The sequence below is a fragment of the Pedococcus sp. 2YAF34 genome (assembly GCF_052114585.1).
In the GTDB taxonomy this organism is placed as follows: Bacteria; Actinomycetota; Actinomycetes; order Actinomycetales; family Dermatophilaceae; genus Pedococcus.
Genome location: NZ_JBFRFA010000006.1, coordinates 56,000 through 111,393, shown reverse-complemented (window position 1 = coordinate 111,393; position 55,394 = coordinate 56,000). Strand labels below are relative to the sequence as shown.

Genomic DNA, 55,394 nt, shown 5'->3' with positions numbered 1-55,394 from the left:
CAGCGCACGACGTCGACGAGGTCGTGTCCGCGCTCGCGCGCCTCGGACCAGATCGCCGGCAGCCCGAGCTGGAGGCCGGCGATGCCACCCCACGCCTGGGCGAAGTCGCCCACGTCGAGCAGCTTGAGGTCGGCCGTGCTCGGCGAGTGGTCGGACACGATGGTCGCGATGGTCCCGTCGGCCAGTCCCTGCCACAGCCGGTCGCGGTTCTCGTGCTCGCGGATCGGCGGGCAGCACTTGAACTGGGTGGCGCCGTCGGGGATGCCCTCGGCCTCCAGCGTGAGGTAGTGCGGGCAGGTCTCGACGGAAAGCGACAGGCCCTCTGCGCGGGCGTCGGCCAGCATCGGCAGGGCGTCGGCGTCCGACAGGTGCAGGATGTGCGCCCGCCCACCGGTGTCGCGCACGGCGTCGACGACGGTGCGGATGGCCCGCTCCTCGGCCTCGCGCGGCCGGGAGCCGAGGAAGTCGGCATACGCCCGGCCGCCCTGCGACACCGAGGCGTCGATGGTCTCGGCGTCCTCGGCGTGGACGATGAGCAGCCCGTCGAAGGACGCGATCTCGGCGAGGGCCGCACGCATCTCGGGGGTCGTGAGGTGGGGGAACTCGTCGACCCCGGAATGGAGCAGGAAGCACTTGAAGCCGAAGACGCCCGCCTCGTGCAGCGGTCGCAGGTCCTCGACGTTGCCCGGTATGGCGCCGCCCCAGAACCCCACGTCGACCCAGGCCTGGTCGCGCGCCACCTCCTGCTTGGTGCGCAGCGCCTCGACCGTCGTGGTGGGCGGGATGCTGTTGAGCGGCATGTCGACGATGGTCGTGACGCCGCCGGCCGCTGCGGCCCGGGTGGCGCTGGCGAAGCCCTCCCAGTCGGTGCGTCCCGGCTCGTTGACGTGCACGTGGGTGTCGACCAGGCCGGGCAGCAGCACCTCGTCCGGGGCGAGCTCCACGACGCGGGTGCCGTTGGCGACCTCGGCGTCGAACGCCTCCACCGCCACGACCCTGCCGTGCGACGCCACGACCGTCGCCGCCACCTCGCGGTCGCCCACGACCGCCCGCCGGGCCCGGAACGCCACCTGCTCGGTCACGCGGCTCCTCTCGCTCGACCGCTCCGGGGTCCCCGGTGCGCGGCTGCCTGCCATGTGACTGCCTGTCACGTCGCTGCCTGTCATGTAACCAGTACCGGTCATCCTGCCGCTGCCTCCTCGTCGAGGGCCACGGGGGCATCCGGGTCGACGACCCGGGTCCGCTGCCGTCCGAGCACACCGCCGTCGGCCTCGACCACCTGGCCATGGCGCAGGTAGGGCCGGGGCTCGGGCCTGCCCATCGCCACACCGGCGGGCGTGCCGGTGAGGACGACGTCGCCGGCCTCGAGCGTCATCAGGCCGCTGCTGTAGCAGAGCAGCTCGCCCACCCCGAAGACCATGTCCGACGTGCGGCCGTCCTGCCGCAGGTCGCCGTCGACGGTGAGCCGCAGGCGCACCGCGCCGGGTCCACCCTGGCCGAGCTCGTCGGGTGTGACCACCCACGGCCCCAGCGGGCAGAACGTGTCGGCCGACTTCCCCTTGGTCCAGGTGCCGCCGCGCTCGAGCTGCAGGGCCCGGTCGGAGACGTCCTGCGCGAGCACGTAGCCGGCCACGGCGCTCAGCGCGGCGCGGGGGTCCGTGACCCCACGCAGAGTCCGCCCGAGCACCACGCCGAGCTCGACCTCGTAGTCGGTGGTGGTCGAGCCGGGCAGCATGACCACGTCGTCGGTCGGCCCGCTCACCGAGGTCGGCGCCTTGAGGAAGACCACCGGCTCGGTCGGCAGCGACATCCCCGCCTCGGCCGCGTGGTCGCGGTAGTTGAGCCCGATGCCGACGACCTTGCCCGGACGGGTGATCGGCGCCCCGAACCGGCACTTCTCCGCCGCGCCGACGGGTCCGGCCAGGACCGGGAGCGTGGACGGGTCCACGCTGCCCAGCGACCCCAGGAAGGCTGCATCGATCTCGTCGGTCAGGGGTCTGAGGTCGAACAACGTCCCGTCTGCGGCGACCACGGCGGGCCGCTCCGCGCCGGCGGCGCCGACGCGCGCGATCCTCACGACGCACCACCGAGGTGCTCGCGGGCGATGCGCGCGCCGATCCGTTCGAGGAGGGGTCCCGGCCGCTCGAACGCCTCGCGCTCGTCGGCGGCCTCGGTCAGGAGCGGGTATGCGGCCGCGATGCCTGCCGCGCGCAGCCTCGCCTCGTCGAGGGTCACCCGCCCCGCGACCGCGACCACCGGCACACCCTTGTCGCGAGCCATGGCGGCCACCGCCGTGGGGGCCTTCCCGTGCAGGCTCTGCTCGTCGAGCGAGCCCTCGCCGGTGACCACGAGGTCGGTCGCACCCACGGCGTCGGCGAGGCCCGTCAGCTCGGCCACCAGCTCGGCGCCGGCCTGCATCCGGGCGCCCAGCACGGCCAGCAGGGCGAAGCCCACCCCACCCGCCGCCCCCGCGCCGGGCTGGTCGCGCAGGTCACGGCCGGTCCGCTCGGCCACCACGTCGGCCCAGGCCGACAGGGCCAGGTCGAGGGCGCGGACGTCCTCAGGGCCGGCGCCCTTCTGTGGGCCGTAGACGGCCGCAGCGCCGTGCGGGCCCGTCAGCGGGTTGTCGACGTCGCAGGCGACGACCAGCTCTGCGTCAGCGAGCCCGGGGTGGAGCTCGGAGAGGTCGAGGGAGACCGCCTCGACCAGCGCGGCACCACCCGGGTGCAGGGCACGGCCACGCGGCCCGCTGATGCGCGCCCCGAGGCCCTCGAGCAGCCCCGCGCCCCCGTCGGTGCTGGCACTCCCACCGATCCCGACGACGATGCGGCGGCAGCCTGCGTCCAGGGCCGCGGCCACGAGCTCGCCGGTGCCACGGCTCGTCGCAGCGAGCGGGGCCAGCTGCCCCTCGCCGAGCCGGGCCAGCCCCGACACCTCGGCGAGCTCGACGACGGCCTCGTCCCCGCGGCGCCCGTAGGCGGCCCAGCACGGCATACCGGTCGGGCCGGTCGCGCGCACGGGCACCCGCTCGAACCCTGCCGCCTCGGCCGCGGCCAGCGTCCCGTCGCCCCCGTCGGCGACGGGGACGACGGACACCTCGAGCCCCGGGACGACCGAGCGGAGCCCGACCTCGAGGTGGGTCGCCACCTCGGCCGCGGTGAGCGTGCCCTTGAACTTGTCGGGGGCGAGCAGGACGCGGGGCACGGACGACCTCAGTCCAGGTTGGCGAACAGCGCGGTCGGGGCGTGGTCACCGTGCTCGGCCAACTCCTCGAACTCGGTGACGTTCGCGATCGAGGTGCCCATGGAGACGTTGGTGACCCGCTCGAGGATGACCTCGACGACGACGGGCACGCGGTACTCGTGCGCCATCACCTGCGCCTTCTCGAGCGCGGGCAGGATCTCGTCGGGGTCGGTGACGCGGATCGCCTTGCAGCCCAGTCCCTCGACGACCTTGACGTGGTCGACGCCATAGCCACCGACCTCGGGGCTGTTGAGGTTGTCGAAGGACAGCTGCACGCAGTAGTCCATGTCGAAGCCGCGCTGGCTCTGCCGGATGAGGCCGAGGTAGGCGTTGTTCACCAGGACGTGGACGTAGGGGACGTTGAACTGCGCCCCGACCGCCAGCTCCTCCATCATGAACTGGAAGTCGTAGTCGCCCGACAGGGCGACGACGGTCTCGTCCGGGCGGGCGGTGGCGACGCCGATCGCCGCCGGCACCGTCCAGCCGAGCGGGCCGGCCTGGCCGGCGTTGATCCAGTGCCGGTCCTTGTAGACGTGGAGCAGCTGTGCGGCCTGGATCTGGGACAGGCCGATGGTCGAGACGTAGCGGACGTCGCGGCTGAACGCGCGGTTCATCTCCTGGTAGACGCGCTGCGGCTTGATCGGCGTGACGTCGAAGCTGGTGCGCCGCAACAGGGTCCGCTTGCGGTCCTGGCAGGCCTGCGCCCAGGTCGACCGGTCCTTCAGCCGCCCGGCGTCCTTGCGCTCACGGGCCGCGGCCACGAACAGCTCCAGGGCAGCCTTGGCGTCGGAGACGATGCCGTAGTCCGGGGCGAAGACGCGGCCGATCTGGGTCGGCTCGATGTCGACGTGGACGAAGGTGCGCCCGGCCGTGTAGGTCTCGAGGTCGCCGGTGTGGCGGTTGGCCCAGCGGTTGCCGATGCCGAGGACGACATCTGCCTCGAGCATGGTCGCGTTGCCGTAGCGGTGGCTCGTCTGCAGGCCGACCATGCCGGCATTGAGCCGGTGGTCGTCCGGGATGGCGCCCCAGCCCATGAGGGTCGGGACCACCGGGACGCCGGTCAGCTCGGCGAGCTCGACCAGCAGGTCGGCCGCGTCCGCGTTGATGACCCCGCCGCCGGCGACGATGAGCGGCTTGTCCCCCGCCTCGAGCAGGTCGAGCGCCTTCTCGACCTGCGCCCGGGTCGCGGCCGGCTTGTAGACCGGTAGCGGCTCGTAGGTCTCGACGTCGAACTCGATCTCGGCCATCTGCACGTCGATCGGCAGGTCGATGAGCACCGGGCCCGGGCGACCTGACCGCATGAGGTGGAACGCCTGCTGGAACGTCCCCGGCACCTGGGCCGGCTCGAGCACCGTGACCGCCATCTTGGTGAGCGGCTTCGCGATCGAGGCGATGTCGACCGCCTGGAAGTCCTCCTTGTGCAGCTTGGCCACCGGCGCCTGCCCGGTGATGCACAGGATCGGGATCGAGTCGGCGCTGGCCGAGTAGAGCCCGGTGATCATGTCGGTGCCGGCCGGGCCGGAGGTGCCGACGCAGACGCCGATGTTGCCCGCCTTGGCGCGGGTGTAGCCCTCCGCCATGTGCGAGGCGCCCTCGACGTGCCGGGCCAGCGTGTGGTGCAGGCCGCCGCCCGTCTTCATCGCCTTGTAGAAGGGGTTGATCGCGGCCCCGGGCAGGCCGAAGAGGTGGGTCACCCCTTCCTTCTTGAGGATCTCGACGGCCGCCTGGGCCGCGGTCATACGTGCCATGGGACTGCTCCTGGTTCGTGACGCTCCCCCGGGTCGAGGTATTCAGCTACTGGATTCCGGTAGGGGAATACCTCGAACGAGGAGAAGCTGGGAAGGACGGATGAGTCAGGCGAGACGCCCGGAGAGCCGCTCGACGCCGCGCAGCAGCGCGGAGTGGTCGAGGCCGCCGTCGCCGTTGGCGCGGGCGGAGGCCATCAGCTGCGCCACGAGGGCGCCGAGGGGTACGACGACACCGGCCTCGCGCGCCGCCGACGTCACGATGCCCATGTCCTTGTGGTGCAGGTCGATCCGGAAGCCCGGCGTGAAGTCGTGCTTGGCCATGTTGCCCCGCTTCTGGTCGAGCACCTTCGAGCCGGCGAGGCCGCCACCGAGGACGTCGAGCGCCGCCTCGAGGTCGACGTCGTAGGCGTCGAGGAACGTCACTGCCTCGGCGAGGGCCTGGATGTTGGCGGCGACGATGAGCTGGTTGGCGGCCTTGACCGTCTGACCGGCGCCGTTGCCGCCCACGTGGACGACCGTCTTGCCGACGACGTCGAACAGCGGCTTGGCCTCCTCGAAGTCGGCGCCGTCGCCCCCGACCATGATCGACAGGGCGGCGTTCTTCGCCCCGGCCTCGCCACCGGAGACCGGCGCGTCGAGGAGGCGGAAACCCTTGTCCCTGGCCGTCTTGGCGAGCTCGGCCGTGACGTCGGGGCGGATGCTGGAGAAGTCGATGACGAGCGTCCCGGGCCTGGCGTGGTCGAAGACGCCGCCCTCCCCGGTGAGGACGTCCTGGACGTCGGGGCTGTCGGGCACCATGACGGCGACGACGTCGACGTCCTTGACCGCCTCGGCGATGTCGGCAGCCGCGCGGCCACCGGCCTCGACCAGGGGCTTGGTCTTGTCGGGGTGCAGGTTGTAGCCGACGACGTCGTGGCCGGCCTGCTGCAGGTGGACGGCCATGGGGCTGCCCATGATGCCGAGTCCGATGAAGGCGATGCTGGTCATGTCGTTCTCCTCGAAGGGTTCTCGTCGTCAGTTCTGGTCGTCAGCTCGCGCGGCGGCGCTCGCGCGGGAGCCACGCCAGGCTCTCGGGGGTGGTCGCGGTGGTGGGCTTGTACTCCAGGCCCACCCACCCGGCATACCCGCGCTGCGCGAGGTCGCCGAGGTGGTGCTGGAGGTCGAGCTCCCCGGTGCCCGGCTCGCCGCGGCCGGGGAAGTCGGCGACCTGGACGTGCAGCGTGCGGTCGGCGTACGCCGCGATGGCGCCGTCCACGTCGTCCCCGTTGGCCGCGAGGTGGAACAGGTCGAGCAGGAAGCCCACGTTGGCCGCACCCGTGCCGCGCACGTCGTCGACGACGGCGACCGCGTCGGCGGCGGTGCGCAGCGGGTAGGGCTTGGGGCCGCTCACGGCCTCGACCAGGACGCTGGCACCGATCCGGTCGGCCGCCTTGGCGGCGGCGGCGATCGACTCACGGCCGAGCTCGTCCTGCTGCTCCGGGCTCGCGCCGTCGACCCGGTTGCCGACGAGGGCGTTGAACGCCTCGACGCCCAGCTGATCCCCGATGCCGACCGTGACGTCGACGTTGTCGCGGAACTGCTGCACGCGGTCCGGCACGGACAGCACCCCGCAGTCGGGCCCGGCCAGGTCGCCGGCGAAGAAGTTGAGCCCGACCAGGTGGACGCCGGCGTCGCGGACGGCCGTCACGAACGCGTCGACCTCGGTGTCCGACGGGACGGGCTGGTCCGGCCAGGGCCACCAGAACTCGACGGCGTCGAACCCCGCCGCCTTCGCCGCCGCCGGGCGCTGCAGCAGCGGCACCTCGGTGAACAGCAGCGAGCAGTTGGCCTCGTAGCGCAGTCCGTGGTCGGGAGTCGTCATGGTGATCAGTCCGTTCGTTTTCCGTATTGCGGAATCCTTTTTCCAACTAGTGAGAGAGTAGGAGTCGGCCGCCGACGCCGTCAACGGTCGCCGGCCCCCGTCTCACGCTGCGGCCGGATATATCCGCAGGCCGCCTCGGCGCGGCCCGGGTGTGCCCCGCGGCCGCGCCGAGGTGACGGTCAGCTCCCCCGGTAGGTGCTGTAGCCGTACGGGTTGAGCAGCACCGGCACGTGGTAGTGAGCCTCGGCGTCGGCCACGGTGAACACCACGACGACCTCGGGGTAGAAGCCGGTCGTCCCCTGCGCGGCGAAGTAGTCGCCGGAGGCGAACCGCAGCCGGTAGTCGCCCGCGTCGAGCCGCTCGGGCCCGATCGAGCCGACCCTGCCGTCGCTGTCCGTGGCCGCGGCGCCGAGGGGCTCACCTGCGGCCGTCTCGAGCCGGACCCCCACCCCCTGCGCGGGACGGCCGAGGCTGGTGTCGAGGACGTGCGTGCTGAGGGTCCCCATCAGGAGGCCACCTCCCGGAGTCGGAGCAGCGCGATCTCGCGCAGCTGGCTGACGGTCTCGTCGCGCTCGGTGGCGTCGTCGTTGCCGAGCCGCCGGTCGAGCTCGGCCAGCACCTCGGGAGCCGACCGGCCGGCGGCCCGGATGATGAACACCCGCCCGAAGCGCCGTTCGTACTGCGCATTGCCCTCGGCCAGGGCACGCGCCACCCCCGCGTCGGACCGGTCGACCCCGGACTGCTCGCGTGCGCTCGCCTCGGCGTGGTGGGCGGGCGAGGACGCCCGCTCACCGATGCGCGGGTGTCCCGCGAGCGCCTCGTCGAGCTCGCCGTCACCGAGCGAGCCCGCCGCCGCGGTGGCGGCCGACTCGAGGTCGGGCCACGCGGCATACGGGCGGCCGTCACGGACGGCGGCCACCCACCGCGGCACCGGGAGGCACCGGGTGAGCACCGCGTCCGCGTCCTGCGGCGGCAGCTCGTTGAACTCGGCCAGGGTCATGCCGATCTCCTCACTCGTGGGCGAACCGGGCGCGGGACGCGTGGATCGGGTTGGCGTCGGCGACGAGGTCGTCGAAGCGGTACCCGGCGATCTTGGCGATCTCCACGAGGGCCGCGGCGTGCTCCTGCGACTCGGAGTTCTCGAGCCGGTCCCATCCTGCCCGGACGACCTGCTCGAAGGAGTCGCGGTCGCGCACACAGGTCACCAACGGGAAGCCGAACCGGTCGCGGTAGCGGCTGGTCAGGTCGGACAGCTCGTCCTGGGCCTTCTCGTCCAGGCGCGTCAGGCCCAGGGAGGCCTGGTCGACGAGCGAGCCCTGACCCTCCATGCCCTCGGCCACGCTGTCGGCGCCGAGGTCGGGGTAGGAGTCGATGAGCTGGCGCTGCTCCTCCTCCGTGGCTGAGAACAGGGCCTCCTGGAAGGAGCGGCGCAGGTCGGTCGTGTCGCTGAACGGCCTGCTGTCGTAAGCCCGCTCGGCGGCCCAGCGCGGTCCCTGGAACAGGCCGCCGAAGGTGTCGACGAACTGCTCCCGCGACATCTGGTTGACCTCGGCGAGCCGCACCAGGCCGCTCCCCGGGGCGCCGGCGACGGCCGGACCGCGGCTGGAGCCGACGTGGTGGAACAGCAGGTTGAGCACGATGGCCGTGATCGAGCCGAGCGTGATGCCCGAGCCGAGGATGATCTGCGCCCACTCCGGCACCGCCTTGGCGACGTCGGGCTGGGCGGTGACGTACATCGCCAGGCCGACGCTGGTGGCGACGATGACGACGTTGCGGTGGTCGTGGAAGTCCACGCGCGACAGTGTCTGGAAGCCGACCACGGCGACGGTGGCGAACATGGCCAGCGCCGCGCCACCGAGCACCGGGTGCGGGATCCCGGCGACGAGCGCCCCGGCCTTCGGCACCAGGCCGATGATGATCATGATCGCGCCGGCCGCGGCGACGACCCAGCGGCTCTTGACCCGGGTCAGCCGGACGAGGCCGACGTTCTCGGCGAAGCAGGTGTAGGGGAAGGAGTTGAAGACCCCGCCGATGGTGGTCGACAGGCCGTCGGCCCGCAGCGCCCGGGCGATGTCGTCCCGGCCGATCCGCTTCTCGACGATCTCACCGGTGGCGAAGACGTCGCCGGTGGTCTCGACGGCCGTGATGAGCATGACCACGATCATCGAGATGATCGCGGCGACCGAGAACCGCGGCCAGCCGAAGTGGAACGGGGTGGTGACCCCGACCCAGCCCGAGCCGGACACCGCGCCGAAGTCCGCGTCACCGAGGGTCCAGGCGACGAGGGTGCCGACGACCAGGCCGACGAGCACCGCGACGGTCGCCATGAAGCCCTTGAAGATGCGCTGGATCGCGACGATGAGTGCCAGGGTGCCGATGGCGTACGCGAGGTTGCGCCCGCTCTCGGGGTGCAGCGTCGGACCGGCCCCACCGGCCGCGTCGGCGGCCGCCACCGGCAGCAGGGCCAGGCCGATGATGGTGATGACCGACCCCGTGACCACCGGTGGGAAGAACCGGATGAGCCGGCTGAAGTACGGCGCGATGAGGAGGGTGAACAACCCCGCCACGATGACCGCGCCGTAGATGACGAGCAGCCCGTCGGTGCCACCACCGGCCGCGAGGCCGATCGCGATCATCGGCGAGACCGCGGTGAAGGTCACGCCCTGCAGGAGGGGCAGCTTGACCCCCACCTTCCAGAAGCCGACCGACTGGATGATCGAGGCGATGCCACAGGTGAACAGGTCGGCGTTGATGAGGTGGATGAGCTCCTGGGTGCTGAGCCCGATGGAGTTCGCGAGCAGGATCGGCACGATGACCGCACCGGCGTAGAACGCCAGGACGTGCTGGAAGCCGTAGACGGCGAGCCGCGGGACGGGCAGCACCTCGTCGACGGGGTGGCGGGACGGGCGAGAGGTGGTGCGGGGTGTGTCGGTGGCTGCGCTCATGACAGGCACCTTCCTTCCGGCAGAAGGGTCGGGATGGGTTGGGGTGGAACGGGTCCTGCTCAGTGGGGCTGCCCAATAGGGCTGCTCAGTGGGGCTGCTCAGTGGGGCTGCTCAGTGGGGCTGCTCAGTGGGAGGTGCGGGCCAGGTCGTCCTTCTCGCGCTCGGCGGCGGCGAACACCGAGGCGCCGGGCCGGTTGCCGGCCTTGACCTCGTTGAAGAGCACGTTGAGGACGACGGCGACGACGGCGGTGGCGCTGATGCCCGAGTGCATGATCGTGGCGAACCAGTCCGGGAAGCCGTCCCAGAACGTCGGCGCCGCGATGGGGATGATGCCGACGGCGACCGCCACGGAGACGATCACCATGTTGAGGTTGTCGTGGTACTCCACGCGGGACAGGGTGCGGATGCCGCTCGCGGCCACGGAGCCGAAGAGCACGATGCCGGCTCCACCGAGGACGGGGTACGGGATCGCGGCGACGACCGCCCCCACGACCGGGAGCAGCCCGAGCAGGAGCAGGACCCCACCGCCGGCCGCCACGGCGTACCGGCTCTTGATGCCGGTGAGCGCGACCAGGCCGACGTTCTGGGCGAACGCGCTCGCGGGGAAGGTGCCGAACACCGGTGCCACGGTCGTCGCCGCCATGTCGGCGCGCAGGCCGTCGGCGACGCGACGGGCGTCGACCTTCGTCCCGACGATCTCGCCGATCGCGAGGATGTCGGCCGTGGTCTCGGTCATGATGACGAAGACCACGATGGTCATCGAGACGATCGCGCCCGCCTGGAACGTGGGCGAGCCGAAGTGGAACAGCTGCGGCAGCGCGACGACCTGGGCGTCACCCACCGAGGAGAAGTCCGCGCGCCCCGTGAGGGCTGCGAGGGCCGTGCCCACGACGAGGCCGATGAGGATCGACAACCGGGAGACGGCGCCCTGGAAGACCCGGCTGATCACGAGGATGACCAGGAGCGTGAGCCCGGCGAAGCCGATGTTGCCCATGGAGCCGTAGCCGGGCGCCTCGGCGTTGTTGCCCATCGCCCACTGGAAGGCCACCGGCAGCAGCGACAGCCCGATGACGGTGATGATCGTTCCCGTGACGACGGCCGGGAAGAGCCGCACCAGCTGGGCGAAGAACGAGGACGCCACGAGGCCGATGAGACCGGCCACGATGATCGAGCCGAAGACCGGGCGCAGACCGCCCTCGCTCGCGATCGCCACCATGGTCGAGACGCTGGCGAACGAGATGCCCTGGACGATGGGCAGCCGGCTCCCGAACGGACCGAGGCCCAGGGTCTGCAGCAGGGTCGCGAGACCGCTGACGAACAGGCCGGCCGTGACGAGCAGGGCCATGTCGGTGGGCTTGAGGCCGGCGGCGCCGCCGACGATGAGCGGTGGGGCGATGACCCCGCCGTACATCGTCAGGATGTGCTGGGTGCCATAGGCGAGGAGGGGGCCGGCGCCGTACCTCTGGTCCTCCGGACGCCCCTGGTGCTGGCGGCGGGCGCTGGGTGCGGACGTCGTTGTCCGCTGTCGCAGTCGCACGCCCGCCTCAGCAGAAGCCCTGGACGGTGAGCCAGGCGTCGCCGGCGTCCGACCCGCCCTCGCGCTGCACGGTGGCCTCGATGAGCCCGTAGGGGCGGTCGGCGGCGATGAACACCTCGCCGTCGTTCTCCACCCCGAACGGGCTGAGGTCGACGAGGAAGTGGTGCTTGTTGGGCGCGGAGAACTTGACCTCCGCCACCTCGGGGTGGGCCTCGAGGACCGCCGACCCCATGGCGTAGAGCGACTGCTGGAGCGCGTGGCTGTAGGTCGTCGCGAAGGTCTCGAGCAGCACGGTGCGGATGTCGTCGAACGACTTGTTCCAGTCGACGCCCTCGGTGGTCTCGTAGCGCCAGCGGGCCACGAGCGAGGTCGCCAGGATCCGGTCGTCGGCCTCCTGCAGCGTCGTGTACTCGTCCCGCAGGAAGCCCTTGAACTCCGAGCCGGTGGACTTCAGTACCACGAGGTCCCTGAGCCCGGAGACCACCCACTGGCGCGGGGTGTCGCCGCTGCGGTCCTGGGTGACGACCGTGGTGCGCACCTCGCCGCCGCGGCGGGCGAAGGCGTGGTCGTGGCCCTGGCCACCGACCTCGATGCGGTCCCACGCATACTCCTCGACCTCGACCCGGCTGGCCGTGGCGGCCGGCGTCACGTCGAGGAAGCGGGAACCCAGGGCGAGGGCGTAGTCCTCCGGGGAGGTGACGCCGTGCTGCTTGGCGAACGCGAACGCCGTGTTCTTCTGGGTGTCGGTCGGCAGCACGTTGGCCTGGTCGCCGGTCACGTGCGCCTCGCGGAAGTCGCCGCGCAGGGCGCTGGAGACGTTGAGGTCGCGGATCTCGTGGCGGGCGGTGTCGCGGTAGATGCGGACGACGCGGTTCTCCGCCTTGCCGTACTGGTTGGGTCCGAGGACGTAGGTCATGACAGGTGCTCCTCGCGGGTGCTCCGTCGGGCCACGCGGCGCGTGCCGTGGCGGTGGGTTCGGGTCCGGGCGCCCCGCGCTGCGGGGGCCGTGTGCCACGACACGAGGACCGGGTGGGTCGGGGTGTCGCGTGGCGCTCCTGGGCGCCGGGCGGTTCCTGAGTTCCGTGATACGGAAAACTATTTACGAATGATGGAACGATAGGGCGGCGGCAGGGCAGGGTCAACAGTTTGTTGAAAACGAGTTGTCGCTGTCCACCCCGTGACCACCCGTGCCAGGTGGGCTCGCGCGCCCCGAAGTCCCAGACCTCGGCTCTCCCGCGCCTGCGTTGGCCCGAAGTCCCAGACCTCGGCTCTCCCGCGCCTGCGTTGGCCCGAAGTCCCGGACTTCGGCGCTCAGCCGGCGGGTGGCTCGGCCGGTTCGCGGACGCGGTTGAGGTAGTTGTAGACGGTGAAGCGGGTCAGGCCCATCGCCTCGGCCACCGTCTCGGCGCTGCGGCGCATCTCGAAGGCACCGCGCTCCTCCAGCAGCCGCACGGCCTGCTGCTTGCCGGCGCGGGGCAGGTCGGCCAGCGGGCTGCCCAGCTCCACCTCGACCGCCGCGATGAGGCGCGCCAGGCCGTCCGAGAGGTCCGTCGGCTGGCCCACCGGCTGGGTACGCCGCCCGCCCGCCGTCGCCGGCGCCACCCCGTGCTCCGTGGGCGCGGCCAGGTCGCTCAGCGTGAGCGTCATCCGCGTGGCGCCGCCGGCCAGCGCCGCCCGCATCGCGTCGGCGACGGCGGGCACCACGGCCTCGGCCTCGCCATCGACGCTGGTACCGAGCGGGCCCAGGTCGGGCGCGAGGCCCGCCTCCCGGAGCGCGTCCGCCGCGGCGGTGACGTGGGCGGGCACGTCGTCGTCCTCGCCGTGGAACGGCTCGGTCGTGAACTCCACGCGCACCCGCATGCCGCTCACGCTACTTCTCCGCGCACCATCCTGAGGTTTGGGGGCAGGAGAGTGCGCAAAACCGCACCCTCGCGCCCCCAAAGCGCGGAGAGGGTGGGCGCACCGGGAACATTGGGGGCCAGAACGTGCGCAATACCGCACCCTCGCGCCCCCAAACCGAAGAGGGGGGAGAGGGGTCAGGCAGAGCGGCGGGCCAGGACGTCCATCCTCGCGCGGTCGATGCCGGTCAGCGCCTCGACCTCGTCGGCGTCGACCGCGCCGCAGTCCAACCCGCGCACGACGAAGTCAGCCAGCGCCCTCGCCGTCGCGGGCTCGTCCATGACGCCGGAGTCGACGCTCCCGACGTAGTTGCGCAGGCGTTCGGCGGCCGCCGGCAGGCCCTCGCGGTAGAAGGCGTAGGTCGCGGCGTAGCGGCTGGGCAGCTGGGCAGCGTGAAGGTCCCAGCCCTGGTAGTAGCCGCGTTCGAGCGACCGTCGCACCAGCCGGGCGTGGAGCGCCCAGGCCGCGTGGACCTGGTCGCGGTCGCCGACCGGCAGGACGTTGGTCGACCCGTCGGAGAGCCTGACGCCGGTGCCTGCGGCGGCGACCTGCATCACGGCCTTGGCGTGGTCGGCGGCCGGGTGCTCCATCGACTGGTAGACCGCCGCGATGCCGCACGAGGCGGAGTAGTCGTAGGTGCCGTAGTGCAAGCCGGTGCACCGTCCGGCCGAGGAGTGCACCATCCGGGCGACGAGGGCGGTGCCGTCCGGGCCGAGGATCGACTGCGGAGTCTCCACCTGGATCTCGAAACCCATTACGCCCGAATGCAGCCCGAACGCCGTCTCGAGCCGGGAGCAGGCGGTGACCATCGCCTCGACCTGGTCCACCGACGTCACCTTGGGCAACGTCACCACGAACCCGTCCGGCAGCCGTCCGTCCACCGTCACCGCCTCGACGAACCGCGCAAGGCTGCGGACGCCCCGGGCCCGGGTCGGCGCCTCGAAGCTCTTGAACCGGATGCCGTTGAAGGGGGCCGCATCCCCCGCGTCGAGGGCCGCACGCAGCGCGGCTGCAGCGGCATCGACCGCGGCGTCCTCCTCGTCGTCGGACCGCACGCCATAGCCGTCCTCGAGGTCGATGCGCAGGTCCTCGACAGGCTCGCTCGCGAGCTTGGCCCGGACGCGGGTGACCACCTCGTCGGCCAGGTCGGCAGGCAGTCCCAGCACCGCTGCGTACTCGGTCGCACTGCCCCCGTGCTCGTCGAGCGCCGCGAGCGCCTCCTTGCCCCAGCGCGGCACGAGGCCCGCGTCGTAGCGGTCGGCCGGGACGTAGACGGTGTGGACGGGTTGCCGAGCGGCCCGTTCACCCGGGAATGCCTGTGCGAGAAAGGCATCCGCGTCCGCAAGGTGGGTGTCGAGCTCGGCGGTGAGGTCGGTGGCGTCGAAGGTCATGCGTGGGCGTCCTCGGGGTCGTCAGTGTGGTGTCCGTGCACGCCGGCCACGCGCCGCACGGCTGCTGCGACCGCCGGCGCGACGTCGGGGTCGAAGACGCTGGGCACGATGTAGCTGGCGTTGAGCTCGTCGCGGTGCACGCAGTCGGCGATGGCGGTCGCCGCGGCGATCATCATCTCGTCGGTGATGTCGCTGACGCCGGCGTCGAGCAGGCCTCGGAAGAACCCCGGGAAGGCGAGCACGTTGTTGATCTGGTTGGCGTAGTCGGACCGCCCGGTGGCGACGACCGCGGCGTGGCGGCTGGCCGCGACCGGGTCGACCTCGGGGTCGGGGTTGGCGAGCGCGAAGACGATGGCGTCGGGAGCCATGGTGGCGATGTCGTCGCCGTCCAGCAGGTTGGGGGCCGAGACCCCCACGAACACGTCGGCCCCGGCGAGGACCTCCTTGAGAGTGCCGCGGACCCGGCGGGGGTTGGTGTTGGCGGCGATCCAGCCGCGGAACTCGTCGCGGTGCTCGGCGTCCGGGTCGAGCGCTCCGTGCCGGTCGCACCCGATGATGTCGGTGGCGCCCTGCGCGTCGAGCAGCCTGATGATCGCGTGGCCCGCGGCACCGACGCCGGACACCACGATGCGCACGTCCCCGAAGTTCTTGCCCACCACCCGCAGCGCGTTGGTGAGGGCCGCCATGACGACGATGGCGGTGCCGTGCTGGTCGTCGTGGAACACCGGGATGTCGAGCTCGTCGCGCAGTCGCCGCTCGATCTCGAAGCACCGGGGTGCCGAGATGTCCTCGAGGTTGACGCCGCCGTACACCGGGGCCAGGGCCTTGACGATGGAGATGATCTCCTCGGGGTCCTGGGTGTCGAGGCAGACCGGCCAGGCGTCCACCCCGGCGAACCGCTTGAACAACGCCGCCTTGCCCTCCATGACGGGCAGCGCCGCCGCGGGGCCGATGTTGCCGAGCCCGAGCACGGCGGACCCGTCGGTCACCACCGCCACGGTGTTGCGCTTGATGGTCAGCCGGCGTGCGTCCTCGGGGTTGGCCGCGATGGCGAGGCAGACCCGGGCGACCCCCGGCGTGTAGGCGCGGGAGAGGTCGTCCCGGTGCTTGAGCGGCACCTTGGGGTTGACCTCCAGCTTGCCGCCGAGGTGCAGGAGGAACGTGCGGTCGCTGACCTTGCGCACCTTCACCCCCGGGACGGCGGCGATCGCTGCGGTGATCCGCTCGGCGTGGTCGGCGTCGGAGGCGTTGCAGGTCACATCGACCACAAGGACCTGCGAGCGCGACTCGACGACGTCGAGGGCCGTGAGGGCGCCACCGGCGTCCGCCACCGCTGCCGCCAGCGTGCCGGTGGTGTCGATCGCAGCAGGCGCCTCGGCCCGCACGGTGATGGAGTAGCCGGGGCTCGGTGCTGCCATCTGACGACCTCGCAATTCCACGATATGGAGTTCCGCTTCTGTCCTACGGAAGACTAGGGCCCGGTGGCCGCCCCGGACAAGCACGGCCCGACAGGTGGCTGCACCCCACCGTCCGGCAAGGGGCCGCACCCGCGGTCGTCACGGGACCACGCCGCGCCGCCGGATACATTGCCTCCCGTGACGACGACGGAGCTCGAGGGCGGCAGCGAACGGGGACCCCTGCCGCCGCGCGCACTCATCGTCACCATGCTCGGCCTCTACGTCCGCGAGTTCGGCGGCTGGATCAGCGTGAGCGCCCTGATCCGCCTCATGGCGGCGGCCGGTGTCGACGAGCAGGCCGTGCGGTCGTCGCTGTCGCGGCTCAAGCGCCGCGGCATCGTCGAGGCGGAGCGCCGCGGTGGCGTCGCCGGCTACGCCCTGTCGGAGTACGCCCGCGCGGTGCTCGAGGTCGGCGACCGCCGGATCTTCGCCCGCCGCGAGCAGCAGGCGCACGACTGGGTGGTGGTCGTCTTCTCCGTGCCCGAGTCGGAGCGGCAGAAGCGCCATGCGCTGCGGTCGCGCCTGTCCTGGCTCGGTTTCGGCACCGTGTCTTCGGGGGTGTGGATCGCCCCCGGGCACCTCGCCGACGACGCGCGCGAGGTGCTGCTTGGCGACGGGCTCGACCCGTACGTCGACCTCTTCCGCGCGGAGTACCTCGCCTTCGGCGACCCGGCGGCCAAGGTCGCCCAGTGGTGGGACCTCGTGACGCTGGAGCAGCTCTACACCGACTTCCTCGAGGCCCACGAGCCCGCCCGGCAGGCGTGGGCCGCCCGACGAGAGGTGCCGTCGGGGCCGGACGCGTTCGCCGACTACGTGCGCGCCCTCACGGCGTGGCGCCGGCTTCCCTACCTCGACCCGGGCCTGCCCACAGACCTGCTGCCCGCCTCGTGGTCGGGCACGAGGGCGGCCGAGACGTTCTTCGCCCTGCACCGCGTGCTCGCGGGCCCGGCCCACGACTTCGTCACCGCGGAGGCAGGAGCCGCTCGTCAGGGATGACGGCGACGCCGACGATCTCGATGAGGGCCTCGGGCTGCCACAGCGCCGTCGTGCCGATGCCGGCCATCGCGGGGTAGACCGGCCCGGCCAGCTCGCGCCAGGCGCGGCCGATCTCGCGCCCGTGCGCCTGGTAGTCCGGGATGTCGGTGAGGTAGATCGTGATGCTCACGAGGTCCTCGGGCACACCGCCGGCCTCGGCCAGGGTCGCCAGGACGTTGGAGAACGCCTGCTGGAACTGCTCGACGATCCCGCCCGGCACGATCTGCATCTGCGCGTCGAGCGCCGTCTGCCCTCCGAGGTACAACGTGTTGCCCGACAGCGTCCCGTGCGAGTAGCCGCTCGGCGTCGGCAGCGAGGCGGGGTTGACGGGGACCGGGGTGAGCGGGTGGGCGGACATCGGACCTCCAGGTCGGTGGGCGTGCTCCGGTGGTCCTCGAGCCTAGCGGACCTATTGACGTTTGACGACGGTCGTGAAAATCTCGCTATATGCAGCTCGGCACCGTCGCCCATGCCGGCACCACCCGTGCCGCCGTCCTCACCGACGACGGCTGGCGCGCGCTCCTGCTGCCCGGGACGGACCGGTATGCCCCGGACCTGTCCGCCTTCCTCGCCGCCGGCGGCACCCTCGACCCGGCCACGGTGACCGGCGACGTCCTCGCCGGCGCCGAGCCGCTGACCCCCCTTCCCCACCCCGGCAAGGTCATCTGCTGCGGACTCAACTACGGGGAGCACATCCGCGAGACCGGCCGCGACCTGCCCAGCCACCCCACGCTCTTCGCGAAGTACGCCGACAGCCTGGTCGGCCCCACCGACGACGTCCGGCTCCTCGCCGGCACCGACGTCGACTGGGAGGCCGAGCTCGCCGTGGTCGTCGGCACGACCCTCCGGGGCGCGGACCGGGCGACCGCCACGGCCGCCATCGCCGGCTACACGGTGGCCAACGACGTCTCGGTGCGCGACTGGCAGTACCGCACGCTGCAGTGGTTCCAGGGCAAGGCGTGGGACGGCTCCACGCCCACCGGCCCCGTCGTCGTGACGCCCGACGAGGTCGACCCCACTGCGGGCCTCACGGTCACCTGCCGGGTCAACGGCGAGGAGGTGCAGCGCGACAGCACCGCGACCCTGGTCTTCGACGCCGCCGACCTGCTCGCCTACATCTCGACCTTCACGGTGCTGCGCCCCGGCGACCTGGTCCTCACCGGCACCCCCGGCGGGGTCGGCGTCGCTCGCGACCCGAAGCGCTTCCTCAGCGACGGCGACGTCCTCGAGACCGAGATCGAGGGAATCGGCCTGCTGCGCAACACCATCCGCCTGACCTGACCGACGACCGCGGCGACCACCCGAACCAGCACCCAGACCACCGCCCAGACCACTGCCCAGACCACTGCCCGGACCGACGAAGGAGCCCCCGTGGAACCCGACTTCAGCAAGTACCAGCTCGAGGGCGACCCCTCGGCCTGGGCGAACGAGAACGGCCTGGTCGTCCCCGTCGTCACCCGCGGCGGCTCCGAGGGTGGTGACACCGGGCAGTCCGGTGGCGCCAGCCGGATCTCCGGCGTCAGCATCCAGCACACCCCGGCGAAGCGGCTGTGGTTCGGCAAGGTGAGCAACGAGGCCGGCTACCGCTCGGTCCCCCACCACCACGGCGAGGCCGAGACCGGCGGCTACGTGCTGTCCGGCCGCGCCCGGATCTACTTCGGCGAGCGCTTCGAGGACTACATCGACATGGCCGAGGGCGACTGGGTCTTCGTGCCGCCGTTCATGCCGCACGTCGAGTGCAACCTCGACCGCAACAACCCCCTGACCTGGATGACCACCCGCACGCCGGAGAACATCGTCGTCAACCTCCCGCAGGTCGACGACGCCGACCTGCGGCACTGGGCGGACCGCCCGTGACGCACCCGACGTCCGAGGTCGTCACGAACGCCCTGGCCCTCGAACCCGTTGCGGCGCAGCACTTCGACGTCGCCTTCACCGCGACCACCCAGCCGTGCCCGTGGCCCAAGGCGTACGGCGGCGACATGGTCGCCCAGGCCGCGGCCGCAGCCATGCTGACGGTGACCGACGGCAAGACCATGCACTCGATGCACAGCTACTTCATGCGCCCGGTCGACATCGGTGCCCCCGTCACCTACGAGGTCGAGGTCCTGCGCGACGGCCGCGGCTACGCCACCCGGCAGGTGCGGGCGTTCCAGAACGGCAAGCCCGCCTACACGTGCCTCGTCGGCTTCGCCGCCGGGGAGGACGGCGGGCGGTATGCCGCGTCGGCACCGGCCGACGTCCCCGCACCGGACACGCTGCCCAGCTCCGCGGCATACCTCGCCGACCGCGAGCCGGGGGACGGCTCGACGATGACCGGAGAGTCCAAGGCGTACTGGTCGGGCGGGCGCAGCTTCGACATGCGCCACGTGCCCGGACCGGTCTACCTGGAGGTCGACGGCGGCAGCGCGCCGCACCAGGCGTTGTGGGTCAAGCCGTTCGGCGCCCTGCGCCCGGTCGACGGGCTCACCGACAGCCAGCGCGACCTCGCCGCCCTCGCCTACGTCTGCGACTACACGATCCTCGAGCCGGTGCTGCGCGTCCTCGACCTGCCCTGGGCGCAGCCCGGTCTGGTGACCGCCAGCCTCGACCACGCCATGTGGTTCCACCGCCCGCCGGCACCGGGTGCCCTCGACGGCTGGCTGCTCTACGCGCAGGAGGCGGTGGCCGCCGACTCCGGTCGCGGTGTCGGCCTCGGCCGCTTCTTCACCCCCGACGGTGAGCACCTCGCCACCGTCGTCCAGGAAGGCATGATCCGCGCCACCTCCGGAGGTCACTGATGTCGACCACGCCACACGCCGCCGACGCGACGGCCACGCTCTCGCCGAGCGGGCACACCGACACCTTCGCGCGAGACCACCTCCCGCCGATGGCGCAGTGGCCCACGCTCGAGTTCACGACGCCGGACCTGCAGTACCCCGAACGGCTGAACGCCGCCGTCGAGCTCCTCGACGCGACGGTGGCCACCCACGGGCCGGACCGGCCGGCCCTGCGCACCCCTGACGGCACGGTGTGGACCTACGGCGAGCTGCTGCGGACCGTCGACCAGGTCGCCGCCGTCCTCACCGAGGACCTCGGGCTCGTGCCCGGCAACCGCGTCCTGCTGCGCTCCCCCAACAACCCCTGGACCGTCGCCGCCTGGCTCGGCACGCTGAAGGCCGGCGGCGTGGTCGTCACCACGATGGCCGCGCTGCGCGCCCGGGAGCTCGGCCCGGTCGTGGAGAAGACGCGCCCCGCCGTGGCCCTGGTCGACCACCGCTTCACCGAGGACGTCGAGACCGTCCGCGACACCGTGGCCCCGGGCCTCGTGGTCGTGCCCTACGGCGGCGACACCGACGACGACCTCACCCGACGGGTCACCGCAAAGTCCGGCAGCTACACGGGCGTCGACACCGCTGCCGACGACGTCGCCCTCTTCGGGCCCACCTCCGGCAGCACCGGCGTCCCGAAGGTCACCACGCACTTCCACCGCGACGTGCTCTCGATCGACAACACCTTCGGCCGCCACGTCCTGCGCCTGCAGCCCGACGACGTCGTCGCCTGCACCGCGCCGTTCGCCTTCACGTTCGGGCTGGGCATGCTCGTGGTGTTCACCCTGCGGGCCGGGGCGTGCGCGCTGCTCACCGAGGCAGCCACCCCCGCCCAGCTCGCCGAGCTCGTCGAGGAGCACGGGGTCACCGTCCTCGCGACCGCGCCGACGGCCTACAAGCAGATCATCAAGGCTGGCCACCTGCCCAGGCTCAAGGGCCTGCGGGCCGCGGTCAGCGCCGGCGAGCACATCGCCCAAGAGGTCTGGGAGGCGATCCGTGCCGAGCTCGGGCTGGCCATCATCGACGGGATCGGCGCGACCGAGATGCTGCACATCTTCATCTCCGCGGCCGGCGACGACATCCGCCCCGGCAGCACCGGAAGACCCGTGCCCGGCTACCGCGCCACGATCCTCGGCGCCGACGACGAGCCGGTCCCGCCCGGCACCGAGGGCAGGCTCGCGGTCATCGGGCCGGTCGGCTGCCGCTACCTCGACGACGACCGGCAGCTCGGCTACGTCGTCAACGGCTGGAACGTCACCGGCGACACGTTCGTGCAGGACGAGGACGGCTACTTCTTCTACCGGGCCCGCACCGACAGCATGATCGTCAGCTCCGGCTACAACATCGGCGCCCCCGAGGTCGAGGCCGCCATCGACGGGCACCCCGACGTCGTCGAGGCCGGTGTCGTGGGCGAGCCCGACCCCGAGCGCGGCTCGATCGTCAGCGCGTTCGTCGTCCTGCGCGAGGGCGTGGTCGGCGACGACGCGAAGGCCCGCGAGATCCAGGACCACGTCAAGGCGACGCTGGCGCCGTACAAGTACCCACGCCGCGTCCGCTTCGTCGACCAGCTGCCGCGCAACACCAGCGGCAAGCTCCAGCACTTCAAGCTGCGCGAGCAGGCCGTCCGCACCGGGCAGGAGTCGTCATGAGGATCGCGATCGTGGGCGGGGGGCCCGGCGGCCTCTACCTCGCCGCCCTGATGAAGCAGCTCGACACCGGCCACGAGGTGACGGTCTGGGAGCGCAACGCCCCCGACGACACCTTCGGGTTCGGAGTGGTGTTCTCCGACGAGACCCTCGGCGGCATCGAGAGCGCCGACACCGCGATCTACGGCGCCATGGAGCGGCAGTTCGCGCGCTGGACCGACATCGACGTGGCCGTCGACGGGCGCTCCTCCACCATCGGCGGGCAGGGCTTCGCGGCGATGAGCCGCAAGGAGCTGCTCCGCATCCTGCAGGCCCGGGTGGCGGAGCTGGGTGTGGAGGTCCACTACCGCACCGAGGCGCCGGACACCGACCGGCTCCGCGCCGAGTACGACCTGGTCGTCGCCTCCGACGGGCTGAACTCGCAGGTGCGGACCCGCTACGCCGACGCGTTCGGGCCCAGCCTCGACCGCCGCCACAACAAGTACATCTGGTTCGGCACGGACCTGGTCTTCGAGGCCTTCCAGTTCATCGTCCGCAACACCGGGTTCGGGACGATGCAGATCCACGGATACCCCTACTCCGACAAGGGATCCACGTTCATCGTGGAGATGCACGAGGACGTGTGGCGCCGGGCCGGCTTCGACCGTACCGAGCACGAGGTGTTCCCTCCGGGGGTGTCCGACGAGTACGCCGTGCAGCGGGTCGCCGAGATCTTCGCCGACGACCTCGGCGGCCACCACATCCTCACCAACAACTCCAAGTGGCTGAGCTTCACCACGGTCCGCAACGAGAAGTGGCACGACGACAACGTCGTCCTGCTCGGCGACGCCGCCCACACGGCGCACTTCTCCATCGGCTCCGGCACCAAGCTCGCCATGGAGGACGCCCTGGCCCTCGCCGCCTGCCTGCACGAGCACGACACCGTGCCCAAAGCCCTTGCGGCATACCAGGAGGAGCGCAAGCCGGTCGTCGAGTCGACCCAGCGCGCGGCCCAGGCCAGCCTCGAGTGGTTCGAGAACATCGGCATGTACGCGGGGCAGGACCACGACGAGTTCGTCTTCAACCTGCTCACCCGCTCGCGCCGGATCACCTTCGAGAACCTCAAGGACCGCGACGCCGAGTTCGCCGCCCGCATCCAGGCCGCGTTCGCACGAGGAGCTGCGGTCGGCGATGGCGAGGTCGACGAGAGCGGGGTCGACGAGGCCGCGCCGGCGATGTTCCAGCCAACGCGGATCGGCGCGCTGGAGCTCAAGAACCGCGTCATCCTCTCACCCATGGACATGTACTCCGCGGTCGACGGTGTGCCCGGCGAGTTCCACCTCGTGCACCTCGGGTCCAAGGCGCTCGGCGGCGCGGGCCTGGTGATGTCGGAGATGACCTGTGTGTCGCCCGAGGGCCGGATCACCCTGGGCTGCCCCGGCCTGTGGAACGACGAGCAGCGCGACGCCTGGGCCCGGATCACGGCGTTCGTCCATGAGCGCAGCACCGGCAGGATCGGCCTGCAGCTCGGCCACTCGGGGCGCAAGGGCTCGACCAAGCTCATGTGGGACGGCATGGACGAGCCCCTCGCCCAGGACAACTGGGAGGTCGTCGGCCCGTCCGCGCTCCCCTACGGCGACGGCTGCCACGTTCCACGCGAGATGACGCGCGCCGACATGGACCAGGTGGTCGCCGACTTCCGTGACGCAGCGCGTCGGGGTGTGGAGGCCGGGTTCGACCTCGTCGAGGTGCACGCCGCCCACGGCTACCTGCTCTCGTCGTTCCTGTCGCCGCTCTCCAACGTCCGCACCGACGAGTACGGCGGCTCGCTCGAGAACCGCCTTCGCTTCCCCCTCGAGGTGTTCGACGCCGTACGCGGCGTGGTCCCCGACCACGTGCCCGTGACCGTGCGCATCTCGGCCACCGACTGGGCGCCGGACGGCAACACCGAGCACGACGCGGTCGAGATCGCGCGGGCCTTCATCGAGCACGGCGCAGCTGCCATCGACGTCTCGTCGGGGCAGGTGACCAAGGACGAGAAGCCGGCGTTCGGGCGGTCCTACCAGACGCCGTTCGCCGACCGGATCCGTCACGAGGTCGCCCGCCCGGCCGGGGTCGCGGTCATCGCGGTCGGGGCGATCTCGTCGCACGACGACGTCAACTCGATCCTGCTCGCCGGACGCGCCGACCTGTGCGCGCTCGGCCGGACCCACCTCTACGACCCCCAGTGGACCCTGCACGCAGCAGCGGAGCAGGACTACGCGGGACCCGCTGCCGAGTGGCCGGTGCAGTGGCAGGCCGGCCGGCGGCGGCCGCCGACGTCACGCACCGACAAGGTGCCGCCGCGCCTGGCGCTCCTGCGTGAGGGCGACTCGGGCGACGTGCACCTGCGGTGGCGGCCGGGGTCGGTGGGGGCGGCCGAGGCGGCTCCTGAGACCGTGTCGGCGTGACCGCACTGGACCGTCCCGTCATCGCGAGCGCCACCCTGCGTTCGCGCATCGAGTGGGTCGACACCGATGCAGCCGGGATCTACCACAACAGCACCGTGCTGCGGCTGGTCGAGTCCGTCGAGGCGTCACTGACGCGCGAGCGGGGCCTCGACGGCTACTTCCCCGTGGCCCCGAGGGTGCGCTACGAGGCCGACTTCGAGGCGCCCCTGTTCTTCGGCCAGGAGGTGACGACGACGGTGTCGGTGACCGAGCTCGGGACCTCCTCGATGACCTTCGTGTTCGAGGTCTGGGGCGAGGAGTTCGAGGGCGCGCCCCGCGAGCGCGCCGTACGCGGCCGCTACGTCACCGTGCACCTCGACCGCACCGGGCCGGGGCGCCCGTCGAGCGCGCCCTGGCCGGCCGAGTGGGTCGAGCGGCTCACCGCCCGCTGAGCCACGGGGCGCCAGTGGTCCCGCGAGCTGGTCGCGGGAGCACCGCGCCGGCCGCGCCGGATACCCTTGGTGCTGGTGAGCCGGGAAGTCTGGTCGGCGTCGCTGCCCCAGCGAGTGGCAGCGTCTTGTTCCTCGCCGACCAAGGAAGGCCTCCGTGAGCCTGAACCCCCTGCGCCCGCGCCTCTTCGCCCGCTCGACCTGGCAGGAGGCGCAGTACGTCGCCAGAGCCCTGCGGACCGAGACCGTCGGCGGCGCCATCCTGCTCGTGGCGGCCGTCGCCGCGCTCGTCTGGGCCAACACCCCGTGGCACGAGACGTACGAGGGACTCCGGGACTTCACCATCGGTCCGCACGCCCTGCACCTCGATCTCACGCTCGGGACCTGGGCAGCCGACGGGCTGCTGGCGATCTTCTTCTTCGTGGCAGGCCTCGAGCTCAAGCGGGAGTTCCTCGTGGGTGACCTGCGCAGCCCCGCCAAGGCGGCCGTGCCCGTCGCCGCGGCCCTGTGCGGGGTGGCGGTCCCTGCCATCGTGTACGCCGTCACCGTCACCGGCCTGGGAGCGGACGCAGACGCCCTGGGTGGGTGGGCGATCCCGACGGCCACCGACATCGCCTTCGCCCTGGCGGTCCTCGCGGTCGTGGGGACGCACCTTCCATCGGCCCTGCGCAGCTTCCTGCTGACCCTGGCCGTGGTGGACGACCTGGTCGCCATCAGCATCATCGCCATCTTCTACACCAGCGACCTCGACCTCCCGATGCTCGCGCTGGCGGCCATCCCCCTGGCCGCGTTCGCCTTTCTCGTCCAGCGGCGCATCACCCACTGGTGGCTGCTGGTACCGCTGGGCGTCGCCGTCTGGGCGCTGGTCCACGCGTCCGGCATCCACGCCACGGTTGCCGGCGTCCTCCTGGGGCTGACCGTGCCGGTCCGGCCGCGGCGTAGTGTCCCCCGGGCGAGCACGCTCGACGCCTCCGCCGATGTCGCCCACCACTTCGAGCACCGCCTGCGCCCCCTGTCCTCAGGCGTGGCGGTCCCCGTCTTCGCGTTCTTCGCTGCCGGCGTCACGGTCGTCGGCAGCAACCTGGGCGCGGCGGTCACCGACGCCGTGGTCCTGGGTGCCGTCGCCGGCCTGGTCCTGGGCAAGCTCGTCGGGGTGTTCGTCGGGACCTGGGCCGTGGCCCGCTTCACCCGGGCCCGGCTCGATGACGACCTGTCCTGGTGGGACGTGCTCGGCCTCTCCCTGCTGGCGGGCGTGGGGTTCACGGTCTCCCTGCTCATCAGCGAGCTGGCCTTCGCCGACCAGACCGACCGGCTCGAGCACGCGAAGCTGGCCGTCCTGATCGGGTCGGTGGTCTCGGCGTCCTTGGCAGCGCTCGTGCTGCGCCGCAGGAACACGGTGTACCGGCGTCTGGAGGAGGAGGAGGCGCTGGACTCCGACGGGGACGGGGTGCCCGACTGCTTCGAGCCTCAGGCCAGCACGAAGTAGCGGAGCCAGAGGTAGGCCCACGAGAGCGTGACCGTGGCCGACGTGACCACCAGTCCGTACTTGGTGAACTGCCAGAAGCTGATGCGGTGGCCGTTGCGCGCCGCGATCCCGAGGATCACGACGTTGGCGCTGGCACCCACGGCCGTGGAGTTGCCCCCGAGGTCGGCGCCCAGGCCGAGGGCCCACCAGAGAGCCTGGTGCTGCGCGTCAGTGCTCTTCCCGACGAGGTCCTGGATGATCGGCGCCAAGGTCGCGACGTAGGGGATGTTGTCCACCATCCCGGACAGCACGGCGGACCCGCCCAGGACCACGCTCGTCGCCAGCAGCAGCCGGTCACCGACCGCCTCCGTGAGCGCATGGCCCACCGACCCGACCACACCGACCTCGACGAGCGCTCCGACCATGACGAAGAGGCCACCGAAGAAGACGAGCGTCGACCACTCCACCTCACCGAGGTACTCACCCGGTTCCAGCCTGGACACGGCCACCGCCGCCCCGGCGCCCAGGAGGGCCACGATCGAGGGTTCGAGGTGGAGCGCGGAGTGGGAGACGAAGCCGACGAGCACCAGACCCAGGATCACCAGGGCCTTCAGCAGCAGCCCCCGGTCCTCGATCGCCTCGCGCTCGTCGAGCTCCATCACCGCCTCGGCCTTCTCGGCGTCATAGGTGAAGCTCCGGCGGAACATGACCCGGCACAGGCCGATGAACACCAGGAACAGCACCACCACGATGGGCGTCATGTTCAGGACGAAGTCGTTGAACGAGAGCCCCGACCGGCTCGCGATGATGATGTTCGGCGGGTCACCGACGAGGGTGGCGGTCCCGCCGATGTTCGATGCCATGGCCTCGGCGATGAGGAACGGAACCGGGTTGAGCCCCAAGCGGTCGCAGACGAGCAGGGTCACGGGCGCCACGAGCAGGACCGTGGTCACGTTGTCGAGCAGGGCCGATGCCACCGCCGTGATCACCACGAGCATCACCATGACCGCGAAGGGCCGTCCACCCGCACGCTTGGCGGCCCAGATGGCCAGGTACTCGAAGACCCCGGTCTGGCGCAGGACCCCGACGATCACCATCATGCCCAGGAGCAGGAAGACGACGTTCCAGTCGATGCCCGTCTCCTCGCTGAAGAAGGCGGTCTTCGCGTCGACGACCCCGAGCACGACCATGGCTGCCGCGCCCCAGAGGGCCGCCGCGACGCGGTGGATGCGTTCGGTGGCGATGAGGATGTAGGCAGCCGCGAATGCCGCGACGACGAGGTACGTGGTCAACGGAGCTCTGGCTCCCCGTCCGAGGTCGATCCGCGCGGCTCGTCATGACCGGTGGGGTCCGGGGCAGCAGGCAGCAGGGCCCTCAGGAGGCGGCTGACCGTGATCACCCCGAGGACGCGGTCGCCCTCGCTGACGACGGCCAGTGGGCTGCGCATCCTGGCCAGCACCGCTGCCACCTCGATCGACGTCGCATCCGGGTCGACCACGGGCAGCTCGGCGTGGTCATGGGCGTCAGGCAGCAGGTCGCGAACCGTCTTGCCGGACAGCTTGCCGAAGAGCTCGTCGGCTGCCTTCTCGTCGTACACCCTGGCGAGGTGGGGGTCGCTCTGGACGTACACCGGCACCGCGAGGCGCAGCACCTGCGAACCCGGGAGCACGGTGCACGCCCTCCCCCTGTCATCGAGGACGACCAGCCCGGGCCGGCCGCTCTCGGCCATGGTGCGCGCCGCCACCAGTGCGTCGTCGCCGAGGTCGACGGTGGGGAACTCCTGCGCTAGGTCGCGCGCCCTCATCCGCGGTCCCGGGCCTGGTCGTCGGCGTCCATGCGTCGACTGTAACCACCCTCGCCAGGGGGCGGTCTCCCCACCGCACTGGGTAGGGTCGTGACGGCAGGTCCAGCCACACGGAGGAATGACGACATGACCACACCGAACGGTCCCACGCCCGAGCGCACGCTCGGCCAGCTGGTGGCTGACGCCACCCACGACATGTCGACCATCGTCCGCAGCGAGATCGCGCTCGCCAAGGCGGAGATCACGACCGAGGCCAAGACCGCCGGCAAGAGCGCCGCGATGTTCGGGGCGGCAGCGTTCGTCGGGCTGCTCGGCCTCATCTTCTTCTTCCACACCATCGTCGCCGTGCTCGACATCTGGCTGCCCGAGTGGGCCGGCTACCTCATCACCACGGCCCTGCTGTTCGCCGTCGCAGGCATCCTCGCCCTGGTCGGCAAGAACAACATCGCCAAGGTCAATGGCAAACCGGAGCGCACCATCAAGAACGCCCAGGAGACCGTCCAGGCGCTCAAGTCCGGCGACTGAGCCCCTTTCACCCGCGTTTGGGGGCCAGAAGGTGACTTGGGGTTCACCTTCTGGCCCCCAAACGCGTGAACAGTCGCTCTCGCTGCACGGCATACTCCCCCGCATGAGTCTCGACGCCTCGATGGCGCTCATCGACGGCCCGTGGGAGCACCGCTTCGTCGCGGCCAACGGTGCCCGCTTCCACGTCGCCGAGCAGGGCGAGGGCCCCGTCGTGCTGCTGCTGCACGGCTTCCCGCAGTTCTGGTGGGCCTGGCGCCACCAGATGCAGGCCCTCGCCGACGCGGGCTACCGCGCCTGCGCCATGGACCTGCGCGGGTACGGCGCGTCGGACAAGCCCCCGCGCGGGTACGACACGCGCACCTCCGCCACGGACGTCGCAAGTGTCCTGCGCTCGCTCGGCGCCTCCCGTGCGCCGGTGGTCGGGCACGGCTGGGGCGGCTGGATCGCGTGGAGCATGCCGACGCTGCAGCCGACCGTCACCCGCGCCATCGCGTCGCTGTCGATGCCGCACCCGCTGGTGTTCCGCAGGGCGTCGTTCACCAGTGCCCGGCAGGCCCGGGCCAACGCCTACCTCGCCGGGCTGCAACGACCCTTCGTCCCCGAGCACCAGATGACCGTGCACGGCGGCTACGTGCAGCGCCTGCTGCGCGAGTGGGCCTCCCCCGAGGGGATCTGGCCGTCGCCCGAGGAGGCCCAGGTCTACGCCGACGCGATGGCGCTGCCGTTCGTGGCGCACTCGGCGGCCGAGTACTACCGGTGGCTGGTGCGCAGCCAGGCGCGCCCCGACGGCTGGCGCTTCGCAGCCCGGATGCGGACCCCGATCACCGTCCCGGTGCTGCAGCTGCACGGTGAGCGCGACGGCGCGGTGCTGCCGTCGACGGCCGGCGGGGCGCAGGAGTGGTGCACCGGCCGCCACGAGCGCAGCCTCGTGCCGCGCGCCGGGCACTTCCTGCCCGAGGAGGCGCCCGACGAGGTCAGCGACCGGCTCGTCGGGTGGCTCGACTCGCTCCACGCCTGAGCGCCGCGGTTCCTGCCACCGAGCGGCGCGGGCGCGGGAACTCTCAGCCCGCGACGCAGGGACCGGTGTCGACCGGCGAGGACGCGCTGGCCGCGGCGTCAAGCACGGGTCGCGCCTCGTCCATCGTCAGGGCGTAGCCGGTGCTGGCGTCGTCGAGCGACTTGGCGAAGATGACGCCGACGACGCGGCCGTCGGTCGACAGCAACGGGCCACCGGAGTTGCCCGGGCGCACCTGGGCGTAGAGCGAGTAGACCTCGCGGCTGGTGCCGGGACGGCCGTAGATGTCGGAGCCGTGGGCCTGGATGACCTCGCGGACCCGTGCGGCGTCGAGGCGGTAGGGCCCGTCGAGCGGAAAGCCGGCGACCACGCCGCTGTCGCTGCGCTGGAGGTCCTCGCCCTGCCTCAGCGGCTGAGCCGGCAGGTCCGGCACCGACAGCACCGCGAGGTCACGCCTGGCGTCGAAGAGGACGACCCGGCCGGTGTAGGAGCGGCCGGTGCCGTGCACGCGCAGGGTGGCCGACTGCATACCGGCCACGACGTGGGCGTTGGTCACGACCCGTCCGGGTGACACCACCCAGCCACTGCCCTCCTGGCCGCGGTTGCAGGAGGTGGCGACGCCGGTGATCTTGATGACCGAGGCGGCCGCGTCGCGGACCCCCGGCGTCTGCGCGACCCGCTGGTCCGGTGGGGCGACGGGGGCGATGCGCTCGGCCTCGAGCCCGTTGAACACGCGCGGGAAGCCCTCGCGGTCGAGCACCTCCCGGAATCCGGCGAAGAGCCTGGACGTCCCCGGCGGGACCACCCCGTCGATGACGCGCAGGACCCGCGACTCACCGATCGCCCTGGCGATCGGTGCGGGCGCCCCACCGCGCAGGGCCCCGGCGATGAACCACACGAGGACGGCCGCCGACAGCACCACCGCGATCGCACCGAGGCCGGCGTCGAAGACCTGGGCCGGCTTGATCCGCAGTCGCGAGCGCAGCCGTCCGCCGAGGGCCACGGCCAGGGCCTGCCCGGCGGAGGCGACGATGAAGACGCCGGCGATGAGCACCACCGTCCGCAGCAGCGGCGCAGTCTCGAGGTCGCTCCACTGGCTGACCGCCAGCGGCAGCAGCCACATGGCCAGGGCGCCGCCGGCCAGGAACCCGGCCAGCGACATCACGCTGACGACCAGGCCCTGGCGGTAGCCGGTGACGGCGTAGCTGACGAACAGCACCAGCAGCAGGAAGTCGAGAAGGGTGAGTCCGAGGAACATTCAGGCTCGGCCTTCCGTCGCGGTCTGGGTCAGGGCGTCCCGCGGGCCACCGGGCCGGTAGCAGTCAGGGAGCGGTCGCTCCACCCCACGGTCCCACGGGATGGTCAGGCCACCGAAATCGAGCACGGCCGACAGCAGGCCGGCAGTGAACCCCCAGACGAACAACCCGTCGAACTCGAACCCCGGGCCGACGTAGCCGCTGGGGTGGGTCACGGTGAACCGGGCCGCCGGGTCGAGCAGGTCGGCCAGCGGGGCGCGCACGGCGCGGTGGACCTCGCCGGGGTCGATGTCGTCGACGTGCCCCGGCTCGCGCCACCACGCGAGGACCGGCGTCACCACGAACCGCCGCGGGCTGAGGTAGATGTCGGGCAGCTCGGCGACCACGTCGATGGTGGCCGGGTCGATCCCGACCTCCTCCTGGGTCTCGCGCAGTGCCGCAGCGGCGTTCGACGCGTCGTGCGGCTCGCGCTTGCCGCCGGGGAAGGAGATGTCGCCCGGCTGGGTGCGCAGGGTGTGGGCGCGCTCGGTGAGCACGACGTCCTCGCCCCCACCGTCGGCCGGTCCGAAGAGCAGCAGCACGCTCGAGCGGCGACCACCGCTGGGCGGGGGGGCGAACCGGTCGAAGAACCCGCGCTCACCGTCCGCGATCCCCCGGTGCGCACGGTCGATCCACCCAGGACGCTGGCGACGCTCCGTCACGACGCGTCGGCAGCTTCCGCGCCGCCCGCTGCGGCCACGACGTCGGCCGTGCGCGCGGCATACGGGTTGTCGGCGCCCTCGGCCATCTCGAACTTGAGCAGTTTCGCCGCCTTGACGGGGTCGGTCTCGCCGACGCCGTAGGAGGGGCACAGCCGGGCGATCGGGCAGGCACCGCAGGCGGGCTTCCTGGCGTGGCAGGTGCGTCTGCCGTGGAAGATCAGGACGTGGGACAGCATCGTCCACTCCTTGCGGGGGATGAGCCTGCCGACGACCTCCTCGACCTTGACCGGGTCCTCCTCGGCGGTCCAGCCGAACCGGCGCACGAGCCGGCCGAAGTGGGTGTCGACGGTGATGCCGGGGATGCCGAAGGCGTTGCCGAGCACGACGTTGGCGGTCTTGCGCCCGACCCCGGGGAGGGTGACCAGGTCCTTCATCCGTGGGGGCACCTCGCCGTCGAACCGCTCGACGAGGTCGGCGCCGAGCTTCATCACCGAGTTGGTCTTGGCCCGGAAGAACCCGGTGGGCTTGAGCAGCGCCTCCATCTCCTCGCGGTCGGCCCCGGCGAGGGCGGCGGCGTCGGGGTACCGGGCGAACAGCTGCGGCGTCACCTTGTTGACCATGACGTCGGTCGTCTGCGCGGACAGCACCGTGGCCACGAGCAGCTGCAGCGGGGACTCGAAGTCGAGCTCGCAGTGCGCATAGGGGTAGTGCTCGTGGAGCACGCGGTACATCTTCCGGGCACGCCTGGTCAGGGCGACCGGGGACTCCTCGCGGGGCGAGCTGGCCGCGGCAGGGGCGACGGATCGGGGCACCCGGCCAGCCTACGGGTCGCCGCTGACGAGGGCCCCGGTCACCGGGGACAGCCACCTCCGGCCGCATGGCACACTGTCGCCCGTGGATCACGACGTGGTGAGAAGAGCCCCGCTGTTCGCTGCCCTCGACGAGGAGGCGTCCTCGACGCTGATGCAGTCGATGACCCAGACGCGCCTCGAGCGTGGCGACGTGCTCTTCAACGAAGGCGACCAGGGCGACCGCCTCTACGTCATCCGCGAGGGCAAGATCAAGCTCGGCCGCCGCTCCCCCGACGGCCGCGAGAACCTCGTGGCGATCCTCGGCCCGGGCGAGATGTTCGGCGAGCTCAGCCTGTTCGACCCCGGCCCGCGCACGATGACCGCCACCGCGGTCGCCGAGACCCAGCTGCTCGGCCTCGGCAACGAGGACCTCAACGGCCTCCTCGCGGGCCGCCCCGCCGTCGCGAAGGTCCTGCTGGCCGCCCTGGCCCAGCGCCTGCGCCGCACCAACGAGAACCTCGCCGACCTCGTCTTCACCGACGTCCCCGGTCGCGTGGCCAAGGCGCTGCTCGACCTGTCGGCCCGGTTCGGCCGGCCGGTCGAGGAGGGCATCCTCGTCGCCCACGACCTCACCCAGGAGGAGCTCGCCCAGCTCGTCGGCGCCTCCCGCGAGACGGTCAACAAGGCCCTCGCCGACTTCGCGACCCGGGGCTGGCTGCGCCTCGAGGCCCGCGCCGTCCTGATCCTCGACGTCGAGCGGCTCAAGCGCCGCGCCCGCTAGGTCCGCTCCTCAGGGGCGGGCGCGCAGGTACTCCAGCTGCGCAGCCACGCTCAGCGCTGCCGCCGGCCAGACCTCGCGGGGCACGTCGGCGTACACCCGCTCCACCACGGCCTGCACGGGGTCGTCGGCCTGCGCCGCCCCGTCGGCGAGCGCCTGCCGCACCTGCTCGAGGCGCTCGGCGCGGTGCCGCCGGTAGAACGCGACCATCGCCGCGGCGTCGGGCACGACCGGCCCGTGCCCGGGCAGGATCGAGGTCACCGACCCACCGCCCGTGAGCGCAGCGAGGCGCGCGAGCGAGTCGAGGTATGCAGCGAGCTCGCCGTCGGGGTGCGCGACCACCGTGGTGCCGCGGCCGAGGACGGTGTCGCCGGTGAGCAGGGCGTGGTCGGCGGGCAGCGCGAACGACAGGGAGTCAGAGGTGTGGCCCGGGGTCGCGACGACCCGCAGCTCGAGTCCTCCGGCGCGGACGACGTCGCCGTCACCGAGGTCGTCGTGGCCACGACCCACGGCCCGGGTCGGCGCTCCGGTCAGCTCGGCGAAGCGCTCGGCACCCTCGGCGTGGTCGGCGTGGCCGTGGGTGAGGACGGTCTGGGCGACACGGGCCCCGCGCGCCTCCACCGCGGCGACCACTGCGCGCAGGTGCTCCTCGTGCAGGGGGCCGGGGTCGATGACCACGGCGTCGGTGGCACCGGGCTCGAGCAGGACCCACGTGTTGGTGCCGTCGAGGGTCATCGGCCCGGGGTTGGGGCACAGGACGCACAGCGCCCGTTCGGTGACCTGGCCGCCGGCCCACTCGCCGACGGCGGCTGACGGGGTCGGTGGTGCCTCGCTCATCGCGGCAGGGTCGCCCGCAGGACGACGCCCGACCCGGTGTCGACGAGCTCCGGCTGCACGGTCTCGACGACCGGGCGCTCGGCGATGAACTCCGCGGCCGACGAGGCTGCAGCGACCTCCTCCACCGCGACCACGGTGGGCGGGAGCATGAGCGCCTCGCCGTCCCTCCACGCCTGCAGCAGCTCGGCCGGCCGGACCCAGGTGGCGAGGTCGGCCTCCGTCGTCCCGTCGTCGGCGCGGTGCCCGGCGGGCACGGCAGCGGTGAAGAACCGGGTGTCGTAACGGCGGGCCTCGAACACCGGGGTCACCCAGTGGGCGCGGTAGCCGAGCAGGTCCGAGCGCAGCACGAGGCCGTGCTCCACCAGCACCTGGGACAGGGACGCCTCGCGGTCCAGCAGCCGCCGTCGCTGCTCGCGCCAGTGGTCGCTGGCGAGGTCGTCGACGACGGCGTCGGCCGACGGACCGGCCAGGAGGACACCGCACTCCTCGAACACCTCGCGGACCGCGGCGGCGACGAGCTCGCGCGCCCGGGCCTCGTCGACCCGCAGCTGCTGCGCCCACGCGGCCGGGCTCGGCCCGGCCCAGGGCAGGTGCGCCTCGGCGTCGCGGGGGTCGACCCCGCCACCGGGGAAGACCATCATGCGCGGCGCGAAGGCCATGGTCGCGACCCGGCGCAGCATGAACACCTCGACCCCGGCCGCCCCGTCGCGGACGAACATGACGGTCGCCGCGAGGCGTGGCTCGGGGGCCGAGGACGGGTCCGGGTCAGCGAGCCACGCGTCGATGCGCGCACGCAGCGACGGTGACTCGCTGACCGGGAAGTCGCGGAGCACCGCGCGGGTCCCCGGGGGCTCAGTCGTCGGCGAGGGCGACGACGATCTCGACCTCGACGGGGGCGTCCAGCGGGAGCACGGCGACGCCGACGGCGGACCGGGCGTGGATGCCCGCGTCGCCGAAGGCCTTGCCCATGAGTTCGCTCGCACCGTTGATGACCCCGGGCTGGCCGGTGAAGGAGGGGTCCGAGGCGACGAACCCGACGAGCTTGACCACCTGGGTCACCTTGTCGAGGTCGCCGACGATGCCCTTGACGGCAGCGATGGCGTTGAGCGCGCAGATCTCCGCGAGCTTCTTGGCGTCGTCGGCGGGCACCAGCCCGTGGCCGTCGCCGACCTTGCCGGTCTGCACCAGCTCACCGGACACCATGGGCAGCTGCCCGGAGGTGTAGATCCGGCGCCCGTCCTGGACGGCAGGGACGTAGGCGGCCACCGGCTTGGCGACCTCGGGGACGGACAGGCCGAGCTCGGCCAGGCGATCTTCGACTGCACTCATTGGTCAGGCCTTCTCCCGCTTCAGGTACGCCACCAGGCCGTTGCCGTCGGGCCCGGTCAGGACCTGCACGAGCTCCCAGCCGTCCTCGCCCCACTGGTCGAGGATCTGCTTGGTCGCGTGGACGATCAGCGGCACGGTCGCGTACTCCCATTTCTGCATGCCCGCAGCCTAGCCACCGCTGGCAGGATGGGCGCATGGCCTCTGTCGGCAGGCGTGACCCCATCCAGGTGCTCGACGAGCGGGCCGCCCCGCCGACGCGCACGACCGCGTACGGCGACCACGAGGTCCAGGTCTACGACGTGCGCCTCCCGGAGCGCGTCACCCGCGCCCTGACCGTCGTCGTCGTGCACGGCGGCTTCTGGCGCCTGGACTACGACCGCGCCCACGCCAGCCGCCAGGCGCAGGCCTTCGCCGACGCCGGCCACCCGACCGCCGTGGTCGAGTACCGCCGGCCCGGGATGACGGGTGGGGGCTGGCCGGGCACCGCGGAGGACCTCGCCGCTGCCGTCGGCGCCATCCGCCGCGACCCCGACCTCGCCCACCCCCTCGTCCTCGTCGGCCACTCCGCCGGCGGGCAGCTCGTCGCGTGGGCCGCGGCGCAGCCGTGGGCCCACGGCCTGCGCGGGGTCGTCAGCCTCGCGGGCGTCCTGGACCTCGCCCACGGCGAGGCCTCCGGGGTGGGCGGAGGCGCCATACCGGCGTTCCTGGGCGGCACCCCCGCGCAGGTGCCGGAGGCCTATGCCGAGGCCGACCCGGCGCGGCTCTCGCCGTCGGTGCCCGTCATCCTCGTGCACGCCGTGGACGACGAGGTGGTGCCGTTCGACCTGACCACCCGGTATGCCGCGCAGCACCGCGGGCCCTCCGTGCGCCTCATGCCGGTGGAGACCGGCGGCCACTACGGGCTGATCGACCCGGAGCACCCGGCGTTCGCCGAGGTCGCCGCGGCCGTGGACCTGCTCGCCTCCTAGGCTGGGCCCCATGCCTGCGCCCGTGGACCGACCCGTGCGCGGTGCGGCGGCGGCCCGCGCAGGCTCCGAGGACCGGGCGGGGCACGACCCGTCCAAGGTCCGCCTGCACGTCGTCACGGGCAAGGGCGGCACCGGCAAGACGACGGTGGCCGCCGCCCTCGCGCTCGGCCTGAGCCGCCAGGGCAAACGGGTGCTGCTCGTCGAGGTGGAGGGGCGCCAGGGCATCTCGCAGACGTTCGACGTGCCGCCGCTCGGCCACACCGAGACCCGCATCGTGCACGACCGCAGCGGCGGCGAGCTGTGGGCCATCTCGGTCGACGCCAAGCAGTCGCTCGGCGAGTACCTCCAGAAGTTCTACAAGGTCGGCCGCGCCATGGGGCTGCTCGACAAGTTCGGGGCGGTCGACTTCGCGACGACGATCGCCCCCGGCCTGCGGGACGTGCTGCTCATCGGGAAGGTGTACGAGGCCGCCGGTCGGCGCGGCCGAGGCGGGGGGCTCGCCTACGACGCGGTCGTCCTCGACGCGCCGCCGACGGGCCGCGTCGTCCGCTTCCTCAACGTCAACGCCGAGGTCGCCGACGTCGCCCGGGTCGGTCCGATCCACTCCCAGGCCGAGTCGATCACCCGCATGGTCCGCAGCCACACCACGGCCGTGCACGTCGTCACGCTGCTCGAGGAGATGCCGGTGCAGGAGACCGTCGACGCGCTCGCCGAGCTCCGCGCCGCCGACCTCCCGCTGGGCGCGATCGTGGTGAACCAGCTGCGCGACCCGCTGCTGTCCGACCGCGACCTCGCGGCCGTCCGTGCCGGACGCACCGGCTCCCTCGCCGAGCGCGTCACCGCCGACCTGTCCTCGGTGCGCGTCCGGGCCACCGCGACCGTGGTCGGCGGACTGCTCGCCGATGCCGCCGAGCACGCCGACCGCCTCGCCCTGGAGCGGGAGCAGGACGCGATCCTCGCGCAGGAGGGCCGCCTCACCGTACGGCTGCCGCTGCTGCCCGAGGGCACCGAGGGCGGCGGCATCTCCGTGCTCGCGGACGCTGTCGCCGAGCAGGGGATGATCTGATGCCCGCCCGCCGCACCGCCACCGCTCCCGCCACCGCGCCGGGCCTCGACCTCGGCGACCTGCTGGCCGACCAGCAGGTCAGGATCGTCGTCTGCTGCGGAGCCGGGGGCGTCGGCAAGACGACCACCGCGGCAGCCCTCGGCCTCTGGGCCGCCGAGCACGGGCGCAAGGTCGTCGTGCTCACCATCGACCCGGCCCGGCGGCTGGCCCAGTCGCTCGGCCTCACCGAGCTCGACAACACCCCCCGGCCGGTCGCCGGCGCGGGCGCCGAGGGCGGCTCGCTCGACGCCATGATGCTCGACATGAAACGCACCTTCGACGAGGTGGTGGAGCAGCACGCCGCCCCGGACAAGGCGGCCCAGATCCTCGCCAACCCCTTCTACCAGGCGGTCTCCAGCTCCTTCGCGGGCACGCAGGAGTACATGGCCATGGAGAAGCTGGGGCAGCTGCGGGCCGAGGCCGACCGCACCGGCCGGTGGGACCTCGTGGTCGTCGACACCCCGCCGTCCCGCTCGGCGCTGGACTTCCTCGACGCCCCGAAGCGGCTCGGGTCCTTCCTCGACGGCCGCTTCATCCGGCTGCTGACGGCCCCGGCCAAGGCCGGCGGCCGGGCCGGGCTCAAGGTGTTCAGCGTGGGGGTGCAGGTGGCCACGAGCACGATGTCGAGGCTGCTCGGTGGGCAGCTGCTGCAGGACGTGCAGACGTTCGTCGCGGCCCTCGACACCATGTTCGGCGGGTTCCGCGAGCGGGCCGACCAGACCTACGCCCTGCTCAAGGCGGCCGAGACGGCGTTCGTCGTCGTCGCCACCCCCGAGCGCGACGCCCTGCGCGAGGCGTCGTACTTCGCCGGTCGCCTCGACGAGGAGGGGATGCCGCTCGCGGGCCTGGTCGTCAACCGCGTCCAGCGCGTCGCCGCCCCGTCGCTCAGTGCGTCACGGGCGCTGGCCGCCGCCGAGCAGCTCGCCGACAGCGACGCGGGCACGACCACCTCGACGACCGCCACCACGGAGGGGCTGCTGCGCCTCCATGCCACCCTCGCGGAGACGGCCGACCGCCAGCAGCGGCAGGTGGCCCGCTTCACGGCCGGGCACCCCGGCATACCCCTCGTGGAGGTGCCGGCCGCGGCCCAGGACATCCACGACCTCGAGGGGCTGCGCGAGGTCGCCACCGCGCTGACCGGCGGCTGACCGCCCGGCGGCTGACCGCCCGGTCGCTGACCGCCCGGTCGCTGACCGCCCGGCTACTGACCGCCCCGGTCGGTGACCCACCCCCCCGACCGGGCGCCCACGGCTGACGTGCCCGCCCCGGACCTGCCCCGGAAAGACCTCAGACCGGCCTCCTCCCGAAGAGGTGACCGGCCCGGGTGGCTGGTGGAGAGCGGCGCGCTCAGGCGCTCTGCTCGTCGCGGGACTGGCCGCGCGCGGCTGCGAAGAGGTTGGCCCACGAGGTGATGTTGGGGCGGCGCTTGAGCAGGGCCCGGCGCTCACGCTCGGTCATCCCGCCCCACACGCCGAACTCGGTGCGGTTGTCGAGGGCGTCCGCCAGGCACTCGGCGATCACGGGGCACCGCTGGCAGACGACCTTGGCAGTCTGCTGGGCCGCGCCCTGGACGAAGAGGGCGTCGGGGTCGGCGGTGGAGCAGGAGCCCAGAGGGGCCCAGTCCTCGACCCAGCCGTTCGCAGCACCCTGTCGGGTGGGTCGGGCCGGTGCGATCGTCATCCCAGTGCCTCCAGATGCTGCTGTTCAAGGTGCATGTGCGTGCGCCTTATGTCCGTCTCGATGTGCTGAAACCATAGGAAGGGTTGGCACTGCAACGACATGGCCCATTCGTGTAGTTCTGCGATGTCCGAAGGGACTAGTCATTCCTAGCCATGTCCGGTGGACCCCGATGACCAGGTCCTGAGGGGTCCGAAAGGACCCGCCAGACGGCCCAACCGGACCACCCTCGGACCACTCTGGGATCGCCCTCTGGACCACCCACCGCACCACCGGTCGGCGCCGTCCAGGCTGCACGTGCCCGACACGGCGCCGCACCTCCCCGGGCGCGCACGGCCGGTCTGCTCACCTTCGGCAGTTACCCTGTCGGCATGTCTGGACGCGCCACCAACCTCGGCAATGTCGTCAGCCTGCTCGGAGCCTTCGTCGCCTCGGCGATGGTCATGGGCCTGCTGGCAGCCGGCCTGCTCATCCCCGCAGTGGGTGCGGCGGGCAGCGCTGCCACCTCCGGGGTGAAGATGTTCGACGACCTCCCGGGCGAGTTCACCGCCTCGGCGCTGTCCCAGCAGTCGCGGATCGTCGACGCCAAGGGCAACGTGCTGGCGACGCCTCAGCAGGAGAACCGCATCATCGTCAACCTCAAGGACGTCGCGCCCATCATGCGCAAGGCGCAGGTGGCCATCGAGGACAGCCGCTTCTACGAGCACGGCGGCGTCGACCCCCGCGGCATCCTGCGCGCGGCCGTGTCCAACGCCCAGGGCGGCGACACCCAGGGCGCCTCGACGCTGACGCAGCAGTTCGTCAAGCTCACACTGCAGGAGAACGCGCTGCGCAACAACGACGAGGAGGCGGCCAAGGCTGCCGTCCGCGTCAGCGCCGCCCGCAAGATCCAGGAGATCAAGTACGCGGTCACCCTCGAGAAGGAGATGACCAAGGACCAGATCCTGCAGGGCTACATGAACCTCGCCTACTACGGCGACCTGGCGTACGGCGTCGAGGCCGCGTCGCAGCACTACTTCAGCATCCCGTCCGCGAAGCTCAACCTGTCGCAGGCGGCCCTGCTCGCCGGCCTCGTCCAGAACCCCAGCCGCACGGACCCGATCCACTTCCCCGAGCGGGCGCAGGCGCGCCGCAACGTCGTGCTCGACCGCATGCACGACCTGGGCATCGTCACCGACAAGCAGTGGAAGGCCGCGAAGGCCGTCCCGGTCAAGAAGATGCTGAAGGTCAAGAACCCGGTCAGCAACTGCATGGCCTCGAGCGAGCCGTACTTCTGCAACTACGTCATGGAGTACCTCAAGGACACCAGCAACCACGGCCTCGACGCCCTCGGGAAGTCCACGCCCGAGCGGATCAAGAACCTCACCGGGGGCGGCCTGACCATCCAGACGACCCTCGACGCCACCGTGCAGGCGCAGGCACGGCAGGACGTCCTCAAGAAGGTGCCGTTCGCCAACCACGCCCTGCCGAGGGACGCGGCAGACAAGACCAAGCTCGGCCTGTCGCAGATGGTCGGCAGCGCCGCCTCCATCGTCGAGCCGAGCACGGGCCGTGTCCTCGCCATGGTGCAGAACAGCAAGTACCCGACCACCAAGAAGGAGCAGAGCTCCTACGGGTACACCCAGGTCAACTGGAACGTCGACACCAAGTACCAGGGCACGACCGGGTTCCAGTTCGGCTCGACGGCCAAGATGTTCGCGATCGTGCGGGCGCTGGAGACCGGCACCCCCGTCAGCGGCACGGTGCCCTCGAAGTTCGCCAGCCCGACCAAGCCTGCGTACTACTCGTACCAGGAACAGGGGCCCTGCGGTGACCCGAAGGGCTGGTCGGTCCACAACGACTACGCCGTCGGCGGCAAGCCGATCCCGCTGAAGAAGGCCACGGCCGACTCCATCAACACCGCGTTCGCGTCGCTGTCCATGAAGCTGGGCACCACCAAGGTCCGCGACACCATGACCAAGATGCACCTGCTCCAGGGCGACGGCAGCAAGATCGGCTGCAACCCCTCCGCGGTGCTCGGCACCGGGGTGGTCACCCCCCTGACGCTCGCGTCCTCGTACGCGACGCTCGCCAACAACGGCAAGTACTGCCCCCCGAACCCGATCCTGTCGATCACGACGGCCGACAAGAAGCCGCTCAAGATCGGCACCCCCACCTGCAAGCAGGTCATCGACCCCGACGTGGCCAAGGGCGCGACCGAGCTGCTCACCGGCGTCATCAAGAACGGCACCGGCGTGCGGGCCAAGCTCGGCGCCCGTCCTGCGGCCGGCAAGACCGGCACGACTGACGACCACGTCGAGTCCTGGTTCGTCGGCTACACCGCCCAGCGCGCCACGGCCGTATGGGTCGGCACGCCGTACTCCCAGCAGGGGATGCGCCACATCACGCTCGCCGGCCAGTCCTACTCCGGCGTCTTCGGTGGTGACATCGCCGCGCCGATCTGGAAGGACCTCACGGAAGCCGCGTCGCAGGGGCTGCCGATCCGTGACTTCGACACCCCGAGCGACAAGATCCTCAACGGCGACAGGGTCGCGGTCCCCTTCGTCGGCGGCATGACCGTCGAGGAGGCCACGGCCCGCCTCAAGGAGGCCGGGTTCAACGCCCAGGTCGCCGGCAGCACCAACAGCGGCTACGCCCGCGGCATCGTGGTCTACACCGACCCGAGCGGCACGGCCATGCGCGGTTCGACGGTGAGCCTCTACACCTCGACGGGCTACGTCCCCCCGCCGCCGCCGAAGTCCACGCCGAAGCCGACGAGCACTCCCAAGCCGACGGCGACGACCCCGAAGCCGACAAAGACGAAGAAGCCGCCGCCGCCGAAGAAGTAGGCGTCAGGCGAGACGAAGGCCCCCACTGCGCGCGGTGGGGGCCTTCGTCGTCGGTGCGGCGCCGCGGTCAGCGGGCGGCGAGCGCCGCTTTGACGACGGCCGCGACCCGGCCGCCGTCCGCGCGACCGGCCACGACCGGGGAGGCGGCCTTCATGACCTGGCCCATCTGCTGCACACCGGTCGCGCCGGTCTGCTCGATGGCGGCGGCGACGATGGCCGCGAGCTCGTCGTCCGAGAGCTGGGCGGGCAGGTAGGCCTCGAGGATCGCGAGCTCGGCGTCCTCGGTGGCCGCGAGCTCCGGCCGGCCGGCGCCGGTGTAGGCAGCCGACGCCTCCTTGCGCTTCTTGGCCTCCTTCGCGAGCACCTTGAGGACCTCGTCGTCGGTGAGCTCACGGGACTCGGTGCCGGCGACCTCCTCGGTGGTGATGGCGGTCAGGACCATGCGCAGCGTGCCGGAGCGCACCTGGTCGCGCTCGCGCATGGCGTCGGTGAGGTCGCGCTGGACGGTGGCCTTGAGGCTCTGCTCGGTCATGGGCCCAGTCTCGCAGGCGAGGTGCACGCGCCCCAACCGACTTGTCCCGGGCCCCGGTTTGCGAGGATGGGGCCGGTGAGGACACTTCTGCGGACGGTGGGCGGCGTGGCCGCGCTGGGTGCGGCCGGGCTCGGGTGGGCCGGCCTCGTCGAGCGCAACTGGTACACCCTGCGCAGGTTCACCGTCCCGGTGCTGCCCCGGGGCGCCCGCCCGTTGCGGGTCCTGCAGGTCTCCGACCTGCACCTCATGCCGGCGCAGCAGCGCAAGGTCGAGTGGGTGCGCGGGCTCGCGGCCCTGGCGCCCGACCTCGTCGTCAACACCGGCGACAACCTCGCCTCGGTCGACAGCGTCCCCGGCGCCCTGCGCGCCATGGAGCCGCTGCTCGAGGTGCCCGGCGTGTTCGTCATGGGGTCCAACGACTACTACGCGCCCGTGCCGAAGAACCCGGCCCGCTACCTCACCCGCCGGCACGCGCAGGCGCCTCCCGGTCGCACGCTGCTGCCCGTCGACGACCTGCGCGCCGGCATGGTCGCCGGCGGCTGGACCGACCTGGACAACGTGCGCACCAACCTGCACGTCGGCGGGCTGGACCTGGAGCTGGTCGGCACCGACGACGCCCACATCCAGCTCGACCGCTACTCCTCCGTGGCGGCGCCGGCGTCGACCTCGGCCGCGCTCACGATCGGCGTGACGCACGCGCCGTACCAGCGGGTCCTGGACCCCATGGCCGCCGACGGTGCGCGGCTGCTCATCGCCGGGCACACGCACGGGGGGCAGCTCGCGCTGCCGGTGTACGGCGCCCTGGTGACCAACTGCGACCTGCCCACCAACCGCGCCAAGGGGCTCTCGCGGTGGTGGCCGGGAGCCGGGTCGACGCCGTCGTCCCGGGCCCCGCACGACGCCGCGTGGCTGCACGTGTCGGCGGGGCTCGGCACCTCGCCGTACGCGCCGGTGCGCTTCGCCTGCCGACCCGAGGCCACCCTGCTCACGCTGCTGCCGCGGTAGGCCGGCGGTCGCGGCCGGACTGCGTAGGCGCCTCCCCAACCAGACCGGCCGGGGCCGATTGGGAGGCACGGTGGGGCGTGGGCTAGCATTCCTTGTCGCTGCCCACACTGGCGCCTGACCTCGTCAGCGCCGGTCCGGCAGCGACTGCCACGGGGTGTGGCGCAGCTTGGTAGCGCGCTTCGTTCGGGACGAAGAGGCCGCAGGTTCAAATCCTGTCACCCCGACCCTGGGATCCACACGAAGGCCCTCTACCGCACCAGCGGGGAGGGCCTTCGTCGTGCTCAGGACCCGGTCAGCGACGTGCCGGCGACACCCGTGCACCAATCCGTTGCCCCGCTCGGACACGAACCGCAAGCCGTCAGCGCACCACACGACGGCGGCTCGGGTCGCCCGACAAAGGAGTCCACGCATGCGCACCACCTCCAAGATCGCCGCCGTAGCACTCGGCACCACAGCCTTGGTCCCGTTCCTCGGCGCGGGCGTCGCCCAGGCTGCGGACGGCAGCACCATGGCCACCCTGCGCCCGGTCGCGCTCAACGGGGTGCCGGCCAACGGCACCGCGATGGTCACCGTCACCGGCAACCGCATCAACGTCACGATGGCCGCCTCCGGCCTGCTGCCCGACAACCCCCACGCGGCCCACATCCACTTCGGCGCCTCCGCGCGTCACGAGTGCCCGACCGCCAGCGACGACACCAGCGGCGACGGCACCCTGAACACCACCGAGGGCGGCCCCGCCTACGGGGACATCGTCGTCTCCCTGACCAAGACCGGTGACACCTCCCCGAAGAGCGGACTCGCGGTCGACCGCTTCGACACCGCTCCCGGCGGCAAGATCCAGTACGAGCGCGGCTCGATCAACGTCTCCTCCGACGTGGCCCAGGCCATCGTCGACGGCAAGTCGGTCGTCGTGGTGCACGGCGTCGACCACAACAACGACGGCAAGTACGACGGCAACACCAAGAGCGACCTCGACCCCAGCCTGCCCACCGAGGCCACCGACCCGGCCATCTGCGGCGTCCTGGCGGCTGCGCCGGCCGGCGGCATGGACACCGGCGCCGGGGGCACGTCCGACAACAGCACGGGCATGCTCGCCCTCGGTGGCGGCCTGCTCCTCGCCGCTGCCGGCACGGGCACGTTCACCGCTCGCAAGGCTCGCAACCGCGCCTGATGGCCCACCTCACACGGTTCGGTGACCGCCGCGGCAGCCTTGCCGCGGCGGTCACCGTGCTGCTCCTCCTCCTCGGTGGCGGCCTGGTCGCCAAGGCGCTGACCCGGCCCGAGGCGCCGGCGCAGCCTCCTGCCGCTGAGGCCGTGGCCCCGACCACCGCCCCACCCGTCGCACCGCAGGCGACGACTCCTACGACGAGGCCCGGCGCCGGCCCGGCCAAGCCCTCGTCGGCCCCCAGCCCGGACTTCGGGCCGATCATGGAGCCCAGCCCGCCCGTGTCACTCGACATCCCCTCCATCGGGGTCGACACCAAGGGCATCGTCGACCTCGCACTGGACAAGGACGGCAAGCTCCAGGCGCCGACCGACTTCGCCAAGGCGGGCTGGTACGCCGCGGGTCCCACCCCAGGCGAGTTCGGGCCGGCCGTGATCGGCGCCCACGTCGACAGCAAGTCCGGCCCCGCCGTCTTCTACCGCCTCGGCGCCCTGCGGAAGGGCGCGCAGGTGTCCGTGCATCGCAAGGACGGCTCGACCGCCAGGTTCGTCGTCGACCGGGTGGCCCGCTACTCCAAGGCCGACTTCCCCACGGCCATGGTCTACGGCGACACCAAGGGACGCGCCGAGCTGCGCCTCATCACCTGTGGCGGCGCTTTCGACCACGCCACCGGACACTACGTCGACAACATCGTCGCCTTCGCCCACCTGACGTCCTGACCAGCGGGCCGCGGGGTCAGTCGAGCTGCGGGTGCCTCCCGAAGCGGCGGATCTCGTGCGGCCAGCCGCACCCCTCGGCGATCCTGGCCCCCCAGTACTTGGCGTCCTCCTCCGTCTCGACGTCCACGACGGCGAACCCGCCCAGGAACTCCTTGGTCTCCACGTAGGGGCCGTCGCTCACGATGGGCGTCCCACCGGTGGGGTCGACGTTGAAGACGGGACCGTCTTCCTCCAGGCCCCCGGCGAAGACGTAGACCCCGGCGGCCTTCATCTCCTCGACGACCGCCATCGCGAGCGGCGCACGCGACCCGAACCACTCCTCGGTGTGGTCGCCCACCCACTGCTGGTTGAAGTGCAGGAGGTACTCCGTCATGACTGCTCCTTCGGCTCGAGCAGGCCCGGTGGCCCGCCTTCACCCACTCCACGAACGGCGAGCGGCGATTCCGACACGGTCTCCCGGCCCATGTAACACGAGTCCGTCACGGCACAGGACCTTGAACCGCTCCGCTCACGAGCCGGACCGGTCTGCGAACGCCCGTCGGATAGCGTCCACGGATGGGCGTGCGCAACTACCTTGTCGAGGGCGTCTCCGGCACCGGCAAGACCTCGGTGTGCCACGAGCTGCGGCGCCGGGGTTTCGAGGCCGTCAACGGCGACACCGACCTCGCCTACCAGGGTGACCCCGCGACCGGTCGACCGACCGACGGCCCGCCCTCGCACTGGCACCACATCTGGGCCGTCGACCGCGTCCGTGCGCTGGTCGCCGACCGGCGCCAGCCGGTGACCTTCTTCTGCGGGGGCTCCCGCAACGTCGAGGCGTTCCTCGACCTCTTCGACGGCGCCTTCGTCCTGGAGGTCGACCTCGACACCCTGCAGCTGAGGCTCGACGAACGACCCGAGGACGAGTTCGGCGGCACCCAGTCCGAGCGTGAACTGGTCCTCCGACTCCACCGCACGAAGGAGGACACACCGAGGGGCGCGACCACGATCGACGCCACGGCGCCGCTCGACCACGTCGTCGACGCGATCCTGTTCCACGTCGGACGGTCGTGACCAGGGCCTTCGGTGGCGAGGTCGGTGGGCACGGTTGCGGGTCGAGAGGGAGCAGTCCCCAACGGGCTGGTTCCAGGCGCCGGCGGGTTCGGCTGGTTCTAGGCCCGGGCGGGCTCGGCCAGGGCCTCGAGGAAGGCGTCGGGGTCGGCGGGGCGGCCGATGTGGTGGCCCTGCGCGAAGTCGACGCCTTCCGCCTCGAGCACGTGCAGGATCTCGGGAGAGCCGACGAACTCGGCCACTGCCTGCTTGCCGAGCCGGTGCGCGATGGCGACGACGGAGCTGACGATGGCGCGGTCGGTGGCGTTGACGTCGCAGGCCGTCACGAACTCGCCGTCGATCTTGACGTAGTCGAACGGCAGGTTCTTGAGGTAGTGGAAGGACCCGAACCCGGCGCCGAAGTCGTCGAGCGCGAACCGGCACCCCTCGGCACTCAGCCGCTCGACGAACCCCCGGGCAGCCTCGAGGTCGGCCACCGCGGCGGTCTCGGTGACCTCCAGGACGAGCCCGGAGGGGTCGACCCCGTGCTGGTCGAGCGTGTCGAGGACGACGCGCTCCAGGACCGCGTCACCGACGCTGCGCCCTGACAGGTTGACCGCCAGCTCGAAGTCGGGCTGCACGGCCCGGCACCGGGCCAGCAGGGGCACCGCGTGCTCCACGACCCACCGGTCGACGTCGAGGATGAGGTCGGAGAGCTCCGCGTGGGGCAGGAACTGCGCCGGGGACACGGCGGTGTCGCCCGCACCGAGACGCAGCAGCGCCTCGGCGCCGATGACCCGTCCGGCACGCACGTCCCAGATCGGCTGCAGCTGGAGCCGGAAGCCTCCCTCGGCGAGCGCCTGCTCGAGCCGCTCGGTCAGCGTGAGGACGGGGGCGTCGGCGGTCGCGCCGGCCTCCGGCGGGCACTCGGCACCGGTCGGCAGGACGGCCCAGCCGTCGCGACCGGTGTTCTTGGCCTGGTACATCAGGGCGTCGGCGCTGGACATCAGCTCCTCGGCCGACTGGCTGTCGCCCTCGATGACGACGGCACCGACACTGGCGGTCACCGCGTCGGCGGCCGGCCCGAGCGTCGTCTCGTGGGCACGGACCGCCGCCACGAGGTTCGCGGCGACGAGCTCGGTGCCGGCGAGGTCGGTCTCGATGAGCAGGACCGCGAACTCGTCACCACCGAGCCGGGCCACGACGTCGCTGGCCCGGACGCTGCGCCGCAGCACCCCGGCCAGCCCGACGAGCAGCTCGTCGCCGGCGCCGTGGCCCAGGGTGTCGTTGACCTCCTTGAAGTGGTCGAGGTCGATGAGGAGCAGCGCACCGCGGGCGCCGTAGCGGCGGCAGTAGGCCAGGTGGCGGTCGAGCTCGGCCGAGAACTTGCGCCGGTTGGCCAGCCCGGTGAGGACGTCGTGGTCGGCGAGGTGCGCCAGCTGCTGCTCGTAGACGAAGCGCTCGGACACGTCGGCGAAGTTCACGAGCACCTCGTCCTCGGCGCCGGCCAGGACCGTGCTGGAGAGGCTGAGGTGCACCTGGCCCCCGGCGGGGGTGACGACGGTCCAGTCCGCCCGGCCGGCGGCCGCGTCACCGTCGGTCGCGCCGGCGAGCAGCTCGGCGACGGTCTCGTCCTGGGCGGCGCCGAGCCCGGCAAGCGGCATACCCACCAGGTCGTCCTCGTCGCGGCCGAGGAGGACGCACAGCGAGGGGTTGACCTGGCGGATGACGCCGTCGCGGCCGAGGACGGCGATGCCGTGGGGCGCGTCGACGAACAGGCGCTGCACGCGGTCGTGGCTGGCCCGGAGCTCGCGCTCGCGGGCACGGTCGCGACTGACGTCGCGCGCCATGATGAGGGCCGCGCCGGAGGTGGTCGAGGTGCCCGGCAGGGGGCTGACCCAGACCTCGTGCTCGTCACCGGTCTCCACGGCCGTGAGCTCGACGACACCCTCACGTCCCTCGATGGCCGCCTCGATGAGCGGCTGGAGCAGCGCGGCGTTGCGCGGGCTGAACACCTCGTCCACCTGGCGGCCGGCGGCGTGGGCCAGGCCCTGCCGCCGCGCCCCGCCTCCGGTGGACAGCGACACCTCCAGGGTGCGGTCGAGCACGAGCACGCTGGTGTCGGGGAGGTGGTCCATGGAGAGCCGCCAGAGGGCCTGGGCCTCCTTGAGCTCCCGGCGCAGCTCGACGGCAGCGGTGGTGTCCACGGCCACGCCCAGGTACCCGACGAGGTCACCGTCGTCGCTGCGGATCTCGGTCACGGCGAGCCGCACCGAGATCCGTCGGCCGTCCCGGCGGATGTAGGTCCACTCGCGGCTGGGCATCTGGTGCTCGGCAAGCGTCGCGAACACCTCGATCCCCGGCGCCACACCGAGCTGTCCAGCGGCGGCGGCGAGCTCCTCGGCGTCGTGGATGAGCTCGTGCACGGGACGCCCGACGGCCTCGACGGCGGTGTAGCGCAGCATCTGCTCGGCGCCGAGGTTGAAGTCGGTGATCCGGCCCTGCGGGTCGGTGGCGATGATGCTGGTCAGCGTCGCGCCGCCCATGATGCCGCGCAGCTGGGCTGCGGCCTCCCGCTCGGTCGTGCTCTCGCGGGCGAAGCGGCGTACGACGGACTGCACCACCGGGGCGGCGAGCAGCGCGACGCCCGCCCACACCAGGGCCGGACGCCATTCCAGCCCGGCGTCGCGGGCGTCCCCGGCCAGCAGGGCCGGGCCGAGGAAGGCGAGCGCCGCCAGCAGCGCGGCCACGGCGAGGTCACCGAACGTCCCGAACAGGGCCAGCCACACGATCGGTACGCCGACGAGCGAGCCCACGCCCGAGACCGCACCTCCCAGCGCGTCACGGAGCAGGCCCACGCACAGCAGGACGAGCCACGGCCCGACGGGGTCCACCCAGGTCCGACGCCGTCCCCGCGCCGCCACCCAGATCGCCACCAGGGCGATGCCGAGCACGGCGAGCGCCGACCCCGCCTGTGGTGACAGCTGCTGCCGGGAGGGCGCCAGGATGGCCCCGGCCGCACCGAGGAGCAGCACGGCGAAGGGCACGACGTCCTGCTCGGTGGGGCGTGCACCGGTCGCGGCTCGCGTGAAGGTGCTGGCGACCCGGACGACCACGGCGTGCTTGCGCGGGCGCGTCGTCCCGGTCGTCACGCCGACGCCTGGGGCGCGCCGAGCGGGATGACCGCGTAGATGTCGGCCGTCGACGTCTCGTGGTCCGCGCTGGCCCAGCTCGGCTTCAGCAGCACGAGGTCGGGCAGCACCCACTCCGGGCCGCGGTAGCCCTCGAGGGCGCCCACGAGCCGCTCGAGGTAGGGCAGGCTCGTGTCGGCAGTCACCTCCCCCACCGGGACCTGCGGCTTGAAGCGGCGGCGGTCCACGTGCAGGCCCATGGTCTGGACCACCTCGGGGATCGCCCGGGCGATGCTGCGCAGCTGGTCCACCTGGCCGGCGAGCGGGGCGCACACCGTGAGGTCCCCCTCCCCCGCCAGGGCCGAGCAGCCGGCCATCGACAGTCGCGGCGCAGGGGCCCAGTCGGCGGCCGCGGCCACGAGGCGGTCGGCCAGCCCGGCCGCGTCGGCCCGGGCGAGGTTGCCGAAGCTCGTCACGTGCACGTGCATGTCATCCACGGACACGGGCGTGAACTCCCGCTGGTGCCCCGCGACGGATCGGACCACGTCGGCCAGCTCGGCCACCGCCTCGTGCGGCGGGAAGAACGCAGCGTGCAACAGCATGGTGCTCCTTCCAGCGGCTCGGTCACGCGTGCCTGGTGCGGGAGGCACCCTGCGTGGTGTGGAGGATGATATGTGCGGTCTGTATGCCTTCGCGGTCTCTTGACGCGCGCCGCCCCGCATCCGGACCGATCGGCCGATGCGCTGCACCGTTGCTGCACTGTGGCAGGGCCCGGGGGCCGCGCATAGGGTCGTCCCATGCCACAGACCGTCAAGGGCGTCATCGCCCGCAGCAAGGGCGCCGAGGTCGAGCTCGTCGACGTCGTCGTGCCGGACCCGGGCCCCGGAGAGGCCGTCGTGCAGGTGCAGTCGTGCGGCGTCTGCCACACCGACCTGCACTACCGCGAGGGCGGCATCAACGACGAGTACCCCTTCCTGCTGGGCCACGAGGCCGCCGGGGTCGTGGAGGCGGTCGGCGAGGGCGTCACCGAGGTGGCCCCCGGCGACTTCGTCATCCTCAACTGGCGTGCCGTGTGCGGGCAGTGCCGCGCCTGCGCCAAGGGCAAGCCCTGGTACTGCTTCAACACCCACAACGCCAAGCAGAGGATGACGCTCGAGGACGGCACCGAGCTCTCGCCCGCGCTGGGCATCGGCGCGTTCATAGAGAAGACCCTGGTGGCCGCCGGGCAGTGCACGAAGGTCGACCCCGAGGCCGACGCGGCCGCCGTCGGCCTGCTCGGGTGCGGGGTGATGGCCGGGTTCGGTGCGGCCGTCAACACCGGTGGCGTCGGGCGCGGCGACTCGGTCGCCGTCATCGGCTGCGGCGGCGTCGGCAATGCCGCCATCGCCGGCGCGGTGCTCGCAGGCGCGACGACCGTCGTCGCCGTGGACGTGGACGACCGCAAGCTCGAGGGCGCGAGGTCGTTCGGCGCGACCCATACGGTCAACGGCAAGGACGAGGACGTCGTCGAGCGGATCCGCGAGCTGACCGGCGGGTTCGGCGCCGACGTCGTCGTGGAGGCTGTCGGCCGCCCCGAGACCTACGAGCAGGCGTTCTACGCCCGCGACCTCGCCGGCACGGTGGTCCTCGTCGGCGTCCCCACCCCGGACAAGGAGGTCATCCTCCCGATGATCGAGGTCTTCGGTCGAGGCGGCGCGCTCAAGTCCAGCTGGTACGGCGACTGCCTCCCCTCGCGCGACTTCCCGATGCTCGTCGACCTCTACCGGCAGGGACGGTTCGACCTCGACGCCTTCGTGAGCGAGCGCATCGGCCTCGGTGACGTCGAGGCGGCCTTCCACAAGATGGAGCGCGGCGAGGTGCTGCGGTCGGTGGTGGTCCTGTGAGCGACTCCAGCGACTCCGGTATGCCGTCGATCGCTCCCTCCGCGGGCGGCGTGCGGGTCGAGCGGCTGGTGACGTCGGGCCAGTTCGAGCTGGACGGCGGCAGCTGGGACGTCGACAACAACGTCTGGGTCGTCGGTGACGACAAGGAGTGCGTCATCATCGACGCCGCGCACGACGGCCGCGCCATCGTGAAGTCGATCGACCGGCAGCGCAAGGTCGTGGGGGTCATCTCCACCCACGCCCACAACGACCACATCAACGCGGTCGGCGAGGTCTGCGACGGCACGCGCGCCCCGGCCTACCTGCATCCCGCGGACCGGATGCTGTGGGACGAGCTCTACCCCGTCACCCCCGACCACGAGCTGGCCGACGGCCAGGTCATCCGGGTCGGCGACGTCGACCTGCACGTCATCCACACCCCCGGCCACACCCCGGGCTCGTGCTGCCTCTACGCGCCGGCGCTCGGCGTCCTCTTCACCGGCGACACCCTGTTCAACGGTGGCCCCGGCGCCACGGGGCGGTCCTACAGCGACTTCGGGACCATCATCGAGTCGATCCGCGACAAGGTCCTCACCCTGCCCGACGAGACGGTCGTGCTGACCGGGCACGGCGACTCGACGGTCATCGCTGCGGAGGCGCCGCACCTCCAGGAGTGGCTCGACCGCGGCCACTGACCGAGGCTGCCGACCCGCCGTCAGGCCCGTCTACAGGACGTAGACGGCGAGCAGCGTCACGGCGACGGCTGCGAGGTAGACCATGACGACCGTGCCCGCGACGTAGGCGGCGGTGTGGCCCACCCACCACCGCGAGGAGTGGTGGGTCACGTGGAGACGGTCGTGTGTCGTGGACATCGTGCGCATGGTGCGCACCCCCTCACCTCGGGTACCCGGCCACCTCGAGCGTACGCCGAGGGCGCCGGACGACGCCGCGCCACGCCGCGGGCGTCAGCCCTGGTAGCTCTCCACGACCTTGGCGTCCCGCACCTGTGCACCGGTCGGGTCCTCACCGAACTCGCGCCGCGCCCGCCGCTGGCGCAGCAGGTCCCAGCACTGGTCGAGCTCGACCTCGATGGTCCGCAGCCGCTGGTTCTCCTCCTCGACACTGATCTCGCCGGCGCCGAGCTGCGTGCGCAGCCCGTGCTCCTCGTCGATGAGGCCCCTGATGTGCTGCTGGATGTCGATGTCGTCGGCCATCCGCCCACTATCGCACCGGCCCACAGCGCTGGCGAGGGCTGCGCGCGGTGCGCGAGACCCCACGGTCAGGAGCGGGGAGCGCCCTTGAGCTCGGGGAACTGGTCGTCCCGGAACTCCTCCGACAGCGACCTCCCCCCGTCGAAGGCCCGCTGCTCGCGGTCGCGCAGCGCCACCCGGCGGATCTTCCCGGAGATCGTCTTGGGCAGCTCGTAGAACTCGAGGCGGCGGACCCTCAGGTACGGCGCGAGGTGCTCGCGCGCGTACGCCAGGATCTGCTTGGCCGTCTCGGCGTCAGGCTCCCACCCTGCCGCCAGCGCGACGTAGGCCTTGGGCACGGCGAGCCGCGTCGGGTCCGGCGCCGGCACGACGGCCGCCTCGGCCACGGCCGGGTGCTCGATGAGCACGCTCTCGAGCTCGAACGGCGAGATCTTGTAGTCGCTGGCCTTGAACACGTCGTCGGTGCGGCCGATGTAGGTGATGTAGCCGTCCGCGTCCCGCTGGGCCACGTCGCCGGTGTGGTAGAAACCGCCGGCCATCGCGTCGGCCTGGCGCTCGGGGTCGCCGAGGTAGCCGGTCATGAGGTTGACCGGGTGTCTGGACAGGTCCAGGACGATCTCGCCCTCGTCGCCGACCTCGCCGGTGAGGGGGTCGACGAGCGCCACCGGGACGCCGGGCATAGGCCGGCCCATCGACCCCGGCTTCACGCGGTCGCCGGCGATGTTGCCGATCTGCAGGGTGGTCTCGGTCTGGCCGTAGCCGTCACGGATCGTCAGGCCCCAGGCCTTCTCGACCTGGCTGATGACCTCGGGGTTGAGCGGCTCCCCCGCGGCGAGCAGCTCGCGCAGCGACCCGCTGCCGCCCCCGAGGTCAGCCTGGATCAGCATGCGCCACACCGTCGGCGGCGCGCAGAAGGTCGTCACCCCGGCCCGGCGGATCTGGTCAAGCAGTGCGGCCGCGTCGAACCGCGTGTAGTTGTAGACGAAGATCGTCGCCTCCGCGATCCAGGGCGCGAAGAAGCACGACCAGGCGTGCTTGGCCCAGCCGGGTGAGCTGATCGCGAGGTGCACGTCGCCGGGCCGGCCGCCGATCCAGTACATCGTCGACAGGTGCCCGACGGGGTAGGAGACCTGCGTGTGCTCGACGAGCTTGGGCTTGCTGGTCGTCCCGGAGGTGAAGTAGACGAGCAGCGGGTCGGTCGCGGCGGTGACGCCGTCGAACGGATGTCCTTGCGCTGCATACGAGTCGGCGTAGGAGTGCCAGCCGTCGACATCGCCCACGGCGACGCGGAGATAGTCGCCCGGCACCTCCTCGAACTTGGGTGCGTCGACGGCGTTGGCCACGACGACGCGGGCACCGCCACGGTCGACCCGGTCGCGCAGGTCGGCCGGTCCGAGGGCGGCGGTGGTGGGCATGATGACCGCCCCCAGCTTGGCCACCGCGAGCATCGTCTCCCAGAGCTCGACCTGGTTGCCGAGCATGAGCAGGACCCGGTCACCCTTCCCGACGCCCAGCCCCTCGAGCCACGCTGCAACCTGGTCGGACCGGCCGGCCATCTCGTCGTAGGTGACCTTGGTCTGCGACCCGTCCTCCTCGACGATCCACAGCGCGAGGTGTTCGTTGCCGCGCGCCACGGCGTCGAACCAGTCGACGGCCCAGCTGAACCGCTCGCCCACGTCGGGCCAACGGAACTCGGTGAGCGCACGGTCGTGCTGGCCGGCGAGGCGCAGCAGGGTGTCGCGCGCCTCGCGGTAGGCAGCGGTGCCGGAGGACGGGGTGGACGTCGTCGTCATGCCCCGACCCTGCTACGACTGGCCGAGGTCGGCAAGCAGCGTCGTGAACCACTCGACCGAGGGGTCGAAGGCCTTGCCACCCTTGATGCGCGAGAACTCGATGGCCCGCAGCTCGTCGCCGCGCTCCTCGTCGTGCCCGACGACCCCGGACTCGCCGCGCAGGGCCGCGTCGACGGCGTGGTCGGTGCACTCCCGGATGAGGCTGAGGTCGGCGGCGTTCGGGGCCGCCGACCGCGAGAAGTAGCCGCTCTTCTGCACGAGCACCTTGTCGGCGCCGAGCAGCTCGGCGAACTGCTTGGCGAACCACTGCCCGGGGTTGACCTTGTCGATCTGCACGTGGCCGAAGGGGTCCCGCGGCACCTCCGCGCCGGACTGCTCCATCGACGCCACTATCTCGGAGAGCCCGGCCCCCTCGGAGACGAAGAGGTTGACCCCGTCGAGCTCGTCCATCACGCCGCGCAGGCGCCTGGCCTCCTCCTCGATGTCGAAGGGCCGCTCGGGCAGGAAGACGCCGTGCACGTCCCAGCGCTCCGGCGCGTTCTCCAGCCAGCCGGCGAAGTCGGCCTGCTGCACCCAGCGGTGGTGCTCGAGGGCGGTCGCTGCCGTCAGCCAGCCGCAGTTGCGCCCCATGACCTCGTGGACGATGAGCATGCGGGGGTTGGAGGAGTGCTCGGCGACGATGTTGCGGGCGTAGACCGCGCCCTGCTCCGCTGCGGTCCAGGCCCCGAGCGACTGACGGATGGGGACCACGTCGTTGTCGATGGTCTTCGGGAGGCCGACGACCGTGAGCTCGTAGCCGTTGGAGTGCAGGTAGGCGGCGAGGTCGGCGGCCGTGCCGTTGGTGTCGTCGCCGCCGATGGTGTGCAGCACGTCCACGCCGTCCCTCGTCAGCTGCTCGGCAGCGACGTGCAACGGGTCCTGCCCCTCCCGCACGAGCCCTCGCTTCACGCAGTCCTTGACGTTGGTGAGCTTGACCCGGCTGTTGCCGATCGGGCTGCCACCGAAGGCGTGCAGCCGGTGGGCGTGGGCGCGCACCTCCTCGGTGACCTCGACCGAGTGACCGGTGAGCAGCCCGGCATACCCGTTGCGGTAGGCGATGATCCGCACGTCGGGGGCGATCTCGGTGTAGCGCTCGATGAGGCCACCGACGGCCGAGGACAGACAGGGGGCGAGTCCGCCCGCGGTGAGCATGGCGACGGTCTGCACTGGCATGGGTCCACTCTGCCGCGTGTTCGCGGGTCCGGCCAGAGCGCCACTCAGCGGATGGACATGACGGCGCCGGGCCGCTCCCACTGCATCACCGCGAGGAGCGGGCCCGCCGGCAGCGAGATGCAGCCCGCGGTGCCGTGGCCGAGGTCGACGTGGAAGAAGATCGCCGAACCCCGGCCGGGCGTGCGCGACTCGTTGTAGCCGACGACCTGGGCGTAGTCGTAGGCCGG

The 55,394-nt window shown here is 72.1% G+C and carries 55 protein-coding genes and 1 tRNA gene (2 of these 56 running past the window's edge); 22 read left to right on the top strand and 34 right to left on the bottom strand.

Features of this window, described 5'->3' with window-relative positions:
• The 14 genes from allB to AB4Z02_RS05375 all read right to left on the bottom strand — a co-directional run.
• Positions 1-1,082, bottom strand: partial view of an allantoinase AllB gene (allB, locus tag AB4Z02_RS05440; protein WP_441969896.1) — the 5' portion only. The gene continues 259 nt to the left of window position 1, outside the view; only the first 1,082 of its 1,341 coding nucleotides appear in the window; its start codon is at positions 1,080-1,082; its stop codon lies beyond the left edge, outside the window.
• 98 nt (positions 1,083-1,180) lie between these two features.
• Positions 1,181-2,077, bottom strand: a complete 897-nt coding sequence (locus tag AB4Z02_RS05435) for a fumarylacetoacetate hydrolase family protein (RefSeq protein WP_441969894.1) — start codon at positions 2,075-2,077, stop codon at positions 1,181-1,183.
• On the bottom strand, positions 2,074-3,204 hold the full coding sequence (locus AB4Z02_RS05430; RefSeq protein WP_056883075.1) for a glycerate kinase: 1,131 nt from the start codon (positions 3,202-3,204) through the stop codon (positions 2,074-2,076). The genes AB4Z02_RS05435 and AB4Z02_RS05430 overlap by 4 nt, the downstream gene beginning before the upstream one ends.
• Before the next feature lie 8 nt (positions 3,205-3,212).
• Positions 3,213-4,991, bottom strand: a complete 1,779-nt coding sequence (gene gcl / locus AB4Z02_RS05425; RefSeq protein ID WP_441969891.1) for a glyoxylate carboligase — start codon at positions 4,989-4,991, stop codon at positions 3,213-3,215.
• Between the two features lie 105 nt (positions 4,992-5,096).
• The gene (locus tag AB4Z02_RS05420) at positions 5,097-5,978 is read right to left on the bottom strand and encodes a 2-hydroxy-3-oxopropionate reductase (RefSeq protein ID WP_056883073.1); all 882 of its coding nucleotides are present in this window, start codon (positions 5,976-5,978) and stop codon (positions 5,097-5,099) included.
• Positions 5,979-6,018: 40 nt separating this feature from the next.
• Entirely contained in the window at positions 6,019-6,852 is an 834-nt protein-coding gene (locus AB4Z02_RS05415) for a hydroxypyruvate isomerase family protein (protein WP_441969889.1), read from the bottom strand.
• 179 nt (positions 6,853-7,031) lie between these two features.
• Entirely contained in the window at positions 7,032-7,358 is a 327-nt protein-coding gene (gene uraH / locus AB4Z02_RS05410; RefSeq protein ID WP_056883071.1) for a hydroxyisourate hydrolase, read from the bottom strand.
• Positions 7,358-7,852, bottom strand: coding sequence for a 2-oxo-4-hydroxy-4-carboxy-5-ureidoimidazoline decarboxylase (gene uraD / locus AB4Z02_RS05405; protein ID WP_441969886.1), 495 nt, complete (start codon positions 7,850-7,852; stop codon positions 7,358-7,360). The genes uraH and uraD (AB4Z02_RS05405) overlap by 1 nt, the downstream gene beginning before the upstream one ends.
• A 10-nt stretch (positions 7,853-7,862) precedes the next feature.
• Positions 7,863-9,797: a 2-oxo-4-hydroxy-4-carboxy-5-ureidoimidazoline decarboxylase gene (uraD, locus tag AB4Z02_RS05400; RefSeq protein ID WP_441969885.1), complete on the bottom strand. Its 1,935-nt coding sequence runs from the start codon at positions 9,795-9,797 to the stop codon at positions 7,863-7,865.
• Positions 9,798-9,921: 124 nt separating this feature from the next.
• The gene (locus tag AB4Z02_RS05395; protein WP_441969883.1) at positions 9,922-11,334 is read right to left on the bottom strand and encodes a nucleobase:cation symporter-2 family protein; all 1,413 of its coding nucleotides are present in this window, start codon (positions 11,332-11,334) and stop codon (positions 9,922-9,924) included.
• 7 nt (positions 11,335-11,341) lie between these two features.
• Positions 11,342-12,250, bottom strand: coding sequence for a factor-independent urate hydroxylase (pucL, locus tag AB4Z02_RS05390; protein WP_441969881.1), 909 nt, complete (start codon positions 12,248-12,250; stop codon positions 11,342-11,344).
• A gap of 395 nt (positions 12,251-12,645) precedes the next feature.
• Entirely contained in the window at positions 12,646-13,194 is a 549-nt protein-coding gene (locus AB4Z02_RS05385; RefSeq protein WP_056883067.1) for a helix-turn-helix domain-containing protein, read from the bottom strand.
• 176 nt (positions 13,195-13,370) lie between these two features.
• A complete protein-coding gene (locus tag AB4Z02_RS05380) occupies positions 13,371-14,624 on the bottom strand; it encodes a DUF6986 family protein (RefSeq protein WP_441969879.1) in 1,254 nt (417 codons plus the stop codon).
• Complete coding sequence (locus AB4Z02_RS05375) at positions 14,621-16,042, bottom strand: NAD-dependent malic enzyme (protein ID WP_056883065.1); 1,422 nt, start codon at positions 16,040-16,042, stop codon at positions 14,621-14,623. The genes AB4Z02_RS05380 and AB4Z02_RS05375 overlap by 4 nt, the downstream gene beginning before the upstream one ends.
• Positions 16,043-16,219: 177 nt before the next feature.
• On the opposite strand from AB4Z02_RS05375, the gene AB4Z02_RS05370 reads away from it, so the two are divergent.
• Complete coding sequence (locus AB4Z02_RS05370) at positions 16,220-17,077, top strand: PaaX family transcriptional regulator (protein WP_441969876.1); 858 nt, start codon at positions 16,220-16,222, stop codon at positions 17,075-17,077.
• On the opposite strand, the gene AB4Z02_RS05365 is transcribed toward AB4Z02_RS05370, so the two are convergent.
• Positions 17,043-17,474, bottom strand: coding sequence for a RidA family protein (locus tag AB4Z02_RS05365; RefSeq protein WP_441969874.1), 432 nt, complete (start codon positions 17,472-17,474; stop codon positions 17,043-17,045). The genes AB4Z02_RS05370 and AB4Z02_RS05365 overlap by 35 nt on opposite strands.
• 89 nt (positions 17,475-17,563) lie before the next feature.
• On the opposite strand from AB4Z02_RS05365, the gene AB4Z02_RS05360 reads away from it, so the two are divergent.
• The 7 genes from AB4Z02_RS05360 (at position 17,564) to nhaA (ending at position 25,915) form a co-directional block, all read left to right on the top strand.
• Positions 17,564-18,397, top strand: coding sequence for a fumarylacetoacetate hydrolase family protein (locus AB4Z02_RS05360; RefSeq protein ID WP_441969872.1), 834 nt, complete (start codon positions 17,564-17,566; stop codon positions 18,395-18,397).
• A 90-nt stretch (positions 18,398-18,487) separates the two neighbouring features.
• Positions 18,488-18,973 carry a cupin domain-containing protein gene (locus AB4Z02_RS05355; protein ID WP_441969870.1) on the top strand — a complete coding sequence of 162 codons (486 nt, stop codon included), beginning with the start codon at positions 18,488-18,490 and terminating at the stop codon, positions 18,971-18,973.
• Positions 18,970-19,896, top strand: a complete 927-nt coding sequence (locus tag AB4Z02_RS05350) for an acyl-CoA thioesterase (protein WP_441969868.1) — start codon at positions 18,970-18,972, stop codon at positions 19,894-19,896. Before AB4Z02_RS05355 ends, AB4Z02_RS05350 begins: the two co-directional genes overlap by 4 nt.
• Complete coding sequence (locus tag AB4Z02_RS05345; RefSeq protein ID WP_441969866.1) at positions 19,896-21,575, top strand: AMP-binding protein; 1,680 nt, start codon at positions 19,896-19,898, stop codon at positions 21,573-21,575. The genes AB4Z02_RS05350 and AB4Z02_RS05345 overlap by 1 nt, the downstream gene beginning before the upstream one ends.
• Positions 21,572-24,001 (top strand): bifunctional salicylyl-CoA 5-hydroxylase/oxidoreductase, encoded by a 2,430-nt coding sequence (locus AB4Z02_RS05340; protein ID WP_441969864.1) that lies wholly within the window; start codon positions 21,572-21,574, stop codon positions 23,999-24,001. The genes AB4Z02_RS05345 and AB4Z02_RS05340 overlap by 4 nt, the downstream gene beginning before the upstream one ends.
• Positions 23,998-24,432: an acyl-CoA thioesterase gene (locus AB4Z02_RS05335; RefSeq protein WP_441969862.1), complete on the top strand. Its 435-nt coding sequence runs from the start codon at positions 23,998-24,000 to the stop codon at positions 24,430-24,432. Before AB4Z02_RS05340 ends, AB4Z02_RS05335 begins: the two co-directional genes overlap by 4 nt.
• Before the next feature lie 154 nt (positions 24,433-24,586).
• Positions 24,587-25,915: a Na+/H+ antiporter NhaA gene (gene nhaA, locus AB4Z02_RS05330; protein ID WP_441969860.1), complete on the top strand. Its 1,329-nt coding sequence runs from the start codon at positions 24,587-24,589 to the stop codon at positions 25,913-25,915.
• On the opposite strand, the gene AB4Z02_RS05325 is transcribed toward nhaA, so the two are convergent.
• Positions 25,897-27,186 (bottom strand): SLC13 family permease, encoded by a 1,290-nt coding sequence (locus tag AB4Z02_RS05325; RefSeq protein ID WP_441969858.1) that lies wholly within the window; start codon positions 27,184-27,186, stop codon positions 25,897-25,899. The genes nhaA and AB4Z02_RS05325 overlap by 19 nt on opposite strands.
• Positions 27,183-27,698 carry a CBS domain-containing protein gene (locus AB4Z02_RS05320; RefSeq protein ID WP_441969856.1) on the bottom strand — a complete coding sequence of 172 codons (516 nt, stop codon included), beginning with the start codon at positions 27,696-27,698 and terminating at the stop codon, positions 27,183-27,185. Before AB4Z02_RS05320 ends, AB4Z02_RS05325 begins: the two co-directional genes overlap by 4 nt.
• Positions 27,699-27,824: 126 nt before the next feature.
• Here AB4Z02_RS05320 and AB4Z02_RS05315 point away from each other — a divergent pair, with 126 nt between their 5' ends.
• Together AB4Z02_RS05315 and AB4Z02_RS05310 are read left to right on the top strand one after the other, a co-directional pair.
• Positions 27,825-28,223, top strand: coding sequence for a phage holin family protein (locus tag AB4Z02_RS05315; protein ID WP_056883054.1), 399 nt, complete (start codon positions 27,825-27,827; stop codon positions 28,221-28,223).
• Between the two features lie 103 nt (positions 28,224-28,326).
• Positions 28,327-29,241 (top strand): alpha/beta fold hydrolase, encoded by a 915-nt coding sequence (locus tag AB4Z02_RS05310; protein WP_056883262.1) that lies wholly within the window; start codon positions 28,327-28,329, stop codon positions 29,239-29,241.
• A 43-nt stretch (positions 29,242-29,284) separates the two neighbouring features.
• Here the strand turns inward: AB4Z02_RS05310 and AB4Z02_RS05305 are convergent, their stop codons facing one another.
• From AB4Z02_RS05305 to nth, 3 genes are read right to left on the bottom strand one after another with little or no spacing between them, the layout of a single operon-like run.
• Positions 29,285-30,496: a MarP family serine protease gene (locus tag AB4Z02_RS05305; RefSeq protein WP_441969853.1), complete on the bottom strand. Its 1,212-nt coding sequence runs from the start codon at positions 30,494-30,496 to the stop codon at positions 29,285-29,287.
• Positions 30,497-31,195, bottom strand: a complete 699-nt coding sequence (locus AB4Z02_RS05300) for an NUDIX hydrolase (protein ID WP_441969851.1) — start codon at positions 31,193-31,195, stop codon at positions 30,497-30,499.
• The gene (gene nth / locus AB4Z02_RS05295; protein WP_441969935.1) at positions 31,192-31,926 is read right to left on the bottom strand and encodes an endonuclease III; all 735 of its coding nucleotides are present in this window, start codon (positions 31,924-31,926) and stop codon (positions 31,192-31,194) included. Before nth ends, AB4Z02_RS05300 begins: the two co-directional genes overlap by 4 nt.
• Positions 31,927-32,089: 163 nt before the next feature.
• Between nth and AB4Z02_RS05290 the strand changes: the two genes are divergently transcribed.
• Complete coding sequence (locus tag AB4Z02_RS05290) at positions 32,090-32,767, top strand: Crp/Fnr family transcriptional regulator (protein ID WP_056883052.1); 678 nt, start codon at positions 32,090-32,092, stop codon at positions 32,765-32,767.
• 9 nt (positions 32,768-32,776) lie between these two features.
• Here AB4Z02_RS05290 and AB4Z02_RS05285 read toward each other — a convergent pair whose 3' ends face one another.
• Genes AB4Z02_RS05285 through AB4Z02_RS05270 form a run of 4 tightly spaced genes read right to left on the bottom strand, consistent with a single transcriptional unit; the run spans position 32,777 to position 35,089 of the window.
• The gene (locus AB4Z02_RS05285; protein ID WP_441969849.1) at positions 32,777-33,601 is read right to left on the bottom strand and encodes an MBL fold metallo-hydrolase; all 825 of its coding nucleotides are present in this window, start codon (positions 33,599-33,601) and stop codon (positions 32,777-32,779) included.
• Positions 33,598-34,434, bottom strand: a complete 837-nt coding sequence (locus AB4Z02_RS05280; protein WP_441969847.1) for an NUDIX hydrolase — start codon at positions 34,432-34,434, stop codon at positions 33,598-33,600. Before AB4Z02_RS05280 ends, AB4Z02_RS05285 begins: the two co-directional genes overlap by 4 nt.
• Positions 34,435-34,453: 19 nt before the next feature.
• The gene (locus AB4Z02_RS05275) at positions 34,454-34,930 is read right to left on the bottom strand and encodes a RidA family protein (protein WP_441969845.1); all 477 of its coding nucleotides are present in this window, start codon (positions 34,928-34,930) and stop codon (positions 34,454-34,456) included.
• 3 nt (positions 34,931-34,933) lie between these two features.
• On the bottom strand, positions 34,934-35,089 hold the full coding sequence (locus tag AB4Z02_RS05270; RefSeq protein ID WP_140742397.1) for a DUF4177 domain-containing protein: 156 nt from the start codon (positions 35,087-35,089) through the stop codon (positions 34,934-34,936).
• Between the two features lie 35 nt (positions 35,090-35,124).
• Here AB4Z02_RS05270 and AB4Z02_RS05265 point away from each other — a divergent pair, with 35 nt between their 5' ends.
• Genes AB4Z02_RS05265 through AB4Z02_RS05255 form a run of 3 tightly spaced genes read left to right on the top strand, consistent with a single transcriptional unit; the run spans position 35,125 to position 38,151 of the window.
• Entirely contained in the window at positions 35,125-35,898 is a 774-nt protein-coding gene (locus tag AB4Z02_RS05265) for an alpha/beta hydrolase family protein (RefSeq protein ID WP_056883049.1), read from the top strand.
• Between the two features lie 10 nt (positions 35,899-35,908).
• A complete protein-coding gene (locus AB4Z02_RS05260; protein WP_441969842.1) occupies positions 35,909-36,964 on the top strand; it encodes an ArsA-related P-loop ATPase in 1,056 nt (351 codons plus the stop codon).
• Positions 36,964-38,151, top strand: coding sequence for an ArsA family ATPase (locus AB4Z02_RS05255; protein ID WP_441969840.1), 1,188 nt, complete (start codon positions 36,964-36,966; stop codon positions 38,149-38,151). Before AB4Z02_RS05260 ends, AB4Z02_RS05255 begins: the two co-directional genes overlap by 1 nt.
• 199 nt (positions 38,152-38,350) lie before the next feature.
• On the opposite strand, the gene AB4Z02_RS05250 is transcribed toward AB4Z02_RS05255, so the two are convergent.
• Positions 38,351-38,683, bottom strand: a complete 333-nt coding sequence (locus AB4Z02_RS05250; protein WP_056883047.1) for a WhiB family transcriptional regulator — start codon at positions 38,681-38,683, stop codon at positions 38,351-38,353.
• A gap of 368 nt (positions 38,684-39,051) precedes the next feature.
• On the opposite strand from AB4Z02_RS05250, the gene AB4Z02_RS05245 reads away from it, so the two are divergent.
• Positions 39,052-41,508 carry a transglycosylase domain-containing protein gene (locus tag AB4Z02_RS05245; RefSeq protein ID WP_441969837.1) on the top strand — a complete coding sequence of 819 codons (2,457 nt, stop codon included), beginning with the start codon at positions 39,052-39,054 and terminating at the stop codon, positions 41,506-41,508.
• A gap of 67 nt (positions 41,509-41,575) precedes the next feature.
• Here the strand turns inward: AB4Z02_RS05245 and AB4Z02_RS05240 are convergent, their stop codons facing one another.
• A complete protein-coding gene (locus AB4Z02_RS05240) occupies positions 41,576-42,040 on the bottom strand; it encodes a GatB/YqeY domain-containing protein (RefSeq protein ID WP_441969835.1) in 465 nt (154 codons plus the stop codon).
• A gap of 75 nt (positions 42,041-42,115) precedes the next feature.
• On the opposite strand from AB4Z02_RS05240, the gene AB4Z02_RS05235 reads away from it, so the two are divergent.
• The 4 genes from AB4Z02_RS05235 (at position 42,116) to AB4Z02_RS05220 (ending at position 44,929) form a co-directional block, all read left to right on the top strand.
• On the top strand, positions 42,116-43,045 hold the full coding sequence (locus AB4Z02_RS05235; protein ID WP_369818877.1) for a metallophosphoesterase: 930 nt from the start codon (positions 42,116-42,118) through the stop codon (positions 43,043-43,045).
• A gap of 150 nt (positions 43,046-43,195) precedes the next feature.
• Positions 43,196-43,269, top strand: a tRNA-Pro gene (locus AB4Z02_RS05230).
• 185 nt (positions 43,270-43,454) lie between these two features.
• Positions 43,455-44,216 carry a hypothetical protein gene (locus tag AB4Z02_RS05225; RefSeq protein ID WP_441969833.1) on the top strand — a complete coding sequence of 254 codons (762 nt, stop codon included), beginning with the start codon at positions 43,455-43,457 and terminating at the stop codon, positions 44,214-44,216.
• Positions 44,216-44,929 (top strand): class F sortase, encoded by a 714-nt coding sequence (locus tag AB4Z02_RS05220; RefSeq protein WP_441969831.1) that lies wholly within the window; start codon positions 44,216-44,218, stop codon positions 44,927-44,929. The genes AB4Z02_RS05225 and AB4Z02_RS05220 overlap by 1 nt, the downstream gene beginning before the upstream one ends.
• A gap of 16 nt (positions 44,930-44,945) precedes the next feature.
• Here the strand turns inward: AB4Z02_RS05220 and AB4Z02_RS05215 are convergent, their stop codons facing one another.
• Entirely contained in the window at positions 44,946-45,302 is a 357-nt protein-coding gene (locus AB4Z02_RS05215; RefSeq protein WP_056883042.1) for a YciI family protein, read from the bottom strand.
• Between the two features lie 182 nt (positions 45,303-45,484).
• On the opposite strand from AB4Z02_RS05215, the gene AB4Z02_RS05210 reads away from it, so the two are divergent.
• Positions 45,485-45,982 carry an AAA family ATPase gene (locus tag AB4Z02_RS05210; protein WP_441969829.1) on the top strand — a complete coding sequence of 166 codons (498 nt, stop codon included), beginning with the start codon at positions 45,485-45,487 and terminating at the stop codon, positions 45,980-45,982.
• 98 nt (positions 45,983-46,080) lie between these two features.
• Here the strand turns inward: AB4Z02_RS05210 and AB4Z02_RS05205 are convergent, their stop codons facing one another.
• Both AB4Z02_RS05205 and AB4Z02_RS05200 read right to left on the bottom strand, forming a co-directional pair.
• Positions 46,081-49,110, bottom strand: coding sequence for a sensor domain-containing protein (locus AB4Z02_RS05205; RefSeq protein ID WP_441969827.1), 3,030 nt, complete (start codon positions 49,108-49,110; stop codon positions 46,081-46,083).
• Complete coding sequence (locus AB4Z02_RS05200) at positions 49,107-49,691, bottom strand: 2'-5' RNA ligase family protein (protein WP_441969825.1); 585 nt, start codon at positions 49,689-49,691, stop codon at positions 49,107-49,109. The genes AB4Z02_RS05205 and AB4Z02_RS05200 overlap by 4 nt, the downstream gene beginning before the upstream one ends.
• A gap of 195 nt (positions 49,692-49,886) precedes the next feature.
• Between AB4Z02_RS05200 and AB4Z02_RS05195 the strand changes: the two genes are divergently transcribed.
• Positions 49,887-50,972 carry an S-(hydroxymethyl)mycothiol dehydrogenase gene (locus tag AB4Z02_RS05195; RefSeq protein WP_441969823.1) on the top strand — a complete coding sequence of 362 codons (1,086 nt, stop codon included), beginning with the start codon at positions 49,887-49,889 and terminating at the stop codon, positions 50,970-50,972.
• A gap of 20 nt (positions 50,973-50,992) precedes the next feature.
• Positions 50,993-51,646: an MBL fold metallo-hydrolase gene (locus AB4Z02_RS05190; protein WP_056883257.1), complete on the top strand. Its 654-nt coding sequence runs from the start codon at positions 50,993-50,995 to the stop codon at positions 51,644-51,646.
• A gap of 30 nt (positions 51,647-51,676) precedes the next feature.
• Here the strand turns inward: AB4Z02_RS05190 and AB4Z02_RS05185 are convergent, their stop codons facing one another.
• The 5 genes from AB4Z02_RS05185 to AB4Z02_RS05165 all read right to left on the bottom strand — a co-directional run.
• Complete coding sequence (locus AB4Z02_RS05185) at positions 51,677-51,823, bottom strand: hypothetical protein (RefSeq protein WP_156399858.1); 147 nt, start codon at positions 51,821-51,823, stop codon at positions 51,677-51,679.
• Between the two features lie 93 nt (positions 51,824-51,916).
• The gene (locus AB4Z02_RS05180; RefSeq protein ID WP_441969821.1) at positions 51,917-52,165 is read right to left on the bottom strand and encodes a DUF2630 family protein; all 249 of its coding nucleotides are present in this window, start codon (positions 52,163-52,165) and stop codon (positions 51,917-51,919) included.
• A gap of 65 nt (positions 52,166-52,230) precedes the next feature.
• A complete protein-coding gene (locus AB4Z02_RS05175) occupies positions 52,231-53,955 on the bottom strand; it encodes an AMP-binding protein (protein ID WP_441969819.1) in 1,725 nt (574 codons plus the stop codon).
• Positions 53,956-53,967: 12 nt separating this feature from the next.
• Positions 53,968-55,167, bottom strand: coding sequence for a pyrophosphate--fructose-6-phosphate 1-phosphotransferase (locus AB4Z02_RS05170; protein ID WP_056883035.1), 1,200 nt, complete (start codon positions 55,165-55,167; stop codon positions 53,968-53,970).
• Positions 55,168-55,211: 44 nt separating this feature from the next.
• Positions 55,212-55,394, bottom strand: the 3' end of a protein-coding gene (locus AB4Z02_RS05165; protein ID WP_056883034.1) for a L,D-transpeptidase family protein. The gene runs 363 nt beyond the window's last position; 183 of the gene's 546 nt are visible here — the last part of the coding sequence; its start codon lies beyond the right edge, outside the window; it ends in the stop codon at positions 55,212-55,214.

Bases quoted from the DNA above. Each gene is read 5' to 3' on its own strand.
- uraD (WP_441969885.1), bottom strand. From the start codon at position 9,797: ATGAGCGCAGCCACCGACACACCCCGCACCACCTCTCGCCCGTCCCGC.
- AB4Z02_RS05185 (WP_156399858.1), bottom strand. From the start codon at position 51,823: ATGTCCACGACACACGACCGTCTCCACGTGACCCACCACTCCTCGCGG.
- AB4Z02_RS05365 (WP_441969874.1), bottom strand. From the start codon at position 17,474: ATGTCCGCCCACCCGCTCACCCCGGTCCCCGTCAACCCCGCCTCGCTG.
- AB4Z02_RS05170 (WP_056883035.1), bottom strand. From the start codon at position 55,167: ATGCCAGTGCAGACCGTCGCCATGCTCACCGCGGGCGGACTCGCCCCC.
- AB4Z02_RS05285 (WP_441969849.1), bottom strand. From the start codon at position 33,601: ATGAGCGAGGCACCACCGACCCCGTCAGCCGCCGTCGGCGAGTGGGCC.
- AB4Z02_RS05360 (WP_441969872.1), top strand. From the start codon at position 17,564: ATGCAGCTCGGCACCGTCGCCCATGCCGGCACCACCCGTGCCGCCGTC.
- AB4Z02_RS05420 (WP_056883073.1), bottom strand. From the start codon at position 5,978: ATGACCAGCATCGCCTTCATCGGACTCGGCATCATGGGCAGCCCCATG.
- nth (WP_441969935.1), bottom strand. From the start codon at position 31,926: ATGTACCGCGTGCTCCACGAGCACTACCCCTATGCGCACTGCGAGCTC.
- AB4Z02_RS05210 (WP_441969829.1), top strand. From the start codon at position 45,485: ATGGGCGTGCGCAACTACCTTGTCGAGGGCGTCTCCGGCACCGGCAAG.
- AB4Z02_RS05320 (WP_441969856.1), bottom strand. From the start codon at position 27,698: ATGAGGGCGCGCGACCTAGCGCAGGAGTTCCCCACCGTCGACCTCGGC.
- uraH (WP_056883071.1), bottom strand. From the start codon at position 7,358: ATGGGGACCCTCAGCACGCACGTCCTCGACACCAGCCTCGGCCGTCCC.
- AB4Z02_RS05175 (WP_441969819.1), bottom strand. From the start codon at position 53,955: ATGACGACGACGTCCACCCCGTCCTCCGGCACCGCTGCCTACCGCGAG.
- AB4Z02_RS05345 (WP_441969866.1), top strand. From the start codon at position 19,896: ATGTCGACCACGCCACACGCCGCCGACGCGACGGCCACGCTCTCGCCG.
- AB4Z02_RS05255 (WP_441969840.1), top strand. From the start codon at position 36,964: ATGCCCGCCCGCCGCACCGCCACCGCTCCCGCCACCGCGCCGGGCCTC.
- gcl (WP_441969891.1), bottom strand. From the start codon at position 4,991: ATGGCACGTATGACCGCGGCCCAGGCGGCCGTCGAGATCCTCAAGAAG.
- AB4Z02_RS05195 (WP_441969823.1), top strand. From the start codon at position 49,887: ATGCCACAGACCGTCAAGGGCGTCATCGCCCGCAGCAAGGGCGCCGAG.
- AB4Z02_RS05260 (WP_441969842.1), top strand. From the start codon at position 35,909: ATGCCTGCGCCCGTGGACCGACCCGTGCGCGGTGCGGCGGCGGCCCGC.
- AB4Z02_RS05180 (WP_441969821.1), bottom strand. From the start codon at position 52,165: ATGGCCGACGACATCGACATCCAGCAGCACATCAGGGGCCTCATCGAC.
- AB4Z02_RS05375 (WP_056883065.1), bottom strand. From the start codon at position 16,042: ATGGCAGCACCGAGCCCCGGCTACTCCATCACCGTGCGGGCCGAGGCG.
- AB4Z02_RS05315 (WP_056883054.1), top strand. From the start codon at position 27,825: ATGACCACACCGAACGGTCCCACGCCCGAGCGCACGCTCGGCCAGCTG.
- AB4Z02_RS05380 (WP_441969879.1), bottom strand. From the start codon at position 14,624: ATGACCTTCGACGCCACCGACCTCACCGCCGAGCTCGACACCCACCTT.
- AB4Z02_RS05305 (WP_441969853.1), bottom strand. From the start codon at position 30,496: ATGTTCCTCGGACTCACCCTTCTCGACTTCCTGCTGCTGGTGCTGTTC.
- AB4Z02_RS05265 (WP_056883049.1), top strand. From the start codon at position 35,125: ATGGCCTCTGTCGGCAGGCGTGACCCCATCCAGGTGCTCGACGAGCGG.
- AB4Z02_RS05245 (WP_441969837.1), top strand. From the start codon at position 39,052: ATGTCTGGACGCGCCACCAACCTCGGCAATGTCGTCAGCCTGCTCGGA.
- AB4Z02_RS05240 (WP_441969835.1), bottom strand. From the start codon at position 42,040: ATGACCGAGCAGAGCCTCAAGGCCACCGTCCAGCGCGACCTCACCGAC.
- AB4Z02_RS05275 (WP_441969845.1), bottom strand. From the start codon at position 34,930: ATGAGTGCAGTCGAAGATCGCCTGGCCGAGCTCGGCCTGTCCGTCCCC.
- AB4Z02_RS05225 (WP_441969833.1), top strand. From the start codon at position 43,455: ATGCGCACCACCTCCAAGATCGCCGCCGTAGCACTCGGCACCACAGCC.
- AB4Z02_RS05200 (WP_441969825.1), bottom strand. From the start codon at position 49,691: ATGCTGTTGCACGCTGCGTTCTTCCCGCCGCACGAGGCGGTGGCCGAG.
- AB4Z02_RS05215 (WP_056883042.1), bottom strand. From the start codon at position 45,302: ATGACGGAGTACCTCCTGCACTTCAACCAGCAGTGGGTGGGCGACCAC.
- AB4Z02_RS05415 (WP_441969889.1), bottom strand. From the start codon at position 6,852: ATGACGACTCCCGACCACGGACTGCGCTACGAGGCCAACTGCTCGCTG.
- AB4Z02_RS05385 (WP_056883067.1), bottom strand. From the start codon at position 13,194: ATGCGGGTGCGCGTGGAGTTCACGACCGAGCCGTTCCACGGCGAGGAC.
- AB4Z02_RS05220 (WP_441969831.1), top strand. From the start codon at position 44,216: ATGGCCCACCTCACACGGTTCGGTGACCGCCGCGGCAGCCTTGCCGCG.
- AB4Z02_RS05340 (WP_441969864.1), top strand. From the start codon at position 21,572: ATGAGGATCGCGATCGTGGGCGGGGGGCCCGGCGGCCTCTACCTCGCC.
- AB4Z02_RS05250 (WP_056883047.1), bottom strand. From the start codon at position 38,683: ATGACGATCGCACCGGCCCGACCCACCCGACAGGGTGCTGCGAACGGC.
- AB4Z02_RS05190 (WP_056883257.1), top strand. From the start codon at position 50,993: ATGCCGTCGATCGCTCCCTCCGCGGGCGGCGTGCGGGTCGAGCGGCTG.
- uraD (WP_441969886.1), bottom strand. From the start codon at position 7,852: ATGACCCTGGCCGAGTTCAACGAGCTGCCGCCGCAGGACGCGGACGCG.
- pucL (WP_441969881.1), bottom strand. From the start codon at position 12,250: ATGACCTACGTCCTCGGACCCAACCAGTACGGCAAGGCGGAGAACCGC.
- AB4Z02_RS05270 (WP_140742397.1), bottom strand. From the start codon at position 35,089: ATGCAGAAATGGGAGTACGCGACCGTGCCGCTGATCGTCCACGCGACC.
- AB4Z02_RS05310 (WP_056883262.1), top strand. From the start codon at position 28,327: ATGAGTCTCGACGCCTCGATGGCGCTCATCGACGGCCCGTGGGAGCAC.